At 64.7% G+C, this 41338-nt stretch carries 36 protein-coding genes; 17 read left to right on the top strand and 19 right to left on the bottom strand.

Translation table 11 applies throughout. The features are described from left to right. Both BLT65_RS47685 and BLT65_RS34380 read left to right on the top strand, forming a co-directional pair. Window positions 1-220 (top strand): hypothetical protein (locus BLT65_RS47685; RefSeq protein ID WP_208545850.1); only part of this gene is annotated, 220 nt, incomplete at its 5' end. 154 nt (window positions 221-374) lie between these two features. Next, complete coding sequence (locus BLT65_RS34380; protein WP_091786701.1) at window positions 375-1592, top strand: NnrS family protein; 1218 nt, start codon at window positions 375-377, stop codon at window positions 1590-1592. Window positions 1593-1627: 35 nt separating this feature from the next. Here BLT65_RS34380 and BLT65_RS34375 read toward each other — a convergent pair whose 3' ends face one another. The 7 genes from BLT65_RS34375 to BLT65_RS34345 form a co-directional block, all read right to left on the bottom strand. Next, window positions 1628-2746: a GGDEF domain-containing response regulator gene (locus tag BLT65_RS34375; protein ID WP_091786698.1), complete on the bottom strand. Its 1119-nt coding sequence runs from the start codon at window positions 2744-2746 to the stop codon at window positions 1628-1630. Between the two features lie 115 nt (window positions 2747-2861). After that, window positions 2862-3866, bottom strand: coding sequence for a chemotaxis response regulator protein-glutamate methylesterase (cheB, locus tag BLT65_RS34370; protein ID WP_091786695.1), 1005 nt, complete (start codon window positions 3864-3866; stop codon window positions 2862-2864). Continuing rightward, entirely contained in the window at window positions 3863-6166 is a 2304-nt protein-coding gene (locus tag BLT65_RS34365; RefSeq protein WP_091786692.1) for a hybrid sensor histidine kinase/response regulator, read from the bottom strand. The genes cheB and BLT65_RS34365 overlap by 4 nt, the downstream gene beginning before the upstream one ends. Next, window positions 6163-6873 carry a chemotaxis protein CheW gene (locus BLT65_RS34360; RefSeq protein WP_091786689.1) on the bottom strand — a complete coding sequence of 237 codons (711 nt, stop codon included), beginning with the start codon at window positions 6871-6873 and terminating at the stop codon, window positions 6163-6165. Before BLT65_RS34360 ends, BLT65_RS34365 begins: the two co-directional genes overlap by 4 nt. Then, a complete protein-coding gene (locus BLT65_RS34355; protein ID WP_091786686.1) occupies window positions 6854-8281 on the bottom strand; it encodes a CheR family methyltransferase in 1428 nt (475 codons plus the stop codon). Before BLT65_RS34355 ends, BLT65_RS34360 begins: the two co-directional genes overlap by 20 nt. Further along, complete coding sequence (locus tag BLT65_RS34350) at window positions 8278-8763, bottom strand: chemotaxis protein CheW (RefSeq protein WP_091786683.1); 486 nt, start codon at window positions 8761-8763, stop codon at window positions 8278-8280. Before BLT65_RS34350 ends, BLT65_RS34355 begins: the two co-directional genes overlap by 4 nt. Before the next feature lie 46 nt (window positions 8764-8809). Continuing rightward, the gene (locus BLT65_RS34345; protein WP_042308080.1) at window positions 8810-10486 is read right to left on the bottom strand and encodes a methyl-accepting chemotaxis protein; all 1677 of its coding nucleotides are present in this window, start codon (window positions 10484-10486) and stop codon (window positions 8810-8812) included. Window positions 10487-10957: 471 nt separating this feature from the next. Here BLT65_RS34345 and BLT65_RS34340 point away from each other — a divergent pair, with 471 nt between their 5' ends. After that, window positions 10958-12256 carry an MFS transporter gene (locus BLT65_RS34340; RefSeq protein ID WP_091786680.1) on the top strand — a complete coding sequence of 433 codons (1299 nt, stop codon included), beginning with the start codon at window positions 10958-10960 and terminating at the stop codon, window positions 12254-12256. A 36-nt stretch (window positions 12257-12292) separates the two neighbouring features. Next, window positions 12293-14056, top strand: coding sequence for a winged helix-turn-helix domain-containing protein (locus tag BLT65_RS34335; RefSeq protein ID WP_091786677.1), 1764 nt, complete (start codon window positions 12293-12295; stop codon window positions 14054-14056). Window positions 14057-14116: 60 nt separating this feature from the next. Here BLT65_RS34335 and BLT65_RS34330 read toward each other — a convergent pair whose 3' ends face one another. Both BLT65_RS34330 and BLT65_RS34325 read right to left on the bottom strand, forming a co-directional pair. Further along, entirely contained in the window at window positions 14117-14377 is a 261-nt protein-coding gene (locus BLT65_RS34330; RefSeq protein WP_091786674.1) for a hypothetical protein, read from the bottom strand. A 203-nt stretch (window positions 14378-14580) separates the two neighbouring features. Next, window positions 14581-15495, bottom strand: coding sequence for a LysR family transcriptional regulator (locus BLT65_RS34325; RefSeq protein WP_091786671.1), 915 nt, complete (start codon window positions 15493-15495; stop codon window positions 14581-14583). 110 nt (window positions 15496-15605) lie between these two features. On the opposite strand from BLT65_RS34325, the gene BLT65_RS34320 reads away from it, so the two are divergent. Beyond that, entirely contained in the window at window positions 15606-16169 is a 564-nt protein-coding gene (locus BLT65_RS34320; protein WP_091786669.1) for an ester cyclase, read from the top strand. A gap of 39 nt (window positions 16170-16208) precedes the next feature. Beyond that, window positions 16209-16922, top strand: a complete 714-nt coding sequence (locus BLT65_RS34315; RefSeq protein ID WP_091786666.1) for an SDR family oxidoreductase — start codon at window positions 16209-16211, stop codon at window positions 16920-16922. 24 nt (window positions 16923-16946) lie between these two features. Here BLT65_RS34315 and BLT65_RS34310 read toward each other — a convergent pair whose 3' ends face one another. Together BLT65_RS34310 and BLT65_RS34305 are read right to left on the bottom strand one after the other, a co-directional pair. Continuing rightward, window positions 16947-17333, bottom strand: a complete 387-nt coding sequence (locus BLT65_RS34310; protein WP_042308065.1) for a DUF488 domain-containing protein — start codon at window positions 17331-17333, stop codon at window positions 16947-16949. A 38-nt stretch (window positions 17334-17371) separates the two neighbouring features. Further along, window positions 17372-17677: a putative quinol monooxygenase gene (locus tag BLT65_RS34305; protein ID WP_007587655.1), complete on the bottom strand. Its 306-nt coding sequence runs from the start codon at window positions 17675-17677 to the stop codon at window positions 17372-17374. 206 nt (window positions 17678-17883) lie between these two features. Between BLT65_RS34305 and BLT65_RS34300 the strand changes: the two genes are divergently transcribed. From BLT65_RS34300 to BLT65_RS34290, 3 genes are all read left to right on the top strand, one after another. Continuing rightward, window positions 17884-18807, top strand: coding sequence for a dihydrodipicolinate synthase family protein (locus tag BLT65_RS34300; RefSeq protein ID WP_091786663.1), 924 nt, complete (start codon window positions 17884-17886; stop codon window positions 18805-18807). A 102-nt stretch (window positions 18808-18909) separates the two neighbouring features. Next, window positions 18910-20664: an L-arabinonate dehydratase gene (gene araD / locus BLT65_RS34295; protein ID WP_091786661.1), complete on the top strand. Its 1755-nt coding sequence runs from the start codon at window positions 18910-18912 to the stop codon at window positions 20662-20664. A gap of 130 nt (window positions 20665-20794) precedes the next feature. Further along, window positions 20795-22018 (top strand): porin, encoded by a 1224-nt coding sequence (locus tag BLT65_RS34290; protein ID WP_091786658.1) that lies wholly within the window; start codon window positions 20795-20797, stop codon window positions 22016-22018. A 144-nt stretch (window positions 22019-22162) separates the two neighbouring features. On the opposite strand, the gene BLT65_RS34285 is transcribed toward BLT65_RS34290, so the two are convergent. From BLT65_RS34285 to hyi, 4 genes are all read right to left on the bottom strand, one after another. Next, window positions 22163-22933 carry an HpcH/HpaI aldolase family protein gene (locus BLT65_RS34285; RefSeq protein WP_091786707.1) on the bottom strand — a complete coding sequence of 257 codons (771 nt, stop codon included), beginning with the start codon at window positions 22931-22933 and terminating at the stop codon, window positions 22163-22165. Between the two features lie 64 nt (window positions 22934-22997). After that, on the bottom strand, window positions 22998-23813 hold the full coding sequence (locus tag BLT65_RS34280; RefSeq protein WP_091786654.1) for an NAD-dependent epimerase/dehydratase family protein: 816 nt from the start codon (window positions 23811-23813) through the stop codon (window positions 22998-23000). Between the two features lie 37 nt (window positions 23814-23850). Continuing rightward, on the bottom strand, window positions 23851-25194 hold the full coding sequence (locus tag BLT65_RS34275) for an MFS transporter (RefSeq protein ID WP_042316077.1): 1344 nt from the start codon (window positions 25192-25194) through the stop codon (window positions 23851-23853). A gap of 101 nt (window positions 25195-25295) precedes the next feature. Next, window positions 25296-26072: a hydroxypyruvate isomerase gene (gene hyi / locus BLT65_RS34270; protein WP_091786647.1), complete on the bottom strand. Its 777-nt coding sequence runs from the start codon at window positions 26070-26072 to the stop codon at window positions 25296-25298. A 366-nt stretch (window positions 26073-26438) separates the two neighbouring features. On the opposite strand from hyi, the gene BLT65_RS34265 reads away from it, so the two are divergent. Together BLT65_RS34265 and BLT65_RS34260 are read left to right on the top strand one after the other, a co-directional pair. Then, complete coding sequence (locus tag BLT65_RS34265; protein ID WP_091786644.1) at window positions 26439-28463, top strand: glycoside hydrolase family 28 protein; 2025 nt, start codon at window positions 26439-26441, stop codon at window positions 28461-28463. A 236-nt stretch (window positions 28464-28699) separates the two neighbouring features. Continuing rightward, on the top strand, window positions 28700-29464 hold the full coding sequence (locus tag BLT65_RS34260) for a DUF4410 domain-containing protein (protein WP_042316084.1): 765 nt from the start codon (window positions 28700-28702) through the stop codon (window positions 29462-29464). Between the two features lie 103 nt (window positions 29465-29567). On the opposite strand, the gene BLT65_RS34255 is transcribed toward BLT65_RS34260, so the two are convergent. Beyond that, a complete protein-coding gene (locus BLT65_RS34255; protein WP_042316086.1) occupies window positions 29568-30584 on the bottom strand; it encodes a 1-aminocyclopropane-1-carboxylate deaminase in 1017 nt (338 codons plus the stop codon). A gap of 156 nt (window positions 30585-30740) precedes the next feature. Here BLT65_RS34255 and BLT65_RS34250 point away from each other — a divergent pair, with 156 nt between their 5' ends. Together BLT65_RS34250 and BLT65_RS34245 are read left to right on the top strand one after the other, a co-directional pair. Continuing rightward, on the top strand, window positions 30741-31250 hold the full coding sequence (locus tag BLT65_RS34250; RefSeq protein ID WP_091786641.1) for an Lrp/AsnC family transcriptional regulator: 510 nt from the start codon (window positions 30741-30743) through the stop codon (window positions 31248-31250). A 108-nt stretch (window positions 31251-31358) separates the two neighbouring features. Continuing rightward, a complete protein-coding gene (locus BLT65_RS34245; RefSeq protein WP_091786638.1) occupies window positions 31359-33797 on the top strand; it encodes a hybrid sensor histidine kinase/response regulator in 2439 nt (812 codons plus the stop codon). Window positions 33798-34059: 262 nt separating this feature from the next. Here the strand turns inward: BLT65_RS34245 and BLT65_RS47395 are convergent, their stop codons facing one another. Next, entirely contained in the window at window positions 34060-34221 is a 162-nt protein-coding gene (locus BLT65_RS47395; protein ID WP_007731467.1) for a hypothetical protein, read from the bottom strand. Window positions 34222-34733: 512 nt separating this feature from the next. Then, window positions 34734-36308, bottom strand: coding sequence for an FAD-dependent oxidoreductase (locus tag BLT65_RS34230; protein WP_091786628.1), 1575 nt, complete (start codon window positions 36306-36308; stop codon window positions 34734-34736). Window positions 36309-36560: 252 nt separating this feature from the next. On the opposite strand from BLT65_RS34230, the gene BLT65_RS34225 reads away from it, so the two are divergent. Genes BLT65_RS34225 through BLT65_RS34215 form a run of 3 tightly spaced genes read left to right on the top strand, consistent with a single transcriptional unit; the run spans window position 36561 to window position 38976 of the window. Continuing rightward, the gene (locus BLT65_RS34225; RefSeq protein ID WP_091786625.1) at window positions 36561-37712 is read left to right on the top strand and encodes an acyl-CoA dehydrogenase family protein; all 1152 of its coding nucleotides are present in this window, start codon (window positions 36561-36563) and stop codon (window positions 37710-37712) included. A gap of 11 nt (window positions 37713-37723) precedes the next feature. Beyond that, window positions 37724-38323: a class I SAM-dependent methyltransferase gene (locus tag BLT65_RS34220; protein ID WP_091786622.1), complete on the top strand. Its 600-nt coding sequence runs from the start codon at window positions 37724-37726 to the stop codon at window positions 38321-38323. Next, window positions 38320-38976 (top strand): glycosyltransferase family 2 protein, encoded by a 657-nt coding sequence (locus tag BLT65_RS34215; RefSeq protein ID WP_091786620.1) that lies wholly within the window; start codon window positions 38320-38322, stop codon window positions 38974-38976. Before BLT65_RS34220 ends, BLT65_RS34215 begins: the two co-directional genes overlap by 4 nt. 18 nt (window positions 38977-38994) lie before the next feature. Here the strand turns inward: BLT65_RS34215 and BLT65_RS34210 are convergent, their stop codons facing one another. Continuing rightward, window positions 38995-39630, bottom strand: a complete 636-nt coding sequence (locus BLT65_RS34210; RefSeq protein ID WP_091786617.1) for a TetR/AcrR family transcriptional regulator — start codon at window positions 39628-39630, stop codon at window positions 38995-38997. Between the two features lie 85 nt (window positions 39631-39715). Here BLT65_RS34210 and BLT65_RS34205 point away from each other — a divergent pair, with 85 nt between their 5' ends. Then, window positions 39716-40837 (top strand): MBL fold metallo-hydrolase, encoded by a 1122-nt coding sequence (locus BLT65_RS34205; RefSeq protein WP_091786614.1) that lies wholly within the window; start codon window positions 39716-39718, stop codon window positions 40835-40837. Window positions 40838-41338: the final 501 nt, after the last annotated feature.

The raw sequence follows: 41338 nt of genomic DNA, 5'->3' as shown, positions 1-41338 counted from the left end.
GTTGGCGGTGTTAGCCGCTTTCTTTTGCCTACTTTTCTTTGCGGCGGCAAAGAAAAGTAGGTGCCGCCCCGCACAGGGGCGACGCTTGAAGCACGCTAACAAACCGCGGATGCCAGCGAAAAGCCCCAAAAACCAAACCGGACGCCAGCGCAAAGACCAAAAACAACCCAAACCGCTTGCGCAGCAAATCCCGAAAAAACCTGCCATGACCCATCACTAACGAGTTGAATCGACCCTCGCATAGGTCAAAAAGACTCCAGTGAAAATGACTCATGCTCACACCGAGCGCACGGCCTGCAAGGCCTTCTGCGTTGGCACAAAGCCTGCATCGGCACAGCGGTCCGCAACTGAGGCATCTCCACTACGAATCACTCATGAAACCCATCGAGCCCCGCGCCACCTTCGTGCCGCCTCCCGGACGTTACCGCCCCGCGCAGCGCTTCGCATTGCTCAATCTCGGCTTTCGTCCGTTCTACCCGGCGGGCGCGGGCTTCGCCGCACTCGCGCTGACCGTGTGGCTGTTGGTGCTCGCAGGCGTACCGGTGACGGGCAACTATCTGCTGAAGCTCGATCCTATCGGCTGGCACGCGCACGAGATGGTGTTCGGCTTTGCGGCATCGATCGTCGCGGGTTTTCTGCTGACTGCCGTACGCGCATGGACGGGCATGCAGACGACGAGCCATCGCACGCTCGCCGCGCTCGCATTGCTGTGGCTCGCCGCGCGCGTGCTGGTGTGGAGCGGGCCCGCCGTGCCCGCTGCGCTGATCGACAGCGCGTTTCTGCCCGCCGTCGCGTTCGCGCTCCTGCGCGTGCTGACGAAAGCGGGCAACCGGCGTAACTATTTTCTGGTGCCCATGCTGCTGACGTTCGCCGCGCTCAACGCCGCGTTCCATGTGCTGACGCAAATGGGGCATCCCGATCTCGCGCTGCGTTGCCTTTACGCGGCAGCAGGCATTGTCGTGTTGCTGGTCTCGGTGATCGGTGCGCGCGTGATTCCGATGTTCACGTCGAATGCGATTCCGGGTTTTGTGACGCGCCGTTGGAAGCTGGTCGAGTGGAGCGCCGCACCGTTGACGCTGTGCGCACTGTTCGCCGATGCCGCCGCTGTGCCGTCCGCCATTGTCGCGACGCTCGCATTCGCGGCATGCGCGATCCATTGCGCGCGGCTGATTGGCTGGCGTTCATACAAGGTGCGTGGCCCGGCGATTCTGCTGATCCTGCACGTCGCCTATGCCTGGATGCCCGTCGGCTTCGCGTTGCTTGGCCTGAGCGCGCTCGGATTCGTGACGCATTCCGTCGCCATGCACGCCTTCACGGCGGGCGTGATCGGTGGGGCGATCATCTCGATGATCACGCGCACGGCGCGCGGTCATACGGGCAGGCCGCTCGTCGCCGATACGCGCGATATCGCGAGCTATGCGCTCGTCACGCTGGGCTCGGCATTGCGGATCGTCGGGCCGCTCGTTGCGCCTGGCCACTATCAGATGTGGATCTGGAGCGCGGGCGCGTGCTGGATCGCCGCCTTCGCGATCTATGTGGGCGCGTATGCGCTACCGTTGATGCGGCCACGCGCGGACGGCAAGCCGGGTTAGCGCCGACGCGTCAATCAGGCACGAACGGCACACGCTCACTCCGCCGTCGAGCGCGTTTCGCTCCGACCGCTTTCCATCGCCGCCACGCGGTTCTTCCCATCGCGTTTCGCGCGATAGAGCGCGAGGTCGGCGGCTTCGATCAGCGTCGTCATCGGCGCGTCGTGCGCGGGCACCTGCGTCGCGCAGCCGACGCTGATCGTCACGTACTGTCCCGACGACGAGCCCGCATGCGGAATGCGCAGCGCTTCGACTTCAAGCCGGACCTTCTCGGCGAGCAGGCGCGTGCCGCCCGCCGACGTGCCCGGCAGCACGACCGCGAACTCCTCGCCGCCGAACCGCGCGGCAAGATCGCCGGGCCGCCCGAGGCAGCCTTCCACCGTCGACGCGATCTGCTTGAGCACTTCGTCGCCCGCGACATGGCCGTACGTGTCGTTGTACGGCTTGAAGTTGTCGACGTCGATCATCAGGATCGACACTTCCGTTTGCGCGCGCATGCCGCGCCGCCATTCGGCGTTCAGATATTCGTCCAGATACCGCCGGTTCGACAGACCCGTCAGTCCATCCGATTGCGTCAGCTTGCGCAGTTCGAGATTCGCCTCCAGCAGTTGCTGCTGCGATTCGCGCAGCGCTCGATACGCCTCGTCGCGTTGCAGCAGGTTCACATACGAGCGCGAGTGATAGCGGATGCGCGCAACCAGTTCCATCCGGTCGGGCAGCTTGACGAGATAGTCGTTCGCGCCCGCCGCGAAGGCCGCGCTCTTGATGGTCGGCTCTTCCTTGGTCGACAGCACGATGATGGGCACGTCGCGCAGCTTCGTGTTCGTGCGGTACGCCTTGACGAGCGTGAGACCGTCGATGCCGGGCATCACGAGGTCCTGCAGGATCACCGTGGGGCGCGTGTGGGTGGCCGCGTGGATGGCTTCGTCGGCGTTCGCGCAGTAGTGCAGGTCGATGCCTTCCTCGTTCGCGAGCGCGCGCCGCACCGCTTCCGCGACGATCGCCTGGTCGTCGACCAGCAACACCATGATCGGCACGTCGGACAGCGCGGCCGTTTCCAGCGCGGCGCGCGCGGCTTCGAGCGCGGCATTCGCGCGGTCGGCCGACGTCGATGTGGAACCCCCCTGGTCCCGTGCCCCGATTTGATCGAAGTCCATGTGCGTACCCCTGTCGGAAGTGCTGGTCATGCGTTGTCTCGGTGTTTCACTGCGTGCTGCCCTTGCATCGAATGTCCCGTTGCTCCAGTCTTTGCCCCTGCTGCCTTGCGCTCAATCAACGTCGCGCGAACGCCGCCAGCTGACCGGCGATGCCGCCCAGCGGCAGAATCCGGCGTGCCGCGCCCAGCGTCGCAGCGGCCTTCGGCATGCCGTAAACGGCGCTCGTCGCTTCGTCCTGCGCGATCGTGTCGTAGCCTTTTGCGCGCATCGCCTTCAGGCCGATCGCGCCGTCGCGGCCCATGCCCGTCAACAGTACGCCGAGTGCTTCGCCGGGCCAATGCTCGACCACACTATGAAAGAACACGTCGACGGAAGGACGGTAGGGCATCTCGGCCGGTTCGCGAGTGTAGTGCAGCGCGCCGTTTTGTGTCAGCAGCATGTGATCGTTGGTCGCCGCGAGCAGCGCGACGCCCGCAGCCGGCAACTCGCCCTCGCGCGCGGTGCGCACCGCGACGGACGTCTGCCCGTCGAGCCATTGCGCCATGCCGTCGGCGAACACCTGGTCGACATGCTGCACGATCACGATGGGCGCGGCGAAGTCCGCGGGCAGGCTGCCCAGCACGGTCGCCAGCGCAGCCGGCCCGCCCGCCGACGCGCCGATTGCCACCAGCCGCTGCGCATCGCGCGTGAGCGGCGCGATGGCCGTTTGCCGCGGCGCCCAGGGCTTGTCCATCAGCTGGCCGATCTGGTCGATCTTCTGCAGCATCAGTAGCGCGGACTCGCCGATGCCGCGCGCGGCGAGCGTCGGCGTATCGACGGCGTCGAGCGCGCCTGCGCCCATCGCCTCGTAGACGCGCCACGTATTCGCGCCTACGCTGCTCGTCACGATCAGGATCGGGCAGGGCGTGCGCGCCATGATGCGGCGCGTCGCTTCCACGCCGTCGATCTTCGGCATGATCAGGTCCATCAGCACGACGTCGGGCGTCTGCGCGGCGCAGAAGTCGACGGCATCTTCGCCATTCGCGGCGACCCACAGCACGCGATGCTCCGGGCGCAGCGCGATCACGCGGCGCAGCGCTTCGACGGCGAGCGGCAGGTCGTTGGCGATGCCGATATTCATGCTGATGCCTCTCCGATCAGGTCGCGTACGGCATCGAGCAGGGCTTCGTCATGGAAGCTGCCCTTCGCGAGATAGTAGTCCGCGCCGGCTTCGAGCCCGCGCCGGCGGTCCTCGTCGCGGTCCTTGTACGACACGATCATCACGGGCACGGGCTTGAACAGCGGGTCGCGCTTGATCAGCGTGACGAGCTCGATGCCGTCCATGCGCGGCATGTCGATATCGGTGACAACGAGATCGAATGTTCCGCTGCGCAGCGCGTTCCAGCCGTCCATTCCGTCCACGGCAACCGTCACCGCATAGCCGCGTTTTTCGAGCAGCTTGCGTTCCAGTTCGCGCACCGTCAACGAATCTTCGACGACCAGCACATGCTTGCGCTGCCGCGCGGCGACGTCGTGCGCGCGGCCGATCCGGTCGAGCTGTCCGCCGCGCACGAGCTTGTCGACGGAGCGCAGCAGGTCGTCGACATCGACGATCAGCACGGCGTCGCCGTTCTCCATCAGCGCAGCCGCCGCGATGTCGCGGATCTTGCCGAGGCGCGGGTCGAGCGGTTGCACGACGAGCATCCGCTCGCCGAGAAAACGGTCGACGGCGATCCCATACGTCACCCGCTCGTCGCCGATCACGACGACGGACACGGACTCGCGCGTCATGCCCGCCTGCGCGCCGAGCAACTGATGCGCGGTGACGAGCCCGACGGGCTTGCCGTCGAACGCGAAGTGTTGCTGGCCTTCGAGCATGTCGATATCGGCGCGCGCGAGTTCAAGCGTACGGCGCACATGCGCGAGCGGAAACGCGTACGCCTCGCCGCCCACGTCGACGAGCAGGCTGCGCACCACGGAGAGTGTCAGCGGCAACTGCATCACGAAGCGCGAGCCGCGGCCCGGCTCGTTGAAGATGCGCACGGTGCCGCGCACGGCCTTGACCATTTCATGCACGGCGTCGAGGCCGACGCCACGGCCCGATACATCGGTGACCTGCTCGCGCATCGAAAAGCCCGGCAGCAGCAGGAAGTCGAGCAGCTCCGGTTCGGACAGGCGCGCGGCCGTGTCTTCATCGGCGAGCTTGCGGCGGATCACCGACGCGCGCACGTTGTCGAGATCGATGCCCGCGCCGTCGTCGCTGACGCTGATCAGCAGCTTGCCCGCGCTGTGGCGCGCTTCGAGCGTCACGTGCGCTTCGGCGGGCTTGCCGCGCGCGAGACGCACGTCGGGTGTCTCGATGCCGTGATCGAGCGCGTTGCGCAGCAGATGGCCGAGCGGCGCGTCGAGCATGTCGAGAATGTCGCGGTCCACCTGCGTCGACGTGCCGACGATCTCGAACTTGACGCGCTTGCCGAGCGAGCGCGCCAGATCGCGCACGACGCGCGGATACGCATGCGTCGCGTCGCCGAACGGGCGCATCCGGCATTGCAGCGCTTCGTCGTACAGCAGTTGCGCGAGGTTGGCGCTGCTGCGGTCGTAGTGGTCGAGTTCGTCGAGACGTGCGCCGAGCGTGTGCTGCATGCCGTTGAGCGCGGTGCGCACGTCGGCTAGCGCCGAGAGCGCGGCATCGTCGAGATGTTCGGCGAGTGTGTCGTAGAGCGCGTCGAGCGCGCGCGAGGTTTCGCGCTGCGTGCGTTTGATGCGCAGCATCGACGTCGCGAACGGCTTGAGCCAGCGCGATTCCACCAGCACTTCGCCCGACAGGCTCAACACGCGGTCGAGATTCGCGGCGCGTACGCGCAGCATGCGGTCCGCAGTACGAGCCGAGGCATGGGTGCCTTGTTGCGCGGGTGCGTCGGACTGGTCGCTAATATTGCTTGCAGGCGCTTCCGGCCGTTGCGCGAGCGCCTCGGCCTGCAACTGCGCCTGGAGTAGCGCATACACGTCGACGTCCGGCTCGATGGGCGCTCCGTCACCGTCAGCCGTTTCACGCGCGGCGCTTTCGGGCGACAACATCCGCCTCACGAACACGTCGATATCGGCGCGCGTGACAGGCGCGTCCGGCTGCGCATCACCCACGCGCATTAACAGATCGACGCCGCGCAACAGCACGTCGATATGCGCGGGCGTCAGTTGAAGTTCGCCGCGTTGCGCGCCGACGAAGCACTCTTCCATCACATGCGCGATATTGACGCCATCCTGCAAGCCGATGATGCGCGCCGCGCCCTTGAGCGAATGCGCGGCGCGCATGCAGGCTTCGAGCGCGGCGGCGTCGGCCGGGCGATGTTCGAGCGCGAGCAGCCCATCGGACAGCACGCGCGTCTGCACGGCGGCTTCCTCGCGGAACAGTTCGAGCAGCGATTGATCGTCGTCCGTCATCGCAGGCTCCGGGCAATCGAGTCGAATAGCCGCGCCGGGTCGATCAGGCCGACGGTTCCGCCGCGCCACGCGAGCACGCCGCACGCGTGCGACGCGGTGGCGTGCGCGAGCGTCGCGGGTACGGGCAGCAGTTCGGCGTCCGCATAACGGATCACGCCTTCGACCTCGTCGACGGGCAAGGCAATGGGCGGAGCGGCGGGCTCGCTGTCGTGCGCGGCGACCAGCATCCGCGCATAGCCGTTGCGCACGGCCTGCTTCGTGTCGGCGGCGCGGTCCATGTTCAGCAACTCGCCGAGCGAGACCGCGACGGTCAGCGCGCCGCGCACGTTGACGACGCCGAGCACGGCGCGCGAGCGCTGATGCGGCAGCGAATGGATCGCGCGGATATCGTCGATCTCGCGCAGCACGCGCGTCGGCAGCGCGAGCCATTCGCCCGCGACGCGAAAGGCGAGGGCGGACTGCGTCTGTGCGGACGCTTCACGCGTTTCGGCTTTGGGTGCGCTCGACTCCGTACGCGCAACGAGGTCCGTGTCGCTCAAAGGCCGGTCGAACAATTGCGCTGCGCCTTGCGCGAAGACCGGGCAGTTCAGGCAACGAAAATGCTCGGCGAGGCGCGGGCACGTGTTGTCGCCGCGCGTGCCGATGCGGTTCCAGCAGTCGTCGACGCGCACGGACGCGGTTGAAAGATCAGGAGCGTCGTGCAGCATGGAATCCTCGTGAACGTTGCGCATCGTCCGTTGGCGCCTGATCCGATTGTGTCGATTGAGCCGTGCGCGCCGCCGAGCGTTGCGCGCGCTGCATCAGATTCTGCGCGCCTGCACGATCGCCGCCGATGTCGAGCAGCGCGGCCAGATGCGTGAGCGCTTCGTAATGCGCGGGGTCCAGATAAAGCGCCTTGCGATAGAAGTCGGCGGCGTCGGCGCTGCGGCCGCGCGCGTCGGCGATCAGGCCGAGCAGGTAGAACGCGTCGACATTCGGCCCATGCACGATCGCGTGCTGATGCGCGAGGCGCTCGGCTTCGTCGAATTCACCGGCGTCGGCGTGACGGCGCGCGGCAGCGAGCGATGGTTCCGCAGCGGGTTGGGGCGTTGGCGCTCGCACGGTCTGTTGCGTGCGCGCGGGCGGCGGCGTGACGGCGCGGTTCGCAAGCGGTGGCTTCGCGGGCGCGCGAGTTGCCGCCGTACACGCGGGCGCACGCGCGGCTTGCGTCGTCGTCACGTTTGCCGCGCTCAAAGCAAGCGGTTTGACCGAGCGCGCTGCGTTCGTTTCCTCGGGCGAGCTGCGCCGGAACGCAAACGCGAGCGGAATGCGCGCGGATGTCATCGCATGGCGCATCATCAGGCCCGTTTCGGCGGGGCCGACGAAGATTGTGCCGCCGTTGGCGAGATTCGCGTCGAGCACGCGGATGGCGCGGTCCTGCGCTTCGCGGTCGAAATAGATCAGCACGTTGCGGCAGAAAATGAAGTCGTACGGTGCCTGCGCGCCGGCTTGCAAGTCGAACAGGTTCGCGTGCGAAAAGCGCACCGTCTCACGCACGCGGTCGCTCAGTTGCCAGCTGTCGCCCACTGCCGTGAAATGCCGGTCGCGAAACGCGAGCGGATGGCCGCGAAACGAATTGCGCCCATAAAGGCCCGCGCGCGCATGCTCGATCACGCGCGCGCTGATATCGAAGGCATCGACGGTGAAGCGGTTTTCGCCGATGCCGTCGTCGAGCAGCGTCATCGCGATCGTGTACGGTTCCTCGCCCGTCGAGCACGGCAGGCTCAGCACGCGCAGCACGTGCATCGGATCGCGCACGAGCCGCTCGTTCGCCAGCCGCGCGAGTGCAACATACGCCTCGCGATCGCGATAGAACCAGGTTTCGGGCACAACGAGTGCCTCGATCAGCCCCTGCCGTTCGTCGCGCGACACAATCAATTGCTGCCAGTACGCTTCGATCTCGGCGGGATCGACGGCGACGCTCGTGTCGTGCGCCGCGAGGCCCAGGCGCGTCACGCGCACGCGTTCGAGCACCGCGCGCTCCACCGCGTTGATGCCCAGCGACGACGCGTCGATCCCCGTCTCACGCAGGAGCCAAGCTTCGAAGCGCGGCACGAAAGCGGTCGCGGCGTTCATCGCGTATGAGGTTGGGGTTGCGGGAAGAGCAGCGCTTTCACGTCGTCGTCGAGCATCTGCTGCACGTCGATCCATTGGATCAAGCCGGACTCGTCGCTCGCGACGGGGCCGAGCCAGCGCGCGTGCGGCGTCGCGACGCCGCTGTCGGCGAAGTACTCGCGCTCGATCCGGCGTGTCTGCGTCGCGCGTTCGACGATCAGGCCGAGCAGCCGCGGCGGCGTGTCCGCGTCAGCGGGTTCGCGCGTGTCACGATAATGGACGAACACAAGCCGGGTCGAGCGCCAGTACTGCGACGGACGCCCAAGCGCGAGTTGCGCGAGATCGATCACGGGCACGGGCTCGCCGTGCCGCTCGACTACGCCCGCGACCCACGCGGGCGCGCCGGGAATCGCCTTGGTGGCCGTCAGCGTCTGCACTTCGACGATGTCGGCGGCATCGAGCGCATAGCGGTCGCGGTCGAGTTCGAACAGAAGGAAGAGCATCGCCGTCACCGTATCAGCCGTGTTGGGCCTGCCAGCGCGAGCGGGCTCACGCTTCGATCTTGAAGCGCGACACACCCGTGCGCAGCTGGTTCGCGACGAGCGTGAGATCGTCGATCGCCTGCGACGACTGGCGCAGCGATTCCGCCGTCTGCTGCGCGGCCTCCGACAACTGCGACAGCGCCTGGGTGATCTGCTCGGCGCTCGTCGCCTGCGTCTGCATGCCTTCGTTGACGAGCTGGAAGCGCGGCGCGAGCGTCTGCACTTCGTGAATGATCTGCGACAGCTGATCGCTGACCTGCTGCACGTCGCGCATGCCGCGCCGCACTTCTTCGGAGAACTTGTCCATGCCCATCACACCCGCCGAGACAGCCGACTGGATTTCCTTCACGGTCTGTTCGATATCGAAAGTGGCGACGGCCGTCTGATCCGCGAGACGGCGGATTTCCGTCGCGACGACGGCAAAGCCGCGTCCGTACTCGCCCGCTTTCTCGGCTTCGATGGCTGCGTTCAGCGACAGCAGGTTGGTCTGATCGGCGACCTTGGTGATCGTCGCGACCACCTGATTGATGTTGACGGCCTTCTCGTTGAGGATCGCGAGCTTCGCGTTCACGGAGCCGGCCGCTTCCATCACGCTGCGCATCGTGTCTTCCATGCGCGTGAGGCCGTTCTGGCTCGCGCCCGCGAGCGTCGCCGACTGATCCGCGACGGCCGACACTTCGTTCATCGTGCGCAGCAGGTCGCGCGAAGTCGCGAAAATCTCGCGCGAGGTCGCGCCGATCTCCGTCGTCGTCGCAGCGGTTTCCGTCGCCGTCGCCTGTTGTTCCTTCGACGTCGCCGCAATCTCGGCCACCGACGTCGTCACCTGCAGCGACGACTTTTGCGCCTGCGCAACGAGGCTGTTCAGTTCCTCGGCCATCCGGTTGAAGCCGTCCTCCAGCGTGCCGAATTCGTCGCTGCGGCCCAGCTTCAAACGCTGCGTCAGGTTGCCCGTGCGCATCACGTTGTGTACGTCGACGAGGCTCGCCATCGGCACCGTGATCGCGCGATACAGCGAGAAGCCGGTGTAGAGCGCGACCAGCAGCGTGACGCCGAGCGCCGTCGCGAGCGTGATCTCCGTGCCCGTCACGGAGTCGCGGATCGATTTCGCGGAATCGTCCGCCTGGGTGCGGTTTTCGTTGACCAGCTCGTTTGCCGTGCGGATCACGCTTTCCCAGGCGGGCGCGAGCTTGACGAAGGTGGCTTGCGCATCCGCCTTCGAGGTCGGCGCGGTGCGCATGGCGTCGTTCAGTTGCGGCAGGTATTGATCCCAGGCGGCGCGGAAAGCCCGGAAGTGCTCGCGGTCCACGTCACGAAAGAGCGTTGCCTGGTACTCGGCCGACACCTGATCGAACTTTTGCAGCAAAGCCGGCATCCGTTCGAGATCCTGCTTCGTCGCGGCATCGCTGCTGTCGACGAAGAGCGCGCGTTCGAGCGTCGAATAGCCTTCGTTGGCGGCCGCGCGCAAGGTCGTCGCGAGGTAGAGGCCGGGCACCGAGTCGTGGCCCATGCTGAGCGCTTCGTCGTCCATCACGCGTAGCCGGCTCCAGGAGATCGCGGCCATCACCAGCATCAGCACGAACAGTGCGCCGAAGCTCAGCATGATCCGGTTGCCGAGCGTGAAGCGGGCCGCGTGCTTCGGATCGAGCAGGGTGGTTTCGCTGGTGCGGGGCGTCGCTGTGGCCATTGTCGATGACTCTTCCGGTGTTGGATGGTGTGAGGCGGCGCGTCGGATGTCGATCATCCGGACGGTCCACGCCGACGCTAATTGGAAATTACATGATTCCCTCGCGAATCATTATCCCAAAAAGCTTGCGAAACCTGTGCCAGATCGGCGTTTTGAAAGGGAGGCTAGACGGTTTCGCGCAAAGCGCAAGCAGGGCTTGGCCGCATTGCGCCTTTCCTGACAACCAGGGAAGCCGCGTCGTAGCGCAGCGGGCGATGCCCAGGCGCAACCCAAAAACGCCTGTGCCGTCGCATCGCTGTTGCGAAATGCATAAGAAAGCTTTGCGAGCGCGGCTTTGTCGCCCAGAATGTTCCGTAACACAGCATGCGCTGTCGGAAACGCACTCTGGCCGGGTGTCGACCGCGAAATGCCTTCCCGTCGATTTGCGCGAAGCGGGCGTGGCCGATGTGCCTGGCGATATCTGGAGTTGTCATGCTCGACGATACGCTTTCGCTGCCGTCGGCGTCACGGGCCGCACGCCAACGCTGGACGATCTTCGTCGCCAGCACGGGCGGCGCGCTCGAGGTTTTCGATTTCGTCATCTATGGCTTCTTCGCGCAGCACATCGGGCGCGTGTTCTTTCCGCCCGGCATCGGGCTCGCGCCTGCCACGCTGTCGTTTGCCGTGCTCGCCATCGGCCATCTGTCGCGCCCGCTCGGCGGCCTGTTTCTCGGCCGGCTCGGCGACAAGTACGGGCGGCGCATCGTCTTCATGTCGTCCGCGCTCGTTGCCGCGCTCGCGACGCTCGCCATTGGAATGCTTCCTTCATACGCCGCGCTCGGCATCGCCGCGCCCATTGCGCTGCTTTCGTTGCGTCTCGTGCAGGGTTTGTGCCTCGGCGGCGAGTTGCCGGGCGCGCTCGTGTACGCGATCGAGACGGGCTCCGCGCATCCGGGGCTGATGTGCGGCTTCGTGTTCGTGGCCGTCAATCTGTCCTTGTTGCTCGCTTCGAGCGTAAATCTCGCGGTGCATCTGTTGCTCGACGTGGCGCAGATCGATGCGTTCGGATGGCGGATCGCGTTTTTGCTGGGCGGAATCTGCGGTCTCGGCATCTTCGCGCTGCGCCGCACGCTCGATGAATCGGCGGAGTACGCGCGCGCGATTGCGCGGCGGCATCGCGAACCGCTTGCCGTACTGTTCCGTCATCACCTTGCGGCCATCGTCACGGGAATAGGCGCGGGCGTGATGACGGGCGTCACGGGCGGACTGTTCATCGCATACATGCCGAGCTGGCTGCAGGCGCTCGGCCATGACGCAAGCGACGTGGCGTGGGCGCAGACGATCTATGTGATCGCGATCGCCGCGTGCATTCCGTTGACGGCGGCAGCGGGCGACCGTTTCTCGCGCCGCCGCGTATTCCGCGTGGGTGCCGTCATGACGGCCTTGTTCGCGCCCGTGTTTTTTATCGCCGCGTTACGCCCGCACGCCAATCTCGTGCTGCTGTTCGTCATCGCGGGGGCGATTGCATCGTTCATCAATGGCACCTACGGCTGCGCGATCGCCGAACTCTTTCCTGTCGACGTGCGCTTTAGCGGCGTCGCGGCTGCGATGAACTTTGGCCTCGCCGTGACGATGGGTCTGACGCCGCTGACTGTGAGCTTTCTGGTCGCGGATCTGCATTGGACACTCGCGCCCGCGCTCGTGATGCTGGCTGGCGCGCTGGTCGCATTTGCAGCGACGTTCGGCATGAAGCGCGGCAGGCTGCGTACGCCGATCGTTCGGCACGAGTAGCGGCGCACGCCTGGTCACGCGGTGGCAGGAGCGGAGATGGAACCCACAGAGCCCATATGGATCGCGGACGTCGAACTCGACATCGGGCGCTACGCATTGCGCCGCGGCGGCGAGCAGATCCGGCTCGAGCGCCTGCCGATGGAACTGCTGATCCTGATGGCGTCGCGCAACGGCCAGCTGGTGACGCGCGCCGATATCGTGCGTGCGTTGTGGGGCGGCAATGCGTACCGGCAAACCGATAACAGCATCAATACCGCGATCCGCAAGATCCGCATTGCGCTCGGCGAGAACCCGGATGCGCCGCGCTATCTGCTGACCGTCAAAGGCAAGGGCTACCGGCTCGAAGGCATCCGGACGGCGGCGGCCGTGGAGGCTGCGCCCGCGCCGTCGGCGGCGGCGCGTCTGCTCGTGCTGCCGTTCGGCAACCAGACGGGCGACCCGGCGCTCGACAGCTTCTGCGATGCGCTCGCCGACGAGACCTCGGCGAACATCGGCATGCTGGACGCGAACCGTATTCTCGTCGTCGCGCGCACGACGGCGGCGCACTATGGGAGCGCGAAGAAGAGCATCGCGGAGATCGCCTTCGAGCTTTCCGTCGATTACGTGCTGGAAGGCTCGATCGCGCGCGATGGAGAACGCCTGCGTATTCTCGTGCAACTGATTCGCTGCTTCGATCAGGTACAGGTGTGGCGCTACGCTTATGAGCCCGTCGCAAAGGGTGTACTCGACATCCAGATGGAAGTGGGCGCGGCGCTCACGCGCGAAGTGTCGCCGGCGCTCGGCGAGCAATTTCAATTGCGGCTCGCGCGCCGTCTGCCCGTCGATCCGCGTGCGCACGACGCGTATCTGCGCGGCCGTTACTTCTGGACGCGCCGCGTGCATTTCGACGCGGGCTTCGCCGCGCATCACGCGTTGAGCGACGAGGACTTCATCCGCGCGCGCGGCTATTTCGAAGAGGCCGTCGAACGTGATCCGACCTACGCGCTCGGCTATGTCGGGCTGTCGAACGTGTTCGGCGGCACGGCGGCGCATGGTTTCTATCCTTCGTTGCAAGGCTATCCAAGGGCGCGCGAAACCGCACTGCGCGCACTCGAACTCGACAGCGGCCTGCCCGAGGCGCATCAGGCGCTGGCCGGCGTGCATTACTTCTTCGACTGGGACTGGCGTCGCGCGGAAGAAGAGTTTCTGGAGGCGCTGCGCCTGAACCCCGAGCATGCGGAAACGAGTCGTTTATATGCGCGGCTTTTGCTCGTGCTCGGCCGCGAAGCCGAGGGGCGCGCGCAGTTCGAGCGCGCGGAACGGGCCGATCCGCTCGGGTTCGAAGGCTCGCGCATTTTCGGTCTCGTGCAGTCGGGGCGTTACGAAGAAGTCACCCGCGATTATCTGAGCGCGGGGCATGGCAACCGTTCGCCGCTCGTGTATCAGTTGCTGGCTATCGCGTTCGAGGTGCGCGGCGACTATGAGCGCGCCGTCGAGGCAACCATTGATGCGCTCACACGCTGCAACGAATTCACGCGCGCGGAAAGCGTGCGCGCGGCGTGGGACGCGGGTGGTTATGACCGGGTGTTGCAGTGGTATCTGCAGGACCTGCAGGCGCGGCGCCAGACGCGTTATACGTCGCCGTTCCTGTTCGCGGAACTCTACGCCCGGCTGGGGCAGGCCGACGAGATGTTCAGCTGGCTCGAGGTGTCGCTGGCCGAACGCTCGCCGCGACTGTGCGAGCTGCGCACGAATCCGTGGTTCAACCACTATCGGTCGCAGGGAAAGTTCAGGAGCGTCGAGAAGCGGATCGGTTATTGAAGCGCGCCGATTTCAGGCGCGATGCGCCGCGGACGCCACGGCGCATCGCATGCATGGCGTTCATTTGCCGTGATAGAGGCTGGCGTTCAGCCGATGCTGCTCACCCGACTGCTCGGAGCGCAGCAGATCCTGATAGACGTCGGAGCGTGTCGTACCCATCGCGCGTCCGGACTGGCCCACCGACGCGTCGGGCATGCCGCCGACATCCTGCGCCGTCTGCGCGACGGGCACGGTTGCGGGCTTATCCTGTGCCCATGCGTGCCCAACATATCCCAATGACAGAGCGACCGCGCAGGTCGCCGCGATGCGAAGCGTCTTCATGATCTGATTCCTTCGAAACGATGCGTATACGGTCAGCGTTGACTGGCCGGAAGGCGAAGCCGGAGGATTCGCGCCGTCCTCGGCAAAGCGGCGGGCGTGGCGGGATTCGCTGCTTACATGGTGCGAGCCGCACGGGGATGGCGCTATCGACAGATCATGAAGAAATCATCAAGCCGCAGCCGCGCGGCGTGAACGCACGCGCTCTACAGCGTCTCCCACCGCCAGGCCTGTGCGAGCCGCTCGCGCAGATAGTCGACGAACGCGCGCACGCGCGGCGCGAGATGCTGGCTGTGCGGATAGATCGCGTGCAGCGGCGCGGCGGACATCGAATGTTGCGGCAGCACGCGGCGCAGCTTGCCCGCGAGGATGTCGTCGCCCACGTCCCAGATCGACTTCACGGCGATGCCGGCATCGGCGAGCGCGAACAGATGCGCGGCTTCGCCGTCGTTTGTGACGATCGCGGCATCGACGCGCACCGCGATGCTTTCTTCGCCTTCGAAGCGCCATTCCGCACGCCGCTGGTCGCCGATCAGGATGCAGCGGTGCGACGTCAGATCGTCGGGATGCCTGGGCGTGCCGTGCGCCTGCAGATACGCGGGCGACGCGCACAGCACGCGAAAGTTCGGCGCGAGCGAGCGCGCGATCAGCGATGAATCCGCGAGACTGCCGAAGCGGATCGCGAGATCGAAGCCGCTTTCGACGAGATCGACGACGGCATCCGTCAGTTCGAGCTGCACGGTGAGCTGTGGATGAAGCCGCTGAAAATCCGCGATCAGCGGGGCGATTTTCTGCCGGCCTAGCTGGCCGGGCGCCGTGACGCGCAGCAGGCCGCTCACTTCCTGGCGGCGTTGCGACAGCAGTTCTTCCGCCTGCTCGATTTCGTCGAGTATCCGCACGACGCGCGCATGAAACAGCGCGCCTTCTTCCGTCAGCGTCTGACGGCGCGTGGTGCGCTGGATCAGCCGCACGCCGACGCTTTTCTCCAGTTGCGCGAGCCGCTTGCTGACGACGGACAGCGGCAGGTCCATTTCGCGTGCCGCCGCTGACAGACTTCCCGCCGAAACCACGCGGGAGAAGGCAAGCAGGGCCGGCAAGCTGTCGATGCGGGTGTCGCTCATTCTTCTCAAAAAAGAAAGGATTCATCAATCTGGAAGCGGTATTTCTTCCATGGCGCGAAGACTAGCATACCCATCAATCCGATCCGTTGCTTTTCTTCAAGGAGCCCATCATGTCGTTTCGTCCTGCTTCCCCGTTGCGCCGCGCGCTGTCCGCCGCGCTGGCTGTCGTGTCGATGGCGGCTGCGCCGGCTTTTGCCGCTGTCACCACTGATTCGCTCGTTCAGCCGCAACAATTGACCGTGGATCACAGCCTGTCCAAAGCGCAACGCGACGCGCAGATTCTCGCCGCGCGCCGCTACGACACGTTCTGGAGCACGGGCGACGAAACGCTCGCCCGCGCCGCGCTCGCGCCGGGCTTCACCGATCGCACGTTGCCGCCGGGCCGTGCGCAGGGAATCGAAGGGCCACTTGCCGCGTCGAAGTTCGTGCGGGCCGCCGTGCCCGATCTGTCTGCGGATATCGAGCAGATGGTGGTCAGCGGCGATCGCGTCGTCGTGCATCTGCGCTTTCACGGCCACTTCACGGGCGAATTCAAGGGCGTGAAGGGGCAGGGCCAGAATGTCGATTTCATCGCCACGGATATTTACCGCGTCGCAAATGGCCAGATTGCCGAAAACTGGCATCTCGAAGACAACCTGACGTTTTTGCAGCAGCTTGGCGTCGTCGCGAAGTGACGGCGCAACTCATTCACTTTCTTGAGCAAGGAGACACACATGAATTCGCTTGAATCGAAACGCGTGCTGATCGTCGGTGGCAGTTCGGGTATTGGTGCTGCGGCAGCGAAGGCTTTCGCAGCGCTCGGCGCGCAGGTGACGATTGCGTCGCGCAATGCGCAAAAGCTGTCGGCGGCGGCGCAGGAAATCGGCCACGGCGTGCAAACGGCTGAGATCGACACGACGGATGCCGCAGCCGTCGAAGCGTTCTTCGCCGCGCAGCAGCCGTTCGATCACGTCGTGATTTCGGCTGCGCAGACGCCGTCCGGTCCCGTGCGCCAGTTGCCGCTCGACGACGCCTACAAGGCGATGGACAGCAAGTTCTGGGGCGCCTACCGCGTGGCGCGTGCGGTGAAGATCGCCGAAGGCGGGTCGCTGACGTTCGTGTCGGGCTTTCTCGCCGTGCGGCCGAGCAAGATGTCGGTCCTGCAAGGCGCGATCAACGCGGCGCTCGAAGCGCTCTCGCGCGGTCTAGCGCTGGAGTTGTCGCCCGTGCGCGTGAACACGGTGTCGCCGGGATTGATCGCGACGCCGCTCTGGTCGAAGCTCACCGACGAAGCACGCGACAGCATGTTCGAAGGCGCCGCGAACCGGTTGCCCGCACGGCGGGTCGGCCAGCCCGAAGACGTCGCGAACGCGATCGTCTATCTGGCGACGACGCCTTATGCGACGGGTTCGACGGTGCTGGTCGACGGGGGCGGGGCGATCGCCTGAGCCTGGAACGCTGACGAAAGCTCGTTACGCGAGCGTCGCGCCCCGGTCGGCGAGCAACTCGCGCAGCACGCTGCGATGGCAGCGGTTTTCGTGCTCGCAATAACAGCCGACCGAAAAATTCGCGGTGGCGGACAGCGCGGCGAGCGTGTCGAGCACTTTCGGCGCGTCGCCGTGGTTCATCTCCGCGCGAAACTTGCGCACGAAGTCCTTCCACTCGGCATCGGTCGTGGCGGACAGCGCTTCGTGAACGAGTTCCGGCGTGGGCGACAGCGTCGGCAGCCAGACATCGTAGAAATTGCGGCTGCTGAACTCGGCCTTCGGCACGCCGCGCGGCGGACGCCGCACGGTGCCGATGCGCACGCCTTCATCCGGCGCGCGTTCCGATCCGAGTCGAACGATGCGTATGGCCATGGGTTCCCGTCTCCTTTTTAGTTGTGCTTTTGTGACGCTCAGCCGAGCGTGTTCTTCATCCCCAGCACGTCGATGCGGCCGATCTGCGGCGGCCCCGTGAACAGATCGTCCGCGACACCCATCAGCGCCTTCGCGATCGGACCGTCCAGATGCGCCTGGCGGCCGGCCTCGTCAGGGAAGGCATCGAACACGCCGTAGGTGCGCTCGGCGATCTTCAGCGCGAACCAGATGGGCGTGGTGGTTTCCTGGTTCGCCAGTTCCAATCCCTTCTGCAGAAACGCCTCGACGTCGGCTTCCTTGCCGGGCTTCGCCTCGAATCGCGCGAACAGTGCGTACTTGATCATCGTCTGTCTCCTTTCGATGCGGCTTGATGCCGTTCTTCCAATGTAACCGTATGTCGCCTGTAATGGCGACCGCGTTGAGGCAAGCCAGGACCGTTGTCAAACGATTTCATGGAAAACACCGAGTCGGCAATAAGTTGTTTGACAACGTTGCGACGCGGGTGCTAATTTTCTGGCTTGTCAGCCACCCATCTGAACCACGAGATCTTATGAACGAGTCACAGATCGTCGAGCGCGAGTTTGCGTCGACCGTGATGGCAGTCCCGCCGCTCGCGCGCCGCGCGGATTTGTCGCTCGACATCGACGCCAACCAGAAACTGATCCGACATATCGAAGCGGGCGGCGTGCGTACGCTGCTGTACGGCGGCAACGCGAATTTCTATCACGTGGCCGTTAGCGAATACCGCGAGTTGCTCGACATGCTGGCAGAGAGCGTGGCGCCCACCACGCGCGTGATCCCCGCCATCGGCCCGGACTTCGGCAAGATGCTCGATCAGGCGCGCATCCTCGCGCAGACGTCGTATCGCACGGCGATGGTGTTGCCGCTGTCCGGCTTCACGACGCCGGCGGGCGTCGAAGCGGGCCTGACGCGCATCGCCGACGCAGCGGGCATCCCGCTCACGCTCTATATCAAGAGCGAAGACTATGTGGACGTCGACACGCTGGCGCGCCTCGTCGACCGCGGCACGCTGATCGCCGTCAAGTACGCGATCGTCCGCGCGAATCCGGCGAACGATCCTTACCTGCGGCGTCTGCTCGAAAGCGTGAGCGCGTCGCGTGTGATCTCCGGCATGGGTGAGCGTCCCGCGCTCACGCATGTACGCGAGTTCGGCCTCGCCGCGTGGACCACGGGCAGCGGCTGTATTGCTTCGCACGCCGTGATGGGGCTGCTGGCCGCCGCGAAGGAAGGACGCGACGCCGAAGCGCAGCGTCTCTACGACGCGTTCATGCCGCTCGAAACGCTGCGCGACAACATCTCGCTGATCCGCGTGCTGCACGATGCCGTCACGTTCTCCGGTATCGCCGACATGGGTTCGATCCTGCCGCTGCTGAGCGAAACACCCGTCGAGCATCACGCCGCCGTTGCGCAGGCGGTGCGTGAACTGCTTGCGTTCGAGCGGGCGTACGCGTGACCGGTTTGAACGCATGCGCCGCGCAGCGTGCGGGGCACGCGGCGAGGGTTGCATCGCGGTGCATTTGAAGCGGGATTGAAGCAATACCTGGAGTGAGACGAAGTGAGCAACAACGGCAACGAACGCAAAAAGAAGTCCCCCGACGAACTGCGCAGCCACCGCTGGTACGGCGTGAATGACCTGCGTTCGTTCGGCCATCGCTCGCGCACGGCGCAAATGGGCTATAGCCGCGAGGAGTATGCGGGCAAGCCTGTCATCGCGATCCTCAACACGTGGAGCGAGATGAACCCGTGCCACACGCACTTCAAGCAGCGTGTGGAAGAGGTCAAGCGCGGCATCTGGCAGGCGGGCGGCTTTCCGATCGAGTTGCCGGTGCAGACGTTGTCGGAGCCGTTCCAGAAGCCCACCACGATGCTCTACCGCAACTTCCTCGCGATGGAAGCGGAAGAGACGCTGCGCTCGTATCCCGCCGACGGTGTCGTGCTGATGGGCGGCTGCGACAAGACCACGCCCGCGCTGCTGATGGGCGCGATCAGCATGGACCTGCCGACCATCTTCCTGCCCGCCGGCCCGATGCTGCGCGGCAACTGGAACGGCGCGACGCTCGGCTCGGGCTCGGACACGTGGAAGTACTGGGCCGACCTGCGCGCGGGCAAGATCACGGAAGAGGACTGGCAGGGCGTCGAAGGCGGTATTGCGCGCTCGCCTGGCCATTGCATGACGATGGGCACGGCGTCCACCATGACGAGCGCTGCCGAAGCACTCGGCTTCACGCTGCCCGGCTTCGCGTCCATCCCCGCGCCGGATTCGCGCCACGCGCAGATGTCCGCAAAAACGGGCATGCGTATCGTCGAGATGGTGTGGGAAGACCTGAAGCCGTCGGACATCCTCACGGTTAGTTCGATAGACAACGCGGTGACGACGTGCCTCGCGCTCTCAGGTTCGACCAACGCGATCGTGCATATGATCGCGCTCGCGCGCCGTGCCGGGATCGAACTGACGCTTGACCGGTACGACAGCATTTCGCGCCGCACGCCCGTGCTCGCGAACATCCGGCCGACGGGCGCGTATCTGATGGAAGACTTCTATTACGCGGGCGGCCTGCAGGTGATGCTCGCAGAACTGGGCGACCTGATCGACCGCTCGCAGAAGACGGTGAACGGCCGCTCGCTTGGCGAGAACCTCGAAGGCGCGCAGATCTTCAACGACGATGTGATCCGCCGCCGCAACAACCCGCTGATGCCGGACAACGGCCTGGCCGTCCTGCGCGGCAACATCGCGCCCGATGGTGCCGTCATCAAACCGGGCGCAGCCGAGCCGCATCTGCTGGTACATACGGGCCGTGCGGTGGTGTTCAAGGACTACAACGACATGGCCGCGCGCATCGACGACGACGCGCTCGATATCGACGAGAACTGCGTGATCGTGTTGCAGCACGCGGGGCCTGTTGGGGCGCCGGGCATGCCCGAGTGGGGCCAGTTGCCGCTGCCGAAGAAGGTGCTGCAAAAGGGCGTGCGCGACATGCTGCGCATTTCGGACGCGCGCATGAGTGGCACGAGCTATGGCGCATGCGTGTTGCACGTGGCGCCGGAGTCGTTCATCGGCGGGCCGTTTGCGCTGGTGCGCGACGGCGACATGATCGAACTCGACGTGCCGCAGCGCAAGCTGAACGTGCTGGTGTCGGACGAAGAACTCGCGCGCCGCAAGGCGGAGTGGGTCGCACCCGCGCCACGCTTCTCGCGCGGCTACGGCGCGATGCATCAGGTGCATGTGCTGCAGGCCGACAAGGGCTGCGACTTCGACTTCCTGCAACGCGATGGCGCAAGCGCTGCAACGGGTGAGCCGGAGATTCACTGAACGTCTCTGCATGGGCAATAGAGCCGTACGGGCTGTCCGTGTCTGGAGACAAGAACAGAGCATCAAGAACGCGCGCAGCGCGAAGAAACCACGCAACAACATCAATAACCAAGCCCAGGAGGGGATACGGATGGAGAAGAAACACTATGCAGGCGTCAAGGCGGTGCTGGTGATCGGCGCGTCGCTGGCGACGGCGGCGCCTGCGTTCGCGCAGAGCAGCGTGACGCTGTACGGCATCGTCGATAACGGCATCGGCTATCAGTCGAGTTCGACGTCGCTTGGTTCGACCACGGGCGGACACTCGGCCGTCAAGATGGTCACGGGCGTGTGGGCGGGCAGTCGCTTCGGCCTGAAGGGCGCAGAAGACCTCGGTGGCGGTACGAAGGCGATCTTCACACTGGAAGAGGGCTTCAGCGCGAACAGCGGCACGATGTCGACGAACAACCTGATGTTCAGCCGCCAGGCGTTCGTCGGCGTGACGAACGCCACGTACGGTTCGCTGACGGCTGGCCGCCAGTACGCGTCGTACTACCAGTTGCTGTCGCCGTATAGCCCGACAACCTGGCTTACCGGTTTCTACGGCGCGCACGCGGGCGACGTCGACGGTCTCGATACGATCTATCGCGCAAACAATACGCTGCTGTACATGTCGCCGCAGCTTTACGGCTTCAAGTTCAGCGGCTCGTATTCGTTTGGCGGCGTGCCGGGCAGCGCGTATCAGGGCTCGACGTGGAGCACGGCGGTCCAGTATTCGCAAGGCCCGATCGGCATCGCGGTGGGCTTCTCGAAGATCAACAACTCGAACGTGAATGGCGGCACGTTCGGCACCGATACGACGACGTCGAACGCGGGCGCGCAGGCGGGCATTTCGGCCGTGACCAATGGCTACCAGTCGGCGCGCGCGCAGCAGCGCTTCGCCGTTGGCGGGGGCTATACGTTCAACAGCCAGTTCGACATCACGGCGACGTATTCGAACGTGCAGTACATTCCGGGCATCGGTTCGGGCTTCCACGACCTGTCGATCTGGAATTCGGGCGGCATCGTGCTGCACTGGAAGCCGGCGGCTGCGTGGGATTTCGCAACGGGCTACGCTTACACGCGCGCGACGAAGGCCAATGGCATCTCGAGCAGCGCGTCGTATTCGCAGGTCAACCTGTCCGAGTACTACTCGCTGTCCAAGCGTACGGGTCTGTATGCGTTGCAGGCGTATCAGCGCGCGAACGGCCAGACGCTCGGCACGAACGGCCGCAGCATCATCAACGCGACGGCGACGATCGGCGACGGCTTCAATTCGACGCCTTCGTCATCGCGCAGCATGGTGGGTGTGGGCGTCGGCATGGTGCATCGGTTCTGACGCTGTACGACGAAGCTAAAGCAGGACAGGGCGCCGCGATTGCGGCGCTTTTTTTATGGAGTGTGCGGGATAGTTGACGCACAAAAGAAAACCCGCCCGATGCATGAAGCGAGCGGACGGGGTTTTTCGGAACATGAAACGCGTTTAGCCAGCCGACTTGAACCTCGCCGCAAGCTGCTCGGCGTTGCGCGCAAGCAGACCTATGTCGGACCCGACGGCGGTGAACAGACAGCCGAGATCGATGTAGTGCCGTGCAAGCGCTTCATCGCCGATCAGAATGCCCGCAGGCTTGCCCGTCGCGACAATGCGTTTGATCGCATCGTCGACGGCTGCCTGCACGTCGGGATGCTTGAGATCGCCCACATGCCCGAGCGCCGCTGACAGATCGCCCGGCCCGATAAAGATGCCGTCGACACCCTCGACGGCCGCGATCCGCTCCAGATTCTGCAATCCGAGGCGGCTCTCGATCTGCACGAGCACGCATAGTTCGCTCGCGCAAAGCTTCGGATAATCCTTGATGCGCCCAAAGTCCGAGGCCCGCGCCGTCGATGCATAGCCGCGCACGCCTTCCGGCGGATAGCGCGTGAACGACACGGCATCGCGCGCTTCGTCTTCCGTTTCGACGTAGGGAATCAGCAGTGTCTGCACGCCACTGTCGAGCAGGCGCTTGATCGTCACCATGTCGTTCCACGGTGGCCGCACGATGGGATGCGTCGGCGTGCCCGCGCACGCTTGCAGCTGGCTGTGAACCATCGGCAGTTCGTTGGGCGAATGTTCCATGTCGAGCAGCAGCCAGTCGAAACCCGAACCCGCCAGGATTTCGACCGACACGTTGCTAGCAAGGCTCGACCACAATCCGATCTGCTGACGCCCCGCCTGCAGCGCGCGTTTGAATGGATTCTCCGGAAGCTTCATCGTGTTCTCCATAGAAGGGAACGGCAGGGACTTGCAACACAGAGTGCGCCGGGCGGCACGTCGATCAGCGCCGGACGTTGCGTTGTTCGGGCGGGGTGTAGTCGATCGTCACGAAGCCGCCACCCTGAAAACGCTGCGCGACGGGATCGAGCGGATTCGGCTGCTTCAGGATTTCGTCGGCGTAGTCTTCGGCGTTCTGCTTCGGTTGATAGCCGAGCGGCGCTGCGGCGGAATTGTCCCAGTAGCTGCGCGTGTTGTTCGACACGCCCCAGACCATCTGAAAACCAAGGTCGGGCCCATTGATGCAGCGGTCGATGAGATGCAGGAAATCATCGTGACCAAGCCACGTGCTGAGGTGTCGAAACTCCGTCGGCTTTTCGATGCAACTGCCGATGCGAATGCACACGCTCTCGATACCATGCTTGTCCCAGTACATGCGCGCAAGCGATTCGCCCCACGCCTTGCTGAGCCCGTAAAAACCATCAGGGCGAAACGCGCAGTCGAGCGTGAGCTTGTCTTCGACGGGATACATGCCGATCGCGTGATTCGAACTCGCGAAGATGATACGGCGCACGCCATGCCGCCGCGCGCCTTCATAGACTTCGACGAGGCCGCGCAGATTGTTCTCGATGATTTCGGGCAGCGGCCGTTCGACGCTCGTGCCCGCCATGTGGATCAGCACGTCGACGCCCTGCATCAGCCGGTCGACCACGGCGGGATCGCGTAGATCGCCGTGCATCACGTCCTCGCCATCGAACAACGGCTCCAGCGCGCGCGAGCCCGCCGCGGACCGCAAGTTCACGCCACGCTCGTTCAGCGCGGCGCGCAGGAAGCGGCCAAGCTGACCGCCCGCACCGCTCAACGCAATCTTTTTCGTCATGATCAAACCTTATGGCAGATAGCAGGTATCCAGGAAATCAGCGGCCCGATGTAGGCTGCTCAGCGAGTTCCGCGGGCACGCCGATATGCGCCGGCGCGGACGACTCGCCGTGCGTGATCAGCTTCCATGCCACCGTCGCGCCGATGATGTCGAACAGCATCAGGCAGACGAACAGCGGGTTATAGCCGAGAGTAGCCGCCAACGCGCCGACGATCAACGAGAAGATCATCCCGCCCAGCCAGCCGAACATGCCGGAGAGGCCCGTCGCCGTGCCGACTTCATGCTGGCCGAACACGTCGGACGCGAGCGTGAACAGCGCGCCGGAAATGGCCTGGTGAGCGAAGGCGCCCATGCAGAACAGCGCTATCGCGACATACGGGCTGGCCGCGAGGCCGATGCACGCAGGGCCGACCATCAGCACCGCGCCGCAGATGATGACCAGTTTGCGCGACGTGATCAGCGACGCGTTGAAGCGGCGAATGAAGAACGGCGCAAGGTAACCACCGACCAGACACCCGAGGTCCGCGGCGAGGAACGGCATCCAGCCGAACAGCGCGATCTCCTTCAGGTTCATGTGACGCACGGTGAACAGGTAGAGCGGAATCCAGAAGTTGAAGGTTTGCCATGCCGGTTCGGCGAGAAAACGCGGAATGGCGATGCCCCAGAAGCGGCGCGTCGACAGCACGTGACGCCACGACGGACGGGCGGTCGCGTCCTGCTCGCGCCGCTCCTGGCCGGACAGGATGTACTGGCGTTCGTCCGTCGAGAGATTCGGATGATCTTCGGGCTTGCGGAAGAACACGAGCCACAGCGCCACCCAGATCATCGCCGATCCGCCCGTGACCACGAAAGCCATCTGCCAGTTGAAGGTGAGGATGCAGTACACGACAAGCGGCGGCGCGAGCATCGCGCCGATCGACGTGCCTGTGTTGAGCCAACCTGTCGCGATCGAACGTTCTTTCGCCGGGAACCATTGGCTGATCGCCTTCATGCCCGCCGGAAAAATGGCCGCTTCGCTCATGCCGAGCAGACCGCGGAAGAACGCCAGCGACGTCCAGCCGGTGGCAAGACCGTGCAGCATGTTCGACGCGGCCCACGCGATCGCGAAGATCGCAAAGCCGATCTTGAGCCCGACGAAGTCGAGGATATAACCCGCAACGGGCTGCATCACCGTGTACGCACCCTGGAACGCCGCGACGACATACGAGTATTGCTGCGTCGTCATGTGCAGCTTTTCGGTGAGCGTCGGGGCAGCGACGGACAGCGAACTGCGCGCGAGATAGTTGAAGACGGTCCCGAGCATGATGAGCCCGATGATCCACCAGCGTAGTCCTTTGATCGTATGGCGTTGCACTGCATGTCTCCTGCGAATGACGGTCATCGCATGTCGCTTGCGATGCCGTCTGGATGAGTCTGTGTATGGTTGGCGCGAGGTTGTGACTGCTGCGGCTTGCGCCGCGCCGCAGCAGCGTGGTCAGGCAATCAGAGGTAGGCGGCCGTCCAGCCGAGGCCCGCTGCCGTAGTCGTGGCGGGCTTGTATTCGCAACCGATCCAGCCTTCGTAGCCGATCACATCGAGATGGCCGAACAGGAACGGATAGTTGATCTCGCCCGTGCCGGGTTCATGGCGTCCGGGGTTATCGGCGAGCTGGATATGCGCGATACGCGGCAGATGCTTCAGGAGCGTCGCCGCGAGTTCGCCTTCCATCCGCTGCATGTGATAGATGTCGTACTGCAGATAGATGTTGTCGCCGCCAGCCTCGTCGATCAGATCGAGTGCCTGTTGCGTGCGGTTCACGTAGAAACCTGGGATATCGAACGTATTGATCGGCTCGACCAGCAGGCGGATGCCCGCCTGTTTCAACTTTGCCGCGGCGAAGCGCAGGTTGCCGACGAGGGTTTCTCGAATCGTGTCCTGATCGACGCCCACCGGCGCGATGCCCGCCAGCACGTTCACCTGCTTGCAACCCAGTGCCCGCGCGTAGTCGATCGCGGTACCGACGCCTTCCTGAAACTCGCCGACGCGCTCCGGCAGACACGCGATACCGCGCTCGCCGCCAGCCCAGTCGCCCGCGGGCAGGTTGTGCAGCACCTGTTCGAGGCCGTGCTGGTGAAGCAGCGCAGCGAGCCGGTCCTTTTCGTAAGCGTACGGGAACAGATACTCGACGCCCTTGAAACCGGCCTTCGACGCAGCGGCAAAACGCTCCGGGAAATCATGCTCGGTGAAGAGCATCGTCAGATTGGCGCAGAGTTTTGTCATGGCGTGTCTCGCTCCTGATTGCGGACGGTGCTGCAAACGCATGGCGAGGCGAGGGGCCGTCGAATCATGCGCGTTGGGGCTTTTCTATGTCAGACATCATCGCCGCTGTTAAACAAGTTGTCAAGCAAATGATGTGTTGTCTTAGGGCCATCCCTGGTTAAGCAGGACTCGACAGGAATGGCTACAAGCCGCTTGCAATCTCAGTATTCGCGAATAAGACACGATTTCTTCGACCTAATAAAGTTGATGAATCACACTTGACAGTCGCCAAGTTGTTTTACAACAATGTCTCCGTCGCGATCCGGCAGAACGTACGGATCGTGCGAACGATCCCCATCGAAGCAGGCAGACGACAAGGAGACATCGGTGACGACGCACAACAGAAGCAGTCGCGCGAACAGGGCAGGCTCGAGCACATCCAGGGCGGGTCAAGACGGTCCGCAATCGCCGCAACGGCGCACTTTCATCGCATTCGCGGGCGCGGCGGCGGGCGCGACGCTGCTCGGCACGCTGCCCGGTTGCGGCGGCAATCATTCGGATTCGCCAGCGCCAACGGCAAACAGCGACCCGATCTGGGGCAGCACTGGCGCAGCGGAGCAGATCATTGCGTCGCTGCAGAAGGTCTCGCAGTCGATGTTTCCTTCCGTCGATTTCGTCGTCACGAGTTACGGCGCGCAGCCTTGCGGCGTGATTGCCGCGACCAATCCGTACGCCCCTTCGGCCTCATCGCCAACCAGTCCTGGCGCCGACCAGACCCACGCGCCCGGCTCGTTCGATTCGCGTCCCTCGTTCCTTGCCGCAATCGCTGCGTGCAGCGCGGCAGGCGGTGGGCGTGTTGTGGTGCCGTCAGGCACGTGGTATTGCGCGGGACCGATCGTGTTGCAGAGCAATGTGAACTTCCATCTGGGCGCGAACTGCACGATCTATTTCAGCCCGAATCCCGCCGACTACGCGAAAGACGGTCCCGTCGACTGCGCATCGAACGGCAAGCTCTATTACAGCCGCTGGCAGGCAAACGATTGCCTGAATTTCGGCGCACCCGTCTATGCCCGCAACCAGACCAACATCGCGATTACCGGCGAGGACGCGACCTCCGTGCTCAACGGCCAGGCAATGACGCCGTTCGCGGGCAGCGGCAGCACGAGCACGTGCTGGTGGACCTACAAAGGCACGAAGAACGCCTATGGCTGCACCGGCTCGACGACGCCTTCGCAGGCCTACGTGAACCCGAACAACGTCGATCTGAAAACAGTCGTGCCAGGCATATCGGATGCGCTCTATGCGCTATTGACCAGCACCGCGACGCCCTGGCAGCAGGACCAGAACTATCTGCCGGCGCTTTCGGAAGCGGGTGTGCCCGTCGAGAAACGGATCTTCGGCGTCGGGCATTATCTGCGGCCGTGCATGGTCGAGTTCATCGGCTGCACGAACGTGCTGATGGAAAACTATCGCACGAACAACACGCCGTTCTGGCAGCACCATCCGACCGACTGCGCGAACGTCGTGATACGCGGCGTGACGGTGGACAGCATCGGCCCGAACAACGACGGCTTCGATCCCGACGCCTGCAACAACGTGCTGTGCGACGGCGTCACGTTCAACACGGGCGACGACTGCATCGCGATCAAGTCCGGCAAGGCACTCGACACCACATACGGCCCCGCGCAGAACCACGTGATCCAGAACTGCACGATGAACAGCGGCCACGGCGGCATTACGCTGGGCAGCGAAATGGGCGGCGGCGTGCAGAACATCTATGCGCGCAACCTGCAGATGCTCAACCAGAACTGGCAGACCAATCCTCTGAACATCGCGATCCGCATCAAGACGAACATGAATCGCGGCGGCTATGTGAAGAACTTCTACGTCGATAACGTCACGTTGCCGAACGGCGTCAATCTGACGGGCGGCGGCTACGGCAGCGCGTTGCTCACGGGCAGCCCGATCAATGCGACGGTGCCGCTCGGCGTGGAGACGGCCTCTGCCGCCAATCCATCGGCGGCGCAGGGCGGGCTGATCACATTCGATTGCGACTATCAGCCCGCCAACGACGCCGTGCGCACACGCCCCGCGCTCGTGCAGAACGTGAACATCTCCAACGTGACGGCGAGCAACGTAACGGTGAACGGCGTGACGGCTTCGTGCTTCCAGGCGATCGTCGCGCAGGGCCCCGTCGCGTTCGACTACAACGGTCCCGCGCCGACGCCCGCGATTCCGCCCATCTCGGGCGTCACGATCACGAACTGCAATCTCGGCACGCCCGTATGCAACGGCACGGCAAGCTCGACCACGCCGGGGCCGATCTACGCGTACAACGTGAACGCGATTTCGCTGTCCAATGTGACCATCGGCGGGACGGTCTACAACACCTCGGTCGTGGACTCGCGATGAAGCTCGAAACGCCCGTCGTATAAGGCGCTGCGGCGCATGACATGAGTCGACATAATTCGTCGATAGCCATCATTCGGGCGCTCTTCCATACTGCGTTCCGCGTGCAGAGCTAACCGAACAAAACAACAGAACAACACCGGCGATTCACGCAACCGTGACATCGCCGATGTTGCTTCGAGTGAAGCCAAAAACATCGGACGATCTGCTTAATCTTCTGACCGATGACAGGACTTCACATGTTTGCAGCTCTCAACTCCGTTCGTGGCAAGACCCTTCGCAGCGCTTCCGCTGCACTCGCATTCAGCGCGATGCTGCTGAGCGGCTGCGCGGCAGCCAGCGTCACGAACACCGCCCAATACTCGACGCTCACGCAAGCGAACCCGCAGAACGTCTATGTCTACACGTTCGCGAGCAATCCGGAATCCGTGAAGCTCGACAACAGCGGCCTTATCCATAAGTTGAGCGCGAGCTTCTCCAACTCGTCGCAAACGTCGCAGACGCAGGAAGCCGCCGCCGCCAGCGACACACTGACGGACGAAGTCGTCGCGAAACTCCAGTCGATGGGCATGCACGCGATCCGCACCGACGCGCCGCCGCCCGCCGACCAGAACGTGCTGATCGTCGAAGGCGCGGTCGGCTCGATCGACGCGGGCAACCATCGCCGTCGCACGCTGATCGGCCTGGGCGCCGGCAAGAGCGAAGTGACGGCGCACGTGCAGGTGCTGTACAAGCCGGCGGGCGGCATGCCGCAACTGGTGCAGACGTTCGACGCCGATGCGAACAGCGGCCATATGCCGGGCGTCGCGGAAACGGCGGGCGTCGGCGCGGTGGCGGGACATGTCGCGACGTCGGCGGCTGTTGGCGGCGCGCTGCATGTCGGCTCGGAGCACAAGAACGACACCGTCACGAGCGACGCGAAGAAGCTGGCCGACTCGGTGGCGAAGCAGGTTGCGCAGATCGGCGTCGCGCAAGGATGGATGTCGGGCGACCTGGTGAAATAACGCGGGAAAAACGGGGGAATCGAGGCCGCGCATCTTCGCGGCCCCGGTGCGAGGAGACGGATGGCGATGCCGGGAGGCATCGCCATTTGTTTTTGTACCGCGATCAGCCTTCGCGGAACAGGAAGCTATAGGCGTTCAGCGCGGGCACGCCGCCCAGATGCGCATACAGCACCTTCGAGCCTTCCGGAAACTCGCCGCGCCGCACCTTGTCGATCATCCCGTGCATCGACTTGCCTTCGTAGACGGGATCGGTCATCACGCCTTCGAGCCGCGCGCACAGGCGGATCGCTTCGAGCGTGCCTTCGTTCGGCAAGCCGTATTCCGGGCCGCCGTAACGCGTATCGAGCACGACGTCCTGCGCGGTGATATCGCGGCCCAGATCGACCTGTTCGGCCGTGCGCTTCGCGATGCGCGTGATCTGCTCGCGCGTCTGTTCCGGTTTCGCCGATGCGTCGATGCCGATCACACGGTCCGCGCGTCCGTCCGCCGCGAAGCCGACGATCATCCCCGCCTGCGTGCTGCCCGTCACCGAGCACACGACGATGTAGTCGAACTTGAAGCCCAGTTGCTCTTCCTGCTGCCGCACTTCCTCCGCGAAGCCGACAAAACCCAGTCCGCCGAGCGGATGATCCGAGCAGCCAGCGGGAATCGCATAGGGCTTGCCGCCTGCCGCGCGCACGCTGTCGAGCGCGTCCTCCCAGCTCTTGCGAAAGCCGATATCGAAACCGTCGGGCACCAGCCGCACGTCCGCGCCCATGATGCGTGACATCTGGATATTGCCGACGCGGTCATACACGGCGTCGGAATAGTTCACCCAGTTTTCCTGCACCAGCACGCACTTCATGCCCAGATGCGCGGCGACGGCGGCCACCTGGCGCGTCTGGTTCGACTGGATGCCGCCGATCGACACGAGCGTATCGCAGCCTTGCGCGAGCGCTTCGGGAATCAGGTATTCGAGCTTGCGCGTCTTGTTGCCGCCGAACGCGAGCCCGCTGTTGCAGTCCTCGCGCTTCGCGTACAGCTGGACCTTGCCGCCGAGATGATCGGAGAGGCGCGCAAGCGGCTGGATCGGCGTCGGCCCGAAAGTGAGGGGATAGCGGGGGAAACGTTGCAGGTTCATGGTCGAGGTCCGTTGTCTGGAAGGGCGCGAACGGTGCCGCGCTGACAGACATGATAGGAAAGACCCCGCGAAATGAGCTTGCGAAATAATTGGGTCGAAGTTACTTTAAAAACGAACTGAAACCATCAAGCCTTCATTCGTTTCTTTTGATAAGCCATGTGCGCAACAAAATTACGCAGCCAATCTGCCGAAGAGGCCACACCGCTGTCGCAACTCGACCGCATCGATCGCGCGATCCTCAAGCAGCTTCAGCAGGACGCGTCGATCTCGAACGTCGCGCTGGCGGCGAAGGTGAAGCTGAGCGCGCCCGCGTGCCTGCGGCGCGTCGAACGGCTCAAGGAAATGGGACTGATCCGCGCGACGGTCGCGCTGCTCGATCCGAAAGCGCTCGGCGCGGGGATGCTGGTGGTGATCGGCGTCGTGCTCGACCGCTCGACGCCCGAAACCTTCGCCGCGTTCGAAAAGGCCGCGCAAAAAGTGTCGGGCTGCATGGAGTGCCACGTCGTGACGGGGGAATTCGACTACTTCATGCTTGTGCGCACGCGCGACAGCGAGAGCTTCAACCGGCTGCACGCTGAGCAATTGCTATACCTGCCGGGCGTGCGGCAGATCCGCAGCTTCATGGTGCTCAAGGAAATCCTGTCGACGACGAAGTTTCCATTCTGAGGCGCTCGAAACCGCGTTAAGAGTGGCCGGCATAGGGTTTGATCGGCATGCCGACAGCCTGCCGGTGCTTATACAATGACCGCGCAGAGTGAGGCCCGATAACAGGCGATGAGCGACGACGACAAGGACATCGGCAGCGCGGCGGGCGACAACGCGATGCCGCCTGAACCGTACGCGGACGAAAGCGCCGCGGCGAGCGGCACGACCACGCGCGCCGCCAACTTCAGCAGCGGATGGCTGCGCCTGTGGGCCGAATCCACCACGGACTATTCAATCTTCGCGCTCGCGCCGGACGGCACAATCATCAGCTGGAATCGCGGCGGCGAGACGATCCAGGGCTACCAGCCCGACGAGATCCTCGGCCAGCACGTGCGCGTCATGTACACCGCTGAAGACCAGCGCGCAGGCCTGCCGGAACTCGGCCTTCAGCGTGCCCGTGAAGACGGCCGCTACGAAATGGAAGGCTGGCGCGTGCGCAAGGACGGCAGCCTGTTCTGGGCGAACGTCATCATCACGGCGCTCTACGCACCGAACGGGGACTTGCTCGGCTACGGGCGCGTCGTGCGCGACATCAGCGACAAGAAGAAGGCCACCGACGCCGCCCGCGAAAGCGACCGGCGCTTCCGGTTGCTGGTGCAGGGCGTGAACGACTACGCGATCTTCATGCTGTCGCCGGAAGGCTGCGTCACCAACTGGAATCCGGGCGCGCGGCGCATCAAGGGCTACACCGACGAGCAGATCATCGGCTCGCATTTCTCGTGCTTCTATACGCCGGAAGACGCGGCGGCGGGCGTGCCGCAGCGCGGTCTGGAAACGGCCGAGCGCGAAGGCCGCTGGGAAGCCGAAGGCTGGCGCGTGCGGCGCGATGGCAGCCGGTTCTGGGCGCATGTCGTGATTGACGCGATCCGCGACGAGAACGGCGTGCTGATCGGCTTCGCGAAGATCACGCGCGACATCACCGAGCGCCGCCAGGCGGCCGAACTACTCGACCAGACCCGCAACGCGCTGTTTCAGGCGCAGAAGATGGAAGCGCTGGGCAAGATGACGGGCGGCGTCGCGCACGACTTCAACAACGTGCTGCAAGTGCTGCGCGGCAATCTGGAGCTGCTCGGCGCACGCCACGACGATGCGTGGAGCCGGGCGCGCATCGGCCGCGCGATCGAGGCCGTCGAGCGCGGCTCGAAGCTCGCGTCGCAACTGCTCGCGTTCGGCCGCCGCCAGGCGCTGCAACCCGTCACGAGCCATCTCGGCGACGTGCTGCACGGCATGGAAGACCTGCTGCGCCGCGCGCTCGGCGAGCGCGTGCAGGTGCGGGTCCATGAATCGCGTGCGAGCGGCGAGCTATGGAACGTGCTGGTCGATACGCATCAGCTGGAAAACGTCGTGCTGAATCTCGCCATCAATTCGCGCGATGCGATGCCCGAGGGCGGCATGCTGACCTTCGGGATGTCGAACGCGATGCTGTACGCGCAAGCCGCGGTGGCCGCGCAGGTCGAGCCGGGCGAGTACGTGAAGATGACCGTTACCGATACAGGCGTGGGCATGAGCGCGGAAGTCGTCGAGAGCGCGTTCGATCCGTTCTTCACGACCAAGCCCGAAGGCGAAGGCACAGGGCTGGGCCTGAGCATGGCCTATGGCTTCGTGCTGCAAAGCGGCGGGCACATCGAACTGGCGAGCACGCCGGGCGTCGGCACGACGGTGACGATCTATCTGCCGCGCTCGACAGACCCGGCTGTCGCGCGGCCTGTCGTTCAGGCCGGGATCGAGTCCGACGAAGACCTGCGCGGAAGCGAAACCGTGCTCGTCGTCGAAGACGACAGGCGCGTGCAGCTGACCGTGGTCGACATGCTGTCGCAACTTGGCTACGGCGTACTGACGGCGAACGACGCGTCGGAGGCGCTGACCGTTTTGCGCAGCGGCGCGAAGGTCGATCTGCTGTTCAGCGATGTCGTGATGCCCGGTCCGCTGCTGAGTCCCGAGATGGCGCGTCAGGCGCAACTGATGCGGCCGTCGTTGAAGGTGTTGTTCACGTCGGGCCACACGCGCGACACGATGGGCCTCGACGCGCAACTGCGGCGCGGCGCCGATCTGCTGCAAAAGCCATATAGCCGTTCGCAGCTCGCGCGCAAGATACGCGACGTGTTCGACGACGGCACGGCGCGCGCGACGCGCGACGCGGCGCAGGCCGCCACGCCGCGCAAGCTGCACATTCTCGTCGTCGAAGACGATCGCGATGCCCGCGACGCCCTATGCGAGCTGCTCGGACTGCTCGGTCACACCTGGGACGCAGTGGCCAATGCAGAAGAGGCGCTGAAACGCCTGCAACTGCATCCGTTCGACGTGTTGCTGACCGATCTCACGCTGCCGGGCATGTCGGGCCTCGACCTTGCGCGCACGGCGATCGCCATGCACGCCGCGCAGCACGTGGTGTTCTCATCCGGTCACGATGCGCCGTTACACGACGAATCGCTGCCGTTCACATGGACGGCGTTGCGCAAGCCTTATTCATTCGATCAACTGAAGGCCGCGCTCGACGCGCAACACTGACGCGGGACAGTTCGCTCCCCGCGGTTCATTCGTTGCTTTCGCGTGGCGCTTCGGGCTTCGCGAGCCTCCTGGCAGCAGTCTGTACAGGTTGAGCGCGCCGTCGAAGGGCGTATGACGTGACCCGTCGAACGGCGAGCCGAACGGCGAGCCGAAAGGCCTTTCGAAAGGCACGTGTAAAGTCAGTTGCCCAAAAACAAACGCAGCGCCCGGCATCACACCGCGCGCTGCGTTTTTCCTTACGTCTCCGTCAGTTCGCTAGACGTTAGCGGGAGCCTTCCGCATCGTCCTCTTCTTCATCGTCCAGGTCGTCGTCGAGATCGTCATCATCGTCGAGCGTGATCCGACCCATGCCGACGCCCGCATCCTTGTCCGCATACGGTTGACGTGGGGCGTTTTCGTCCGGGGCGTAATTCTTTCTGACCATTGGCTGCTCCATGAAGAAAGTTGAACGAACCCGCAGAGCGCGCAAGCGATGCGCCTGCGCTTCACCGCGAACTTCTAATCATGCTCCCGCGCGACCCTCGCGGCCAGTGGTAAGTGACCGGATGCCGCACGCGGGGGAATGCTGCGATGCACCGTCGCGTCGATCAGGCGGTCGGCGGGATGCATTCAGATGCGGTCGAGCGGGAATGCGGGCAGGCGCGACGGAAGGGTGCAAGGCGCAGGAGCCGACCGGAAACGGGTGTGACGGCCATGCGCAATACGTGACCCCAGACGAACCACGCGTTGAGATCGCCCATCAGCTGCACGGGCATGCGCGGTGTATCGAATGCGGAAATAAGTGCGCGAATCCCCGATGTGTCGCCACCACACGGAGCGCGGAGCGGGCTCCATCCGTTTCGACGTCGAGCGCACGGGGCGCTTCGCGCGTGCCGAACGCCGTCTCCGGAAAACGCCTCGGGCAGACGGGCAGACGGCTGAGGATCGTGTTGCCGTTCACGCGGATTCGGCAATCTTCATCGCGTCGGCGAGACTCAATGAATTGCGCATCGCTTCCACGAGCATGCCCGTCTGTTTCTCGCGATTGCAACCGACAGCCGCCACCAGTTTTCCCTTCTCGCCGAGCAGCGCGATAAATTCGAACGTATCCGGCGTTCCGGTGAACTTCGTTTGATCCCAGTGTTTTGCGTGGCCGAGATACTCGAACGTCTTGCCGAAGTGATACGTCCAGAAGTACGGCACGTACGCTTCCTTCGGCGGGATGCCGAGCATCGCGTGCGCCGCAATGCGCGCATGCTGTTGCGCGACGCGCCAATGCTCGATCCGCACACGCTCGCCGCCGTGCGACGGCAACTCGAAGCGCGCGATGTCGCCCGCTGCATAGAGACCGTCAGCTGCGCGCATCGATGCATCGACGTTGATGCTTCTGTCGTCGTTGCGCTTCACGCCTCCGATGAAATCCGTCGCCGGCGTCACGCCGATACCCGCGACGATGAAGTCGCACGCTACCGCTTCGCCGTTATCGAGCGTCACGCGCAATGCGCCGTCCGCGCCGCCCGCACCGACGGAACGCGCGTGATGGCCCATGCGGATGCGCACGCCATGCGCTTCATGCAAGCGCATGAACAGCCTGCCGAGTTCGGGGCCGAACTGCTTTTCGAACGGTACGTTGCCGGGCGATACGACCGTTACGCGCAGCTTGCGCTCGCGCAGCGCCGACGCGACTTCCAGCCCGACAAAACTCGCGCCCAGCACGAGCGCGTGCTGCCCTTGCTCAGCCGCCTCGACGAGATGTCGCGCGTCGTCGCGATTGCGCAGCAGGCAGATGCGCGACTTCACGCCGGCCGCATCGCTGCCTTGCAACGACAGCCGCTTCGGTATGCCGCCCGTTGCAACGAGCGCTGCGTCGTAGTGAATCGACGGCGCGCTGCCGATATCGATGCGCCGCGCCGTCGCATCGAGCGCGGTGACCTCGGCCTGAATCACGTCGATCGAATGAGTGGCGAAGAAGTCGTCGGGCAGCAGCGGCGGAATCTCGTCGGGTGACATCTCGCCGGACGGCACGAATTTGCTCAGCACGGTGCGGTCGTACGGCGTGCGTGGCTCGCGATCGATCAGTGCGATGCGGCCCGCAAAGCCTGCTTCGCGCAGCGCCGCGCAGGCGGCCGCGCCCGCCGCGCCCGCGCCGACGATCGCAAACGTGCGCTTGTCCGCTGCCGTGGACGTGGCGGGCCTGGACGGTTCCGGTGTGCTGTCGACGAGCACATCGTCCTGTTCGACGCGCGCCGGATAGCGCGTCAACGGCAACAGCGCGGGCGGTTCGACGAGCGCGCCTGTCTCGATGTCGAAGGTTCCCTTGTGCCACGGACAGATGAGCCGTCCGTTGCATATCGCGCCCTGTTCGAGCGGCGCGCCCGCATGCGGACAGTCGGCGCTGTACGCATGCACGGCGTCGCCGCGGCGTATCAGCAGGATCGGTGTGCCGTTCACCTCGACGCGCTTCATGCCGTTGTCGGCGAGGTCGGAGAGCAGGGCGACCTTTTGCATGTTGGTGTTCGTGTTCGTGGCCATGGTTTTCCTCGTGGAGACCGGCCGCGCGGCGCATGCCGTCAGCCGCGCGCGAAGGGCGTTTATTTTCACGGGTGCAATCGGCATGCCGTCTCGCGCCTTGCGTCCATAGACGTCCGTAGACAGCTTACGTCGGAACGGCACACGTGGCTTCGCATGGGCATGCCGCTTGCGTCGTCGCTCGCAACGCATCTGTTTGATGGGCGGATGCAACGTTGGACCCAACACTCTCCCAAGCTTGCCATGGAGGTTTGCATGAACGATATCGGCCACGATCCCCTGCGGCGCGCCGCGCCCGCTGCGTGGTACATCAACAGCGGACTGCGTCTGTCTGACGAGGAACCGGGCGCCGACATCGAGCCGAAACGCTATGCGCTCGTTCCTGCCCTCGAGCGTTATCTGGCGAACGTGCGCTTCAGTGACGAGCAGGCGGCCAGCCGCGCGGCCACGCTCGATGCCCTGCGCGCGCGGGGCATGGACTGGCTGCCGCTGCCGGGCCGTGGCGAAACGGCGACGCGCTGGCGCGGCCTCGCAGCCGTTGCGGCATGCGACCTGTCGCTGGTGAAGCTCTACGAAGCGCACACCGACGCGCTCGCCATCCTCGCGGAATTGGGCCGCACCGAACTCGCGGACGACGGCAACTGGGCCGTGTGGGCCGCCGAGCCGCCGAACGCGAAGCTGATCGCGCATGCGGCGGACGGTAACGCGCTGACGCTCGAAGGCACCAAGCCCTGGTGTTCGGGTGCGCCGCATGTCACGCATGCGTTGGTCACGGCATGGCGCGGCGACGAGCCGGTGTTGGCTGCCGTCGAACTGTCGCAGCCGGCGATCGCCATCGATCCGGGCGGCTGGCAAGCCGTCGGCATGCGCGCGACGGGCACGAGCAGCGTGCGCTTCGATGGCGCGCGCGCCGTGCAGGTCGGCAACGCCGATGCGTACTTGTCGCGTCCGGGCTTCTGGCACGGCGGCGCCGGCATTGCGGCGTGCTGGTACGGCTGCGCGGCGGCGCTTGCGTCGATTCTGCGCGACAGCGTCAAGCGTCACGACGATCCGCACGCGTGCGCGCATCTGGGCGCCGCCGATGCCGAACTGTCCGCCGTGGCCGCGCTGCTGCGCGAGTCGGCCGCATGGATCGACGGGCATCCGCGCGACGATGCGCAGCAATGCGCGCTGCGCGTGCGTGTAGCCGTCGAACAGGCGGCGGAGCAGGTGATGCAGCACGTGTCGCGCGCGCTCGGCGCGGCGCCGTTCTGCACGGACCCGTGGTTCGCTCGCGCGATCGCCGATCTGCCTGTGTTTTTGCGGCAGAGCCATGCCGAGCGCGACGAATGCGCACTCGGCCGGACGCTGCTCGACGACGAACCAGGCGAGCCCTGGAACCTTGGACTTCATGCTGGACGCGACTGAGGTTCGCACGCATGTCTTTCCCAGCCGCCTATTTCGACGATCTGTACCGACAGGACGATGACCCCTGGGACTATCGCGCGAGCTGGTATGAGCGCCGCAAGCGTCTGCTGACCATCGCGGCGCTGCCGCGCGAGCGCTATCGGTCGGGCTTTGAGCCGGCGTGTTCGAACGGGGAGTTATCGGCGCTGCTCGCGCAGCGTTGCGACAGCCTGTACGCGTGCGACATCAGCGACCACGCCGTGCGACTTGCGCGCGAACGTCTCGCAGGCGTGCGCAACGTCACCGTCGAGCAGCGCGCGGTGCCGGACCAATGGCCCGACGCGAGCTTCGATCTGATCGTGATCGGCGAGTTGTGCTACTACCTGTCGCGCGAAGCGACGGCGGAACTTGCGCGGCGCGCGTGCGCGTCGTTGACGGCGGATGGCACGCTGGTCGCGTGCCACTGGCGTCATCCGTTCGAAGGCAAGCTGCAAACAGCCGACGATGTACACGCGCGCTTCGACGCGCTGCCCGCGCTGAACCGCCTCGTGCAACATGCGGAGCACGATCTGCTGCTGGACGTGTGGTCGAAGGATGGGCACTCGGTTGCGCAATACGAGGGGCTCGCATGATCGGCATCGTGATCCCCGCGCACGACGAAGAGGAACTGCTTGCCGATTGTCTGCAGGCGGCACGGATCGCGGCTGCGCATCCAGAATTGCGCGGCGAACTGGTGAGAATCGTCGTTGCGCTCGATAGCTGCACGGACGGGTCCGAGTCGATTGCGCGCTGCTTCGACACACATCCGTTGACGCTCGATGTGCGCAACGTCGGCAAGGCGCGGGCAGCGGGCGCGGCGACGCTGATTGAGCAGGGCGTGCGCTGGCTCGCGTTCACCGATGCCGACAGCCGCGTCGCGCCGGACTGGCTGGTCGCGCAACTCGCGCTCGATGCGGAAGCGGTGTGCGGCCCCGTGCTTGTCGAAGACTGGCGCGAGCACGACGAGTTGACCCGCGAAGCGTTTTATCGCGCGTACATGAATGCGGATGGGCACCGGCATATTCATGGCGCGAATCTCGGCGTGTCGGCGCGCGCGTATTGCCGCGTCGGCGGATTTCCGCCGCTCACGTGCAGCGAGGATGTCGCGCTGGTGGGGCTGCTCGTCGAGACGGGTGCGCGGATCGCGTGGAGCGCGGCGCCGCGTGTGGTGACGAGCGCGCGGATTACGTCGAAGGTGCGGGGCGGGTTCGGGGATACGCTGATGGGGTTGGCGGCGCATGAATGATGCGCGTGACGGACGAGATCAGGCTGTGCCGTTAACGCCCGTCCCGTAGCGCGCCAGAAACATATCGGCCGATGACTCGGCGACTGTCTTCTGTTCGTCCGCTGTCAGCGACGGCTGGCCCATCGTCACCTGCGGCCAGAACGCAAAGCCCTTCACGAGACCATGCAACTGCTGCGCGGCGAACGCCGGGTCCGGCGTATCGAGCCTGCCATCGGCGGCGGCTGCGCGTATCCACACAGTCAGTCCTTCCTCGCGTTCACCGATGCGCGCCACCATGTCCCGCGCGCGCTCCGGCGAATGAATGCCCGCCGCGATCGCGACGCGCGCGAGCGACATGAACGCCTCGTCGTTCAACAGCCGCAGCTTCTGCGCGAGCAATTCGATCAGTTGAGGGCGCAACGGCTGGTCCGCGCGATAGCCGGGCGCATCGCCCGCCTTGCTGGCGTCCCATAGTTGCTGGAGGATCGCTGCGAACAGCGCCTCCTTGCTGGGAAAGTGGTTGTACACGGTGCGCTTCGACACGCTCGCGCGCGCGGCGATCCGGTCCATGCTGGTCGCGTCGAAACCGGCCGCGCGAAATTCGTCGATGGCCGCTTCGATGACGGCCGCGCGCTTGCGATCGGTCAGACGGGGAAGGGTGGTGCTGTCGTCCATCTTTTAATTTTACACCGATGGGTTTACTTTTCGAGATAATAAACTACACTGTGCAGTCTACCTTCTGTCTCGAGTGACGCTTCGCATGAAATCGATCATCGGCTCTATCAGTCAGGTTTTGGGATTCACGGCGGCGCAGCGCAGCCGCGCGTTGTCGAGCACGTCGCCGCAGCACAATGGCGAGCGTTTTCGCAACGTAAAGCCGCGCCCTGTCGAAGGGTTGGGCAAGACGTTGCGAATTGTGTGGAACGTGCTGCTCAACAAGCCTCGCGGCACCGAGCCGTCCGGCGCGCTACCCGTCGATGCGCTGACGCGCGCGGATCTCGACGCCGCGCCGGACCGGAGCCTTTTCCGTCTTGGTCATTCGACGATGCTGCTCAAGCTGCGCGGTCAGTTCTGGCTGACCGATCCGGTGTTTGCGGAGCGTGCGTCGCCGTTCAAACGGATGGGGCCGAAGCGTTTTCATGCGCCGCCGATTGCGCGTGAAGCGTTGCCGCCGTTGCGCGGCGTGATTCTGTCGCACGATCACTACGATCATCTGGATCGCGAGACGGTGCTTGCGCTGGCTGAAACGACGGGCGTGTTTCTGACGCCGCTGGGGGTTGGCGACCGGCTGATCGAGTGGGGTGTCGATGCGTCGAAGGTGCGGCAGTTTGACTGGTGGCAGGGTGTCGAGATTGACGGCGTGCAGTTGACGGCGACGCCTGCGCAGCATTTCTCGGGGCGTAGTCTGTTCGATGGGAATAGCACGTTGTGGGCTTCGTGGGTGATCGTCGATGATGACCTGCGGGTGTTTTTTAGTGGTGATACCGGGTACTTCGACGGTTTCAAGGCGATTGGCGAGCGGCTCGGGCCGTTCGATGTGACCTTGATGGAGACGGGCGCGTATGACGCGCAGTGGCCTTACGTGCATATGCAACCCGACGATACCGTGCAGGCGCATGTCGATCTGCGTGGTCGCTGGCTGGTGCCGATTCATAACGGGACGTTCGATCTGGCGATGCATCGGTGGCAGGAGCCGTTTGAGCGTGTCGTTGGACTTGCCGCTGCGCGCGGGATTGCGCTTTCGACTCCCCGGATGGGCGAGAGGCTTGATCTGGAGGCGCCGCATCGTGGGGAACGGTGGTGGCGGGATGTTGTTGAGGTTGATGCTGATGCGCCTAAGGCGGCGCGGCGGGTTTTTTGTCGGGCGGCTGGCGTGGAGTGATTTTTTTTGTCTGCGACGCTGAGTGGTTTTCGTGCCTTTGCGCTGGCATCCGCGCTTTGCGTTCGTGCTTCAGGTGTTGCCGTTCGGTGTATTAGCCTTTGCGCTGGCATCCGCGATTCGTTTGCGTGCTTCACGCGTCGCCCCTGTGCGGGGCGGCACCTACTTTTCTTTGCCGCCGCAAAGAAAAGTAGGCAAAAGAAAGCGGCTAACACCGCCAGTTCTTTTGTTTGCCTGAGGGCCCCCGCAGGTTCTTACGCTTCACACGGCAATCACGTGACCCGCGTTCGTTGCCAGCGCTCTTGCGCTGCGCCTCACCCGCTTCACGCACCCGCGTTACGGCACACCGTGCCAGACAGTCCATCGCCGCCCAGGTGGCAAACTGTGTGTAGGCCGTAGTACTGCACACGTCTCACTCCGGACCGATAGCGCACGCGTTCCACCCTGTAAGAGCGCCAAGCTATACGACGCGACAACCTACACACAGTTTGCCACCTGGGCGGC

It is taken from the genome of Paraburkholderia steynii, from assembly GCF_900100565.1.
GTDB lineage: Bacteria > Pseudomonadota > Gammaproteobacteria > Burkholderiales > Burkholderiaceae > Paraburkholderia > Paraburkholderia terrae.
Note: the sequence above shows the minus strand (reverse complement) of the source record. Positions and strands in the feature narration are given on the sequence as shown.

What these genes read in the sequence shown, in the direction of transcription:
- BLT65_RS34380 (WP_091786701.1), top strand. Translation starts at nt 375, where the DNA reads ATGAAACCCATCGAGCCCCGCGCCACCTTCGTGCCGCCTCCCGGACGT.
- BLT65_RS34375 (WP_091786698.1), bottom strand. Translation starts at nt 2,746, where the DNA reads ATGGACTTCGATCAAATCGGGGCACGGGACCAGGGGGGTTCCACATCG.
- cheB (WP_091786695.1), bottom strand. Translation starts at nt 3,866, where the DNA reads ATGAATATCGGCATCGCCAACGACCTGCCGCTCGCCGTCGAAGCGCTG.
- BLT65_RS34365 (WP_091786692.1), bottom strand. Translation starts at nt 6,166, where the DNA reads ATGACGGACGACGATCAATCGCTGCTCGAACTGTTCCGCGAGGAAGCC.
- BLT65_RS34360 (WP_091786689.1), bottom strand. Translation starts at nt 6,873, where the DNA reads ATGCTGCACGACGCTCCTGATCTTTCAACCGCGTCCGTGCGCGTCGAC.
- BLT65_RS34355 (WP_091786686.1), bottom strand. Translation starts at nt 8,281, where the DNA reads ATGAACGCCGCGACCGCTTTCGTGCCGCGCTTCGAAGCTTGGCTCCTG.
- BLT65_RS34350 (WP_091786683.1), bottom strand. Translation starts at nt 8,763, where the DNA reads ATGCTCTTCCTTCTGTTCGAACTCGACCGCGACCGCTATGCGCTCGAT.
- BLT65_RS34345 (WP_042308080.1), bottom strand. Translation starts at nt 10,486, where the DNA reads ATGGCCACAGCGACGCCCCGCACCAGCGAAACCACCCTGCTCGATCCG.
- BLT65_RS34340 (WP_091786680.1), top strand. Translation starts at nt 10,958, where the DNA reads ATGCTCGACGATACGCTTTCGCTGCCGTCGGCGTCACGGGCCGCACGC.
- BLT65_RS34335 (WP_091786677.1), top strand. Translation starts at nt 12,293, where the DNA reads ATGGAACCCACAGAGCCCATATGGATCGCGGACGTCGAACTCGACATC.
- BLT65_RS34330 (WP_091786674.1), bottom strand. Translation starts at nt 14,377, where the DNA reads ATGAAGACGCTTCGCATCGCGGCGACCTGCGCGGTCGCTCTGTCATTG.
- BLT65_RS34325 (WP_091786671.1), bottom strand. Translation starts at nt 15,495, where the DNA reads ATGAGCGACACCCGCATCGACAGCTTGCCGGCCCTGCTTGCCTTCTCC.
- BLT65_RS34320 (WP_091786669.1), top strand. Translation starts at nt 15,606, where the DNA reads ATGTCGTTTCGTCCTGCTTCCCCGTTGCGCCGCGCGCTGTCCGCCGCG.
- BLT65_RS34315 (WP_091786666.1), top strand. Translation starts at nt 16,209, where the DNA reads ATGAATTCGCTTGAATCGAAACGCGTGCTGATCGTCGGTGGCAGTTCG.
- BLT65_RS34310 (WP_042308065.1), bottom strand. Translation starts at nt 17,333, where the DNA reads ATGGCCATACGCATCGTTCGACTCGGATCGGAACGCGCGCCGGATGAA.
- BLT65_RS34305 (WP_007587655.1), bottom strand. Translation starts at nt 17,677, where the DNA reads ATGATCAAGTACGCACTGTTCGCGCGATTCGAGGCGAAGCCCGGCAAG.
- BLT65_RS34300 (WP_091786663.1), top strand. Translation starts at nt 17,884, where the DNA reads ATGAACGAGTCACAGATCGTCGAGCGCGAGTTTGCGTCGACCGTGATG.
- BLT65_RS34290 (WP_091786658.1), top strand. Translation starts at nt 20,795, where the DNA reads ATGGAGAAGAAACACTATGCAGGCGTCAAGGCGGTGCTGGTGATCGGC.
- BLT65_RS34285 (WP_091786707.1), bottom strand. Translation starts at nt 22,933, where the DNA reads ATGAAGCTTCCGGAGAATCCATTCAAACGCGCGCTGCAGGCGGGGCGT.
- BLT65_RS34280 (WP_091786654.1), bottom strand. Translation starts at nt 23,813, where the DNA reads ATGACGAAAAAGATTGCGTTGAGCGGTGCGGGCGGTCAGCTTGGCCGC.
- BLT65_RS34275 (WP_042316077.1), bottom strand. Translation starts at nt 25,194, where the DNA reads ATGACCGTCATTCGCAGGAGACATGCAGTGCAACGCCATACGATCAAA.
- hyi (WP_091786647.1), bottom strand. Translation starts at nt 26,072, where the DNA reads ATGACAAAACTCTGCGCCAATCTGACGATGCTCTTCACCGAGCATGAT.
- BLT65_RS34260 (WP_042316084.1), top strand. Translation starts at nt 28,700, where the DNA reads ATGTTTGCAGCTCTCAACTCCGTTCGTGGCAAGACCCTTCGCAGCGCT.
- BLT65_RS34255 (WP_042316086.1), bottom strand. Translation starts at nt 30,584, where the DNA reads ATGAACCTGCAACGTTTCCCCCGCTATCCCCTCACTTTCGGGCCGACG.
- BLT65_RS34250 (WP_091786641.1), top strand. Translation starts at nt 30,741, where the DNA reads ATGTGCGCAACAAAATTACGCAGCCAATCTGCCGAAGAGGCCACACCG.
- BLT65_RS34245 (WP_091786638.1), top strand. Translation starts at nt 31,359, where the DNA reads ATGAGCGACGACGACAAGGACATCGGCAGCGCGGCGGGCGACAACGCG.
- BLT65_RS47395 (WP_007731467.1), bottom strand. Translation starts at nt 34,221, where the DNA reads ATGGTCAGAAAGAATTACGCCCCGGACGAAAACGCCCCACGTCAACCG.
- BLT65_RS34230 (WP_091786628.1), bottom strand. Translation starts at nt 36,308, where the DNA reads ATGGCCACGAACACGAACACCAACATGCAAAAGGTCGCCCTGCTCTCC.
- BLT65_RS34225 (WP_091786625.1), top strand. Translation starts at nt 36,561, where the DNA reads ATGAACGATATCGGCCACGATCCCCTGCGGCGCGCCGCGCCCGCTGCG.
- BLT65_RS34220 (WP_091786622.1), top strand. Translation starts at nt 37,724, where the DNA reads ATGTCTTTCCCAGCCGCCTATTTCGACGATCTGTACCGACAGGACGAT.
- BLT65_RS34215 (WP_091786620.1), top strand. Translation starts at nt 38,320, where the DNA reads ATGATCGGCATCGTGATCCCCGCGCACGACGAAGAGGAACTGCTTGCC.
- BLT65_RS34210 (WP_091786617.1), bottom strand. Translation starts at nt 39,630, where the DNA reads ATGGACGACAGCACCACCCTTCCCCGTCTGACCGATCGCAAGCGCGCG.
- BLT65_RS34205 (WP_091786614.1), top strand. Translation starts at nt 39,716, where the DNA reads ATGAAATCGATCATCGGCTCTATCAGTCAGGTTTTGGGATTCACGGCG.